General features: G+C 60.0%; 58 protein-coding genes and 4 tRNA genes (1 of these 62 cut by a window edge). 25 read left to right on the top strand and 37 right to left on the bottom strand.

All coding sequences use genetic code 11. The features are described 5' to 3' along the window. Positions 1-31 precede the first annotated feature (31 nt). From nusG to ACQZ5K_RS09130, 3 genes are all read right to left on the bottom strand, one after another. Entirely contained in the window at positions 32-562 is a 531-nt protein-coding gene (gene nusG / locus ACQZ5K_RS09140; protein ID WP_003523721.1) for a transcription termination/antitermination protein NusG, read from the bottom strand. Positions 563-607: 45 nt separating this feature from the next. Then, entirely contained in the window at positions 608-808 is a 201-nt protein-coding gene (gene secE, locus ACQZ5K_RS09135) for a preprotein translocase subunit SecE (protein ID WP_003523719.1), read from the bottom strand. 185 nt (positions 809-993) lie between these two features. Next, positions 994-1,069: transfer RNA gene (locus tag ACQZ5K_RS09130), tRNA-Trp, on the bottom strand. A 186-nt stretch (positions 1,070-1,255) separates the two neighbouring features. On the opposite strand from ACQZ5K_RS09130, the gene ACQZ5K_RS09125 reads away from it, so the two are divergent. After that, positions 1,256-1,843: a histidine phosphatase family protein gene (locus tag ACQZ5K_RS09125; protein ID WP_003523717.1), complete on the top strand. Its 588-nt coding sequence runs from the start codon at positions 1,256-1,258 to the stop codon at positions 1,841-1,843. Between the two features lie 233 nt (positions 1,844-2,076). On the opposite strand, the gene tuf is transcribed toward ACQZ5K_RS09125, so the two are convergent. Next, a complete protein-coding gene (gene tuf / locus ACQZ5K_RS09120) occupies positions 2,077-3,252 on the bottom strand; it encodes an elongation factor Tu (RefSeq protein ID WP_003525183.1) in 1,176 nt (391 codons plus the stop codon). A 402-nt stretch (positions 3,253-3,654) separates the two neighbouring features. Here tuf and ACQZ5K_RS09115 point away from each other — a divergent pair, with 402 nt between their 5' ends. Next, positions 3,655-4,287 (top strand): TerC family protein, encoded by a 633-nt coding sequence (locus ACQZ5K_RS09115; protein WP_003522456.1) that lies wholly within the window; start codon positions 3,655-3,657, stop codon positions 4,285-4,287. Positions 4,288-4,759: 472 nt separating this feature from the next. Here ACQZ5K_RS09115 and ACQZ5K_RS09110 read toward each other — a convergent pair whose 3' ends face one another. From ACQZ5K_RS09110 to ACQZ5K_RS09100, 3 genes are all read right to left on the bottom strand, one after another. Next, entirely contained in the window at positions 4,760-5,128 is a 369-nt protein-coding gene (locus ACQZ5K_RS09110; protein WP_080856526.1) for an MliC family protein, read from the bottom strand. A 147-nt stretch (positions 5,129-5,275) separates the two neighbouring features. After that, positions 5,276-5,479 carry a hypothetical protein gene (locus ACQZ5K_RS09105; protein ID WP_448740190.1) on the bottom strand — a complete coding sequence of 68 codons (204 nt, stop codon included), beginning with the start codon at positions 5,477-5,479 and terminating at the stop codon, positions 5,276-5,278. Between the two features lie 277 nt (positions 5,480-5,756). Beyond that, positions 5,757-6,206, bottom strand: coding sequence for a hypothetical protein (locus ACQZ5K_RS09100; RefSeq protein WP_035263391.1), 450 nt, complete (start codon positions 6,204-6,206; stop codon positions 5,757-5,759). 318 nt (positions 6,207-6,524) lie between these two features. Here ACQZ5K_RS09100 and ACQZ5K_RS09095 point away from each other — a divergent pair, with 318 nt between their 5' ends. Continuing rightward, a complete protein-coding gene (locus ACQZ5K_RS09095; RefSeq protein ID WP_003522452.1) occupies positions 6,525-6,851 on the top strand; it encodes a BA14K family protein in 327 nt (108 codons plus the stop codon). A gap of 129 nt (positions 6,852-6,980) precedes the next feature. After that, on the top strand, positions 6,981-7,175 hold the full coding sequence (locus ACQZ5K_RS09090) for a hypothetical protein (protein WP_003522450.1): 195 nt from the start codon (positions 6,981-6,983) through the stop codon (positions 7,173-7,175). Between the two features lie 178 nt (positions 7,176-7,353). On the opposite strand, the gene ACQZ5K_RS09085 is transcribed toward ACQZ5K_RS09090, so the two are convergent. Both ACQZ5K_RS09085 and ACQZ5K_RS09080 read right to left on the bottom strand, forming a co-directional pair. After that, positions 7,354-7,427, bottom strand: a tRNA-Gly gene (locus ACQZ5K_RS09085). A 25-nt stretch (positions 7,428-7,452) separates the two neighbouring features. After that, positions 7,453-7,537: transfer RNA gene (locus ACQZ5K_RS09080), tRNA-Tyr, on the bottom strand. 209 nt (positions 7,538-7,746) lie between these two features. Here ACQZ5K_RS09080 and rlmB point away from each other — a divergent pair. The 4 genes from rlmB to ACQZ5K_RS09060 all read left to right on the top strand — a co-directional run bounded on the left by rlmB (position 7,747) and on the right by ACQZ5K_RS09060 (position 11,078). Then, complete coding sequence (rlmB, locus tag ACQZ5K_RS09075) at positions 7,747-8,634, top strand: 23S rRNA (guanosine(2251)-2'-O)-methyltransferase RlmB (protein WP_003522448.1); 888 nt, start codon at positions 7,747-7,749, stop codon at positions 8,632-8,634. Between the two features lie 76 nt (positions 8,635-8,710). Next, positions 8,711-9,103, top strand: a complete 393-nt coding sequence (locus ACQZ5K_RS09070) for an acyl-CoA thioesterase (protein WP_035263398.1) — start codon at positions 8,711-8,713, stop codon at positions 9,101-9,103. A gap of 159 nt (positions 9,104-9,262) precedes the next feature. Continuing rightward, complete coding sequence (locus tag ACQZ5K_RS09065; RefSeq protein ID WP_448740189.1) at positions 9,263-9,667, top strand: DUF2946 family protein; 405 nt, start codon at positions 9,263-9,265, stop codon at positions 9,665-9,667. A 46-nt stretch (positions 9,668-9,713) separates the two neighbouring features. Beyond that, on the top strand, positions 9,714-11,078 hold the full coding sequence (locus tag ACQZ5K_RS09060; protein ID WP_448740188.1) for a PepSY-associated TM helix domain-containing protein: 1,365 nt from the start codon (positions 9,714-9,716) through the stop codon (positions 11,076-11,078). 67 nt (positions 11,079-11,145) lie between these two features. Here ACQZ5K_RS09060 and ACQZ5K_RS09055 read toward each other — a convergent pair whose 3' ends face one another. After that, positions 11,146-11,622: a nuclear transport factor 2 family protein gene (locus ACQZ5K_RS09055; protein ID WP_448732804.1), complete on the bottom strand. Its 477-nt coding sequence runs from the start codon at positions 11,620-11,622 to the stop codon at positions 11,146-11,148. Positions 11,623-11,634: 12 nt separating this feature from the next. Further along, the gene (locus tag ACQZ5K_RS09050; protein WP_080816605.1) at positions 11,635-12,246 is read right to left on the bottom strand and encodes an NAD(P)-dependent oxidoreductase; all 612 of its coding nucleotides are present in this window, start codon (positions 12,244-12,246) and stop codon (positions 11,635-11,637) included. Positions 12,247-12,400: 154 nt separating this feature from the next. Between ACQZ5K_RS09050 and ACQZ5K_RS09045 the strand changes: the two genes are divergently transcribed. Continuing rightward, positions 12,401-12,784 (top strand): winged helix-turn-helix transcriptional regulator, encoded by a 384-nt coding sequence (locus tag ACQZ5K_RS09045; RefSeq protein ID WP_065655871.1) that lies wholly within the window; start codon positions 12,401-12,403, stop codon positions 12,782-12,784. A gap of 18 nt (positions 12,785-12,802) precedes the next feature. Here ACQZ5K_RS09045 and ACQZ5K_RS09040 read toward each other — a convergent pair whose 3' ends face one another. Continuing rightward, a complete protein-coding gene (locus tag ACQZ5K_RS09040) occupies positions 12,803-13,225 on the bottom strand; it encodes an N-acetyltransferase family protein (RefSeq protein WP_448740273.1) in 423 nt (140 codons plus the stop codon). 106 nt (positions 13,226-13,331) lie between these two features. Beyond that, entirely contained in the window at positions 13,332-13,685 is a 354-nt protein-coding gene (locus ACQZ5K_RS09035; RefSeq protein ID WP_003507620.1) for a DMT family protein, read from the bottom strand. A 268-nt stretch (positions 13,686-13,953) separates the two neighbouring features. Here ACQZ5K_RS09035 and uvrB point away from each other — a divergent pair, with 268 nt between their 5' ends. Then, the gene (gene uvrB, locus ACQZ5K_RS09030) at positions 13,954-16,920 is read left to right on the top strand and encodes an excinuclease ABC subunit UvrB (protein ID WP_448740187.1); all 2,967 of its coding nucleotides are present in this window, start codon (positions 13,954-13,956) and stop codon (positions 16,918-16,920) included. A gap of 237 nt (positions 16,921-17,157) precedes the next feature. Here uvrB and ACQZ5K_RS09025 read toward each other — a convergent pair whose 3' ends face one another. After that, a complete protein-coding gene (locus ACQZ5K_RS09025; RefSeq protein ID WP_448740186.1) occupies positions 17,158-17,562 on the bottom strand; it encodes a DUF1801 domain-containing protein in 405 nt (134 codons plus the stop codon). Positions 17,563-17,703: 141 nt separating this feature from the next. On the opposite strand from ACQZ5K_RS09025, the gene ACQZ5K_RS09020 reads away from it, so the two are divergent. Both ACQZ5K_RS09020 and ACQZ5K_RS09015 read left to right on the top strand, forming a co-directional pair. Continuing rightward, positions 17,704-18,159, top strand: coding sequence for a PRC-barrel domain-containing protein (locus ACQZ5K_RS09020; RefSeq protein ID WP_003522438.1), 456 nt, complete (start codon positions 17,704-17,706; stop codon positions 18,157-18,159). Positions 18,160-18,318: 159 nt separating this feature from the next. Beyond that, positions 18,319-18,927 carry a DUF922 domain-containing Zn-dependent protease gene (locus ACQZ5K_RS09015; RefSeq protein ID WP_448740185.1) on the top strand — a complete coding sequence of 203 codons (609 nt, stop codon included), beginning with the start codon at positions 18,319-18,321 and terminating at the stop codon, positions 18,925-18,927. A gap of 8 nt (positions 18,928-18,935) precedes the next feature. Here ACQZ5K_RS09015 and ACQZ5K_RS09010 read toward each other — a convergent pair whose 3' ends face one another. Beyond that, positions 18,936-19,538 carry a J domain-containing protein gene (locus ACQZ5K_RS09010; protein ID WP_003522436.1) on the bottom strand — a complete coding sequence of 201 codons (603 nt, stop codon included), beginning with the start codon at positions 19,536-19,538 and terminating at the stop codon, positions 18,936-18,938. 396 nt (positions 19,539-19,934) lie between these two features. On the opposite strand from ACQZ5K_RS09010, the gene ACQZ5K_RS09005 reads away from it, so the two are divergent. Then, on the top strand, positions 19,935-20,288 hold the full coding sequence (locus tag ACQZ5K_RS09005) for a nuclear transport factor 2 family protein (RefSeq protein WP_003522435.1): 354 nt from the start codon (positions 19,935-19,937) through the stop codon (positions 20,286-20,288). Positions 20,289-20,379: 91 nt separating this feature from the next. On the opposite strand, the gene ACQZ5K_RS09000 is transcribed toward ACQZ5K_RS09005, so the two are convergent. Together ACQZ5K_RS09000 and ACQZ5K_RS08995 are read right to left on the bottom strand one after the other, a co-directional pair. Next, positions 20,380-20,949: a hypothetical protein gene (locus ACQZ5K_RS09000; protein ID WP_448740184.1), complete on the bottom strand. Its 570-nt coding sequence runs from the start codon at positions 20,947-20,949 to the stop codon at positions 20,380-20,382. 271 nt (positions 20,950-21,220) lie between these two features. Beyond that, positions 21,221-21,296: transfer RNA gene (locus ACQZ5K_RS08995), tRNA-Thr, on the bottom strand. 213 nt (positions 21,297-21,509) lie between these two features. On the opposite strand from ACQZ5K_RS08995, the gene ACQZ5K_RS08990 reads away from it, so the two are divergent. Continuing rightward, positions 21,510-23,249 carry a GGDEF domain-containing protein gene (locus ACQZ5K_RS08990; RefSeq protein WP_003522406.1) on the top strand — a complete coding sequence of 580 codons (1,740 nt, stop codon included), beginning with the start codon at positions 21,510-21,512 and terminating at the stop codon, positions 23,247-23,249. Positions 23,250-23,279: 30 nt separating this feature from the next. On the opposite strand, the gene ACQZ5K_RS08985 is transcribed toward ACQZ5K_RS08990, so the two are convergent. From ACQZ5K_RS08985 to ACQZ5K_RS08965, 5 genes are all read right to left on the bottom strand, one after another. Then, the gene (locus tag ACQZ5K_RS08985) at positions 23,280-24,389 is read right to left on the bottom strand and encodes an endonuclease/exonuclease/phosphatase family protein (RefSeq protein ID WP_448740183.1); all 1,110 of its coding nucleotides are present in this window, start codon (positions 24,387-24,389) and stop codon (positions 23,280-23,282) included. Between the two features lie 215 nt (positions 24,390-24,604). Next, the gene (locus ACQZ5K_RS08980) at positions 24,605-25,633 is read right to left on the bottom strand and encodes an ABC transporter ATP-binding protein (protein WP_448740182.1); all 1,029 of its coding nucleotides are present in this window, start codon (positions 25,631-25,633) and stop codon (positions 24,605-24,607) included. After that, positions 25,621-27,315: an ABC transporter permease gene (locus ACQZ5K_RS08975; RefSeq protein ID WP_448740181.1), complete on the bottom strand. Its 1,695-nt coding sequence runs from the start codon at positions 27,313-27,315 to the stop codon at positions 25,621-25,623. Before ACQZ5K_RS08975 ends, ACQZ5K_RS08980 begins: the two co-directional genes overlap by 13 nt. A 9-nt stretch (positions 27,316-27,324) precedes the next feature. Then, positions 27,325-28,308, bottom strand: coding sequence for an ABC transporter substrate-binding protein (locus tag ACQZ5K_RS08970; RefSeq protein WP_448740180.1), 984 nt, complete (start codon positions 28,306-28,308; stop codon positions 27,325-27,327). Positions 28,309-28,632: 324 nt separating this feature from the next. Beyond that, positions 28,633-29,877, bottom strand: a complete 1,245-nt coding sequence (locus ACQZ5K_RS08965) for an aminotransferase-like domain-containing protein (RefSeq protein WP_448740179.1) — start codon at positions 29,875-29,877, stop codon at positions 28,633-28,635. A 273-nt stretch (positions 29,878-30,150) separates the two neighbouring features. Between ACQZ5K_RS08965 and ACQZ5K_RS08960 the strand changes: the two genes are divergently transcribed. Both ACQZ5K_RS08960 and ACQZ5K_RS08955 read left to right on the top strand, forming a co-directional pair. Next, positions 30,151-30,603 (top strand): RbsD/FucU family protein, encoded by a 453-nt coding sequence (locus tag ACQZ5K_RS08960; protein WP_174044607.1) that lies wholly within the window; start codon positions 30,151-30,153, stop codon positions 30,601-30,603. A 107-nt stretch (positions 30,604-30,710) separates the two neighbouring features. Next, a complete protein-coding gene (locus tag ACQZ5K_RS08955) occupies positions 30,711-31,742 on the top strand; it encodes an endonuclease/exonuclease/phosphatase family protein (protein ID WP_448740178.1) in 1,032 nt (343 codons plus the stop codon). 82 nt (positions 31,743-31,824) lie between these two features. Here the strand turns inward: ACQZ5K_RS08955 and ilvC are convergent, their stop codons facing one another. The 3 genes from ilvC to ACQZ5K_RS08940 form a co-directional block, all read right to left on the bottom strand. Then, positions 31,825-32,844: a ketol-acid reductoisomerase gene (gene ilvC / locus ACQZ5K_RS08950; RefSeq protein ID WP_046798127.1), complete on the bottom strand. Its 1,020-nt coding sequence runs from the start codon at positions 32,842-32,844 to the stop codon at positions 31,825-31,827. Between the two features lie 49 nt (positions 32,845-32,893). Next, complete coding sequence (locus ACQZ5K_RS08945; protein ID WP_448740177.1) at positions 32,894-33,547, bottom strand: TetR/AcrR family transcriptional regulator; 654 nt, start codon at positions 33,545-33,547, stop codon at positions 32,894-32,896. A gap of 402 nt (positions 33,548-33,949) precedes the next feature. Then, positions 33,950-34,858, bottom strand: coding sequence for an AraC family transcriptional regulator N-terminal domain-containing protein (locus tag ACQZ5K_RS08940; RefSeq protein ID WP_448740176.1), 909 nt, complete (start codon positions 34,856-34,858; stop codon positions 33,950-33,952). 191 nt (positions 34,859-35,049) lie between these two features. Between ACQZ5K_RS08940 and ACQZ5K_RS08935 the strand changes: the two genes are divergently transcribed. Continuing rightward, positions 35,050-36,096 carry an NAD(P)-dependent alcohol dehydrogenase gene (locus tag ACQZ5K_RS08935; protein WP_448740175.1) on the top strand — a complete coding sequence of 349 codons (1,047 nt, stop codon included), beginning with the start codon at positions 35,050-35,052 and terminating at the stop codon, positions 36,094-36,096. A gap of 244 nt (positions 36,097-36,340) precedes the next feature. Here ACQZ5K_RS08935 and ACQZ5K_RS08930 read toward each other — a convergent pair whose 3' ends face one another. After that, entirely contained in the window at positions 36,341-37,606 is a 1,266-nt protein-coding gene (locus tag ACQZ5K_RS08930; RefSeq protein ID WP_448740174.1) for an NAD(P)/FAD-dependent oxidoreductase, read from the bottom strand. A 71-nt stretch (positions 37,607-37,677) separates the two neighbouring features. Then, complete coding sequence (locus ACQZ5K_RS08925) at positions 37,678-38,433, bottom strand: pyridoxine 5'-phosphate synthase (RefSeq protein ID WP_448740173.1); 756 nt, start codon at positions 38,431-38,433, stop codon at positions 37,678-37,680. A 236-nt stretch (positions 38,434-38,669) separates the two neighbouring features. Between ACQZ5K_RS08925 and ACQZ5K_RS08920 the strand changes: the two genes are divergently transcribed. Continuing rightward, positions 38,670-39,368, top strand: a complete 699-nt coding sequence (locus ACQZ5K_RS08920) for a MerR family transcriptional regulator (protein WP_448740172.1) — start codon at positions 38,670-38,672, stop codon at positions 39,366-39,368. Positions 39,369-39,374: 6 nt separating this feature from the next. Here the strand turns inward: ACQZ5K_RS08920 and ACQZ5K_RS08915 are convergent, their stop codons facing one another. From ACQZ5K_RS08915 to ACQZ5K_RS08905, 3 genes are all read right to left on the bottom strand, one after another. After that, the gene (locus tag ACQZ5K_RS08915) at positions 39,375-40,502 is read right to left on the bottom strand and encodes an ATP-dependent DNA helicase (protein ID WP_003522390.1); all 1,128 of its coding nucleotides are present in this window, start codon (positions 40,500-40,502) and stop codon (positions 39,375-39,377) included. Positions 40,503-40,581: 79 nt separating this feature from the next. After that, the gene (locus tag ACQZ5K_RS08910) at positions 40,582-41,064 is read right to left on the bottom strand and encodes an SRPBCC family protein (RefSeq protein ID WP_448740171.1); all 483 of its coding nucleotides are present in this window, start codon (positions 41,062-41,064) and stop codon (positions 40,582-40,584) included. Next, on the bottom strand, positions 41,061-41,420 hold the full coding sequence (locus ACQZ5K_RS08905; RefSeq protein ID WP_020810226.1) for an ArsR/SmtB family transcription factor: 360 nt from the start codon (positions 41,418-41,420) through the stop codon (positions 41,061-41,063). Before ACQZ5K_RS08905 ends, ACQZ5K_RS08910 begins: the two co-directional genes overlap by 4 nt. 141 nt (positions 41,421-41,561) lie before the next feature. Here ACQZ5K_RS08905 and ACQZ5K_RS08900 point away from each other — a divergent pair, with 141 nt between their 5' ends. From ACQZ5K_RS08900 to ACQZ5K_RS08890, 3 genes are read left to right on the top strand one after another with little or no spacing between them, the layout of a single operon-like run. Further along, entirely contained in the window at positions 41,562-41,942 is a 381-nt protein-coding gene (locus ACQZ5K_RS08900) for a COG4315 family predicted lipoprotein (RefSeq protein WP_448740170.1), read from the top strand. Then, positions 41,926-42,483 carry an RNA polymerase sigma factor gene (locus ACQZ5K_RS08895; protein WP_448740169.1) on the top strand — a complete coding sequence of 186 codons (558 nt, stop codon included), beginning with the start codon at positions 41,926-41,928 and terminating at the stop codon, positions 42,481-42,483. Before ACQZ5K_RS08900 ends, ACQZ5K_RS08895 begins: the two co-directional genes overlap by 17 nt. Next, entirely contained in the window at positions 42,480-43,268 is a 789-nt protein-coding gene (locus tag ACQZ5K_RS08890; protein WP_448740168.1) for an anti-sigma factor family protein, read from the top strand. The genes ACQZ5K_RS08895 and ACQZ5K_RS08890 overlap by 4 nt, the downstream gene beginning before the upstream one ends. A gap of 6 nt (positions 43,269-43,274) precedes the next feature. Here ACQZ5K_RS08890 and ACQZ5K_RS08885 read toward each other — a convergent pair whose 3' ends face one another. Continuing rightward, positions 43,275-43,868 (bottom strand): LysE family translocator, encoded by a 594-nt coding sequence (locus ACQZ5K_RS08885; RefSeq protein WP_080856548.1) that lies wholly within the window; start codon positions 43,866-43,868, stop codon positions 43,275-43,277. Positions 43,869-44,032: 164 nt separating this feature from the next. Here ACQZ5K_RS08885 and ACQZ5K_RS08880 point away from each other — a divergent pair, with 164 nt between their 5' ends. Further along, positions 44,033-44,878: an aldo/keto reductase gene (locus tag ACQZ5K_RS08880; protein WP_448740167.1), complete on the top strand. Its 846-nt coding sequence runs from the start codon at positions 44,033-44,035 to the stop codon at positions 44,876-44,878. A gap of 173 nt (positions 44,879-45,051) precedes the next feature. Here the strand turns inward: ACQZ5K_RS08880 and ACQZ5K_RS08875 are convergent, their stop codons facing one another. The 4 genes from ACQZ5K_RS08875 to ACQZ5K_RS08860 all read right to left on the bottom strand — a co-directional run bounded on the left by ACQZ5K_RS08875 (position 45,052) and on the right by ACQZ5K_RS08860 (position 48,460). Continuing rightward, on the bottom strand, positions 45,052-45,582 hold the full coding sequence (locus ACQZ5K_RS08875) for an SRPBCC family protein (protein ID WP_448740166.1): 531 nt from the start codon (positions 45,580-45,582) through the stop codon (positions 45,052-45,054). After that, positions 45,575-45,943, bottom strand: coding sequence for an ArsR/SmtB family transcription factor (locus ACQZ5K_RS08870; protein ID WP_031233868.1), 369 nt, complete (start codon positions 45,941-45,943; stop codon positions 45,575-45,577). The genes ACQZ5K_RS08875 and ACQZ5K_RS08870 overlap by 8 nt, the downstream gene beginning before the upstream one ends. 131 nt (positions 45,944-46,074) lie before the next feature. Continuing rightward, the gene (ilvN, locus tag ACQZ5K_RS08865) at positions 46,075-46,647 is read right to left on the bottom strand and encodes an acetolactate synthase small subunit (protein WP_003522378.1); all 573 of its coding nucleotides are present in this window, start codon (positions 46,645-46,647) and stop codon (positions 46,075-46,077) included. A gap of 19 nt (positions 46,648-46,666) precedes the next feature. Beyond that, positions 46,667-48,460 carry an acetolactate synthase 3 large subunit gene (locus ACQZ5K_RS08860; RefSeq protein ID WP_035239227.1) on the bottom strand — a complete coding sequence of 598 codons (1,794 nt, stop codon included), beginning with the start codon at positions 48,458-48,460 and terminating at the stop codon, positions 46,667-46,669. A 382-nt stretch (positions 48,461-48,842) separates the two neighbouring features. Between ACQZ5K_RS08860 and ACQZ5K_RS08855 the strand changes: the two genes are divergently transcribed. Further along, entirely contained in the window at positions 48,843-50,852 is a 2,010-nt protein-coding gene (locus ACQZ5K_RS08855; RefSeq protein WP_448740165.1) for an ATP-binding protein, read from the top strand. A gap of 9 nt (positions 50,853-50,861) precedes the next feature. Here ACQZ5K_RS08855 and miaA read toward each other — a convergent pair whose 3' ends face one another. After that, on the bottom strand, positions 50,862-51,758 hold the full coding sequence (gene miaA, locus ACQZ5K_RS08850) for a tRNA (adenosine(37)-N6)-dimethylallyltransferase MiaA (RefSeq protein WP_448740164.1): 897 nt from the start codon (positions 51,756-51,758) through the stop codon (positions 50,862-50,864). Between miaA and serB the strand changes: the two genes are divergently transcribed. Next, positions 51,757-52,647 (top strand): phosphoserine phosphatase SerB, encoded by an 891-nt coding sequence (serB, locus tag ACQZ5K_RS08845; protein WP_448740163.1) that lies wholly within the window; start codon positions 51,757-51,759, stop codon positions 52,645-52,647. The two genes, miaA and serB, sit on opposite strands and share 2 nt — an antisense overlap. Continuing rightward, entirely contained in the window at positions 52,644-53,207 is a 564-nt protein-coding gene (locus ACQZ5K_RS08840; protein WP_448740162.1) for a GNAT family N-acetyltransferase, read from the top strand. Before serB ends, ACQZ5K_RS08840 begins: the two co-directional genes overlap by 4 nt. 25 nt (positions 53,208-53,232) lie before the next feature. Here the strand turns inward: ACQZ5K_RS08840 and ACQZ5K_RS08835 are convergent, their stop codons facing one another. After that, positions 53,233-53,238, bottom strand: the end of a protein-coding gene (locus ACQZ5K_RS08835; RefSeq protein ID WP_448740161.1) for an SDR family oxidoreductase. Its footprint extends 744 nt past the window's final position; the window shows 6 of its 750 coding nt (coding positions 745-750); the start codon falls outside the window, past its right edge; it ends in the stop codon at positions 53,233-53,235.

Genomic DNA, 53,238 nt, shown 5'->3' with positions numbered 1-53,238 from the left:
CTTCCACGCGCTTGGGGTCTCGCCCCGCCAATCAGACCTTTTCGACCTGATTGTATTCCAGCTCGACCGGCGTAGCGCGGCCGAAAATCGACACTTCCACCTTCAGGCGCGAACGCTCTTCGTCGACATCCTGAACCACGCCGTTGAACGACGCGAACGGACCGTCGGAAACGCGAACCTGCTCGCCGATCTCGAACGAAACCGAAGACTTCGGACGCTCGACACCTTCCTGAACCTGACCGAGGATACGCTCGGCTTCATAATCGGGAATCGGAACAGGCTTGCTGTCCGAACCGAGGAAACCGGTAACCTTCGGCGTGTTCTTGATGAGGTGATAGGCCTCATCCGTCAGGTTGGCGCGCACCAGCACGTAACCTGGAAAAAACTTGCGCTCGCTATCGACCTTGCGGCCGCGACGCACCTCGACCACCTTTTCGGTCGGCACGAGGATTTTCTCGAAAAGATGATCCAGACCCTTCTGGCGGGCCTTTTCCTCGATCGACTCGGCGACCTTCTTTTCGAAATTCGAATATGCGTGAACGATATACCAGCGCGCTGCCATTTTTATTCTCCGTTCGATCCTTCCACCGGGCCTTTGACCGCGCCGTTACCGGCCTACGTTCAGCACCAGGCTGAGCAGCCAGCCGATGAGCTGATCCGCAGCAAAGAAGAACAGAGCCGCAAAAATGACCATCACCAGCACCATAGCCGTCGAAATCATGGTCTCGCGGCGCGACGGCCAAGTGATTTTTGACGCTTCGGCGCGAACCTGCTGCAGAAACGTAAACGGATTGGTTTTGGATGCCATTGACTGCCCACGCAATTACGGCGCGTAAAGCCGAACTAATCAGCCCCACGCACCGCGTGTCTGTTTTGACCCTACATAAACACCGATTCCCTTTTTAACAAGAGGAAATCGACATTCCGCGAAATTCGCCGGAAATCCGGCACCCATCTGCCATGCAGCGAGGACCCGCGCTTGCGAATGGAAAGTGGCAGGGGCAGAGGGGCTCGAACCCCCGACCTGCGGTTTTGGAGACCGCCGCTCTACCAACTGAGCTATACCCCTTGATCACCTGAACCGGCCGCGAAATCGCTTGGCCAATTCGGTATGCGCTCCTTTAAGGTGCAGGGAAAAGAATGGCAAGTGTGTTTTTTGTTTTTTCACATTGTCTGGCAAAATACCCCGGCATGCCCCGCCCACGGGGTGCATCGTTCAATTCGCTGATCTTCCCCGCATTTCACAGGAACGCCCATGAGCATCTATCTCGTCCGTCACGGCCAGACCGAATTCAACGCCGTTCGCCGCTGGCAGGGTCAGGTCGATTCGCCTTTGACGGAACTGGGGCGACAACAGGCAATACGCATGGGCCGCAGGCTCGCAGCGCTTATCGAAACCGATGAAGTCCATATTTTCTCCAGCCCGCTCGGCAGGGCGAGACAGACCTGCGAGATCGTCGCAGGCGAAATCGGCATGATCGACGGCATCACCCTCGATCCCGGCCTGATGGAGATCGGCATGGGTGTATGGGACGGCATGACGGATTACGAGATCGACTATGAATATCCCGGCATGCGCGACGGGCTGGATCGATACGAATGGTTCTTCCACGCGCCGGGCGGTGAGACGTTCGAAAGAATGACGAGCCGGGTGGCCCGCAGCCTGGAGACCATTCAGCAGAGACAGGCTCGCGATGCGATCGTCATCTGCCACGGCATCACCAGCCGCCTGTTGCGCGGCGTCTATGCGAACCTTCCGAAGGAGGAAGCATTGCGCCTCGATGTGCCGCAGGACGCATTCTTCCATCTCAAGGATGGCGACATCGTCCGCATCGACTGCTGAGAGTCCGTTTGGAAACTCGGCGGCGGAGAGCCGGCAGGTGATTTTTGTGTCTGGCAAGAAGAAGATCGAAGGCGATATCCGATGATATCGTCAAGATTTTCGACACAGCCAGGCGCAAAAAGCATCGCCGGATCGACCCGTCCGACGTTTTCAAACGGACTCTGACCCTTTCCGGCAATAAAAAACCCCGCTGTCTCCAGCGGGGTTTTCTTCAATCCCTTGCGGGTTTGAAATTACTCGACGATCGAGGCCACGATGCCTGCGCCGACGGTACGGCCGCCTTCGCGGATAGCGAAGCGCAGCTTTTCTTCCATCGCGATCGGAACGATCAGCTCGACGTCAACGGTCACGTTGTCGCCAGGCATAACCATTTCCGTGCCTTCCGGAAGTGTCACGATGCCCGTTACGTCCGTCGTGCGGAAGTAGAACTGCGGACGGTAGTTCGTGAAGAACGGCGTATGACGGCCGCCTTCTTCCTTCGTCAGGATGTAGGCTTCAGCCTTGAACTTCTTGTGCGGCTTAACCGAACCCGGCTTGCACAGGATCTGACCACGCTCGACGCCGTCACGGTTAACACCGCGAACCAGAGCACCGATGTTGTCGCCGGCCTGGCCCTGGTCGAGCAGCTTGCGGAACATTTCAACGCCGGTAACCGTCGTCTTCGAGGTCGGACGGATGCCGACGATTTCGACTTCTTCGCCAACCTTGACGATGCCGCGCTCAACGCGACCCGTCACAACCGTACCACGGCCGGAGATCGAGAACACGTCTTCGATCGGCATCAGGAACGGCTGGTCGATCGGACGCTCAGGCGTCGGGATGTAGGCGTCAACCGCAGCCATCAGCTCGCGGATCGCGTCTTCACCGATCTTCTTGTCGGAATCTTCAAGAGCAGCAAGTGCCGAACCCTTGATGATCGGGATATCGTCGCCCGGGAAGTCGTAGGACGACAGAAGTTCGCGAACTTCAAGCTCGACGAGCTCGAGAAGCTCGGCGTCGTCAACCTGGTCGACCTTGTTGAGGAACACGACGATCGCCGGAACGCCAACCTGACGGGCGAGCAGGATGTGCTCGCGGGTCTGTGGCATCGGGCCGTCGGCAGCCGAGCAAACCAGGATCGCGCCGTCCATCTGGGCAGCACCGGTGATCATGTTCTTCACGTAGTCGGCGTGGCCGGGGCAGTCGACGTGCGCGTAGTGACGGGCAGGCGTTTCGTATTCAACGTGCGCCGTCGAAATCGTGATACCACGGGCCTTTTCTTCAGGCGCGGCGTCGATCTGGTCATACGCCTTGAATTCGCCGAAGAACTTCGTGATCGCTGCCGTCAGCGACGTCTTGCCATGGTCAACGTGACCGATCGTGCCAATGTTGACGTGCGGCTTATTGCGCTCAAACTTGCTCTTTGCCATGTGAATTGCTTCCTGTGAACGTGAAGTAGTTTCCCCGGCGTACCGGTTTGGTGTCGCCGTTTAAGGCTTTGTAAGCGAATGCGCAAGACTTAATTGTGAAAGCGTCTTCGCGCGCGCCCTAAGCGTGCCTTGAGGCCCGTATATGGTATCTGATTTGCGACATTCAAACCCTCGCGAGGGCGAAGCGGGCATCCGCTCAATGGCCCCCTCCTCCGGAATGGCCGATCACTAAATAAGATATTTCTATCACAACTTCTTTACCTGCACCGGCATGATGGCTTAAGGACATTTCATCGCCGGGGGGAGACGGGCGACTGGAATCCGGCGCGGACGCGCCATCCCAAGCCATATCTCGATCCGTCGCTTCCCTCGCGACCTCTCTATCCGTTTCAGGACCATCCCATGGAAATCTTCACAGCCGCCGGTTTCACGGCATTCTTACAGGTCATCGCAATCGACCTCGTGCTGGCGGGCGACAACGCCATCGTCATCGGCCTTGCCGCCGCCGGTCTGCCCGCTCACCTTCGCCGCAAGGCGATCCTGGTCGGCATCATCGCCGCCACGGTTCTGCGCATCGGCTTTGCCGCCGTCACCGTGCAGCTTCTCGCCATTGTCGGCCTGCAATTGTTCGGCGGCCTGCTGCTCGCCTGGGTGTGCTGGAAGATGTGGACGGAACTGCGTGAGGCCGCAGGCTCCATCGAAGACGAGGTGACGGATGAAGAGGCCGACCTGACCAAGGGGCACAAGACCTTCTTCCAGGCCGCGACCCAGATCGTCATCGCCGATGTTTCCATGTCGCTGGATAACGTCCTTGCCGTCGCCGGCGCCGCACAGGAACATGTGACGGTGCTCATCATCGGCCTCGTCGTTTCGATTGCGCTCATGGGCCTTGCCGCCAACTTCGTCGCCAAGCTGCTGCACCGCTATCGCTGGATTTCCTATCTCGGCCTGATGGTCATCATCTATGTCGCCCTCAACATGCTGTATCACGGCACCCTCGAGGTTCTGCCCTATCTCCAGCCCTATCTGAGCTGAAACGACCAGCAGACACGCTTCTCCAGAAGGCCCGGAAACGCCAGTTTCCGGGCCTTTTTCATGGCCTGCGCCCGTCAGGTCTCACCATCCTCTTTGCCGTCGCAGGACAGTAAGAATCAATCGTCGCGCTTGCTGCAACATCGGGAGAAGACAGGGAAATCGTGAATTTTCGCCGATGGATTCTGACAATTGAGGTCAGCCACGGGCAAGCCTAGGGAGCTAGGCAATAAGTCATAATAATAAAAAGAAAGGTAAAGCTGCCAATGGCTTATGACTGGAGCGGCGGTCGTACCCGCCGCCTTCGCAGGGTGAGGCTCGGTGTTGTCGCCAGCTCTCTTATCCTGCTGGCGCTTCTTGCGTCGCTCGTTCTTGGCTGAACGCGCCGCGCGCGCACTCCCACGCTGACCGGCGGCATGGCAAGGTTTTCAAAAAACCGCCCTGCCGCCGCTCCTTTGCGGGAAGGAGCAGATGCTCAGGATTTCCTGGCCTCGACGCAATGAACCGGCTTTTTCATCTCCGGATCCGCCATCAGATCGTAAAGATCCGCCTCCTCGCCCTTCGACCACCAGACATAAATGCCGCCCTGATATTTGGCACCCGACCCGGAAATGACATTTGCGGCAACGGTGACGCCATCCTTCAGCCCCAGCCGCACGAGGCTGATCTCACCGGCATTGAAATAGACGGCCTCCACCTTGTCGGCGGCGCATTGATAGACGGTCTCCACCTTTTCGACCGTCGTGTCATTCGGAAGCGGAATCACCAGCTCTTCAGCCATGGCGCCGGTAGCGACCGACATGGAGAAAGCTGCAAGGCATGTCGCGGCGACGGATTTTTTCATAATGACCCTTTCCTGATTTCACCGAACCATAAGGTCACGCCAGCAAAGCCGAAATGGGGCGGCCGCCTCTCACCATATCAAATTTTCGGGAATATCGGCCTCGCAGGCATCAGGCGGCTTTATCACCGCACAGGCCTTGCAGCACTTTCATTCAGGCCGGCAAGCTGTGATAAAACCTATCGAAAAAGCCAATAAACGACGCCAAGGATCACCGTCCACATCAGCAGCGATATGGCCAGCACGGTGAGATAGTTTCGAAATCGTCTTGTCATCCGCCCACATTGCCGGCGAGCCGTCATCGGACAGCCGCAGCCGTTGAATTGCTGGATGCGGATCAAGCCGCAGGGTCAAGTCTTTCTATCAAGAGACTGAATCGCAAACCATTCGCAGATTTTACCCGCCCGAAAACGGGGTTGCCCCATACGGCACGTTTCCACCCATCGAGAAACGGACTCATCCGCGATCAGGTCCTGATCGCGGACAAGAAGCGATATCCGCATCTGCCGGCGAATGGCGGCAAGGGAAAAAGGGGGCAAGGGCAAACGATCACGGCCGAATCGGCTCACGCGTTATCCGAAACCATGTTGGATAACGCGCCAGCGCCGGAGGTAATCCGCCCCCGCCTATCTCAGCTCTTCAGGGCCGTGTTGCACAGGCTCCAGTAGCCGCCGCCCTTCTGGATCCATTTCAGATCGCCGAGCGTGCCGTCATTCTTGTTCTTGTGATAGGAGTCGACACAGGTTTTCAGGCGGGCCTTTGCGGGCGTCTCGCTTGAATATTTCTTATCGACAGCACTCGGGAAAGCGACGCCCTTCGGGGCCTTTGTCGTCGCTTTTGCGGGTTCTTTTTCGGTGGTGGCCGCGACCTGCTTGTCGTCGGCCGCATCCTCAGCTGCCGCCTCGCTGCCGCAGAACTTGGCGCGATAGTCGTTCCACTTGACGTCCTTGGCCGACCCGTCGGCTTTCGCCGCCTGATATTTCACGCTGCACTCCTTCATGGTGAGTGCGGCTGCGGGGGAGACAAACGCCGCCGATGCCAGCAGCGCAAAGGATGAGAGAATGACAACCCTGTTAAACATTGAAGACTCCCGTTTGCATGATTGCCGGCCGACTATCTGACCGGATTTTCCGCTTGTCAACGAGCAGTGCGAAAGGACGGAAAGTGAAGCAGGTGGGAATGGAACTTGCTTGCCGGACACACCGTCTTCCCGGTGAAGGCAGCATCGCACCGTCATCATGAAAGCCGCCGCAGGACCGGGAGCACCCCGATATTGCCGCTTCAACCTCCTCCCACCGCCCAGCCCGAAGAATCACGTGTTCGTGTAGGGTCAACCCTTCACCGGAACGAATTTCCTAAGTTTTCGTTAGCATACCGAACGAATAACGAGGATTTATCGATGTTGAGGATGCCGAAGACCATCTCCGCGCTCGCTCTTGGCGTCGCGATATCTGCCGCTGCTGTCGTGCCCGCCCATGCGTTGAGCCTCATACAGCCGGCCTACGAAACACAGGCGCAGGCGCAGAATTCAGATCAGCGAGGCTACCCCGCGTCTGCCTTTGCGGCAGGGAAAGGCGAAGAAGCCACGCCCAACGGCTACGCCCTGTCTCAAGCCGAAATCGACCATATAAAATGGTGTGCGGCGCGTTACACATCCTACCACCCCACCGACAACAGCTATATGGCCCCTGCCGGCACGCGGACGCAGTGCCGCTCACCCTATTGATTCGGTGAGGCCCGGGGGAGCATCTCCAGCCCGGGCCGTTGCCGACAAGATAAAATTTACCTTAAATTCTACTGATCTGAACCTTTTGCCCGGCGAGCCGTTTGAACGCGTGACAACGGGGAAAACGCGATGCTTTGGAATCTGGAAAAGCTTGAACAGGAGCGACTTGATCTGATCGAGGTCATCACGGCCCTGCGTCGCGTGGAGCGCCTGTCGAAAACGGATCGCACCTCGATCTTTGAGGAAATCACGGCGCATATGGGAAGGCTGAGCGAACTGGACGCGGAAAAACTGCGAATCCAGTCGGCGCTGGAGCCATCCTGAAGACGCGTTCTGCATGGTGCGACCCCCACAGACGCAGTCAGACCTCATAACAAAGCACTCAGGAAGAACGCCCTTCCTACAGGTGGAAAAATGCCAGAAGACGGCCGCATGTTTCCGCAGAGGCAAAGGGCGGCAAAACAGTACTAGAGAAACTTTATTGATGATATTGGGGAGAAGCTGGAGCGGGTAGCGGGAATCGAACCCGCGTATTCAGCTTGGAAGGCTGCTGCTCTACCATTGAGCTATACCCGCGGTGGTGATTTCGATCCGTGCAGAATGGTGGAGGGAGTTGGATTTGAACCAACGTAGGCGTAGCCAACGGATTTACAGTCCGTCCCCTTTAACCACTCGGGCATCCCTCCAGCTTTCTGCTAGGATCGAGCGACCAAGCTCTTCAGATTTCGCTGCGGCGAAGCGCCGTTGCGTCGTCTGTGGCGCGTATATGACGGCCTCGTTCGTTTCTGTCAACACGCCCTTTCACGAATTTTCGGGAAAAAATTCAAACCTCTTTACGGCCCTGTGGATTATCGCGGGGGCTGGTGCGCGCCTCCCGGCGGAGATATAAGGCGCCATGAGCAAAGACGATCCCAAGAACAAATCCACCCGCGACACGCACTATGCCAACCTGCGCCGCGCCGTGCGCGACGCCAAGCGCGAGCGTGGCGAAATTCCGACCCCGCAGCAGCCGAAGCGCAAGAACCGAGGCGCAGACGACTGGAAGCCGCCGCAGCTTGCGCCCGATCAGGTGCATCTTTACGGCCTGCATACCGTGCGCGCGGCACTCGCCAATCCCGAACGGCAGATCGTCAAGCTCTCCGTCACCCAGAACGCCTTTGCGCGTCTCGATATCGGCGAGGCCGATGCCCAGCCCTTCCCGGTCGAGATGGTTTCCCCTCAGGATATCGACCGTGTGCTCGGTCCCGAGGCCATCCACCAGGGCGTGATGCTGGAAACCCGGCCGCTGCCGGTCAAGCGTCTTGGCGCGCTGAAGGACAGCCCGCTCATTCTCGTGCTCGATCAGGTCACCGATCCGCACAATGTCGGCGCCATCATGCGCTCCGCGGTCGCCTTCAACGCCGGCGCCGTCATCACCACCATGCGCCACAGCCCGACCGAGTCCGGCGTGCTGGCGAAATCGGCTTCCGGTGCGCTGGAACTCATTCCCTATATCCAGATCACCAATCTGGCCGATGCGCTGGGCGAGTTGCACAAGCTCGGCTTCTTCTCCGTCGGTCTGGATTCCGAAGGCCCCGCCCCCATCGAGCAGACCTTCAGCGGTGAAAAAATCGCGCTGGTGCTGGGCGCCGAAGGCAAGGGCCTGCGCCAGAAAACGCGCGAAACCGTCTCGGCGCTCGCCCGTCTAGATATGCCCGGCGAGATCAAATCGCTCAACGTTTCGAATGCGGCAGCCATCGCCCTTTATGCAACGCAGCAATTTCTGGGCAAAGCGTCGTCCTGACGCTTCGCCTTCCTTGCGAAATCGCAAAGCGCAACGCATGCTGCGCCTTTGTCATTCGCACGGAGCAAATCTCAACATGACCGACCAGACGATCAAACCGACCGGCGAGCTGACGCTCAGAACGCTCGCCATGCCGGCCGACGCCAATCCGGCCGGCGATATTTTCGGCGGCTGGGTCATGTCGCAGATGGACTTGGCGAGCGGCATCCGTGCAGCGGAGCGTTCCCGCTGTCGCGTGGTCACCGCGGCGGTCAAGGAAATGGCCTTCGAGTTGCCGGTGAAGATCGGCGATACGCTGTCCATCTATACCGACATCGCCCGCGTTGGCCGCACCTCCATCACGCTGACGGTGGAAGCCTGGGCGCAGCGGTCGCGTTATGACAAGCTGGAAAAAGTCACCGCCGGAACCTTCATCATGGTGGCGATGGACGAAACCGGACAACCCACGCCCATTCCGGCAGCGGAATAAGCGTGCTGCGGCGCTGGGCTCCAGCGCCGCTCTCCATCTAAGCGGCATATATAACAAGCAGCATCGGCATCCCACGCCTTGCCCGGGATCGTTGTTGCCCTTCCCAGCCCGTCATTGTGTCGCGGTGACATTTCGCTGCAAATATGACATTCCGATTGCATGGGATTCATTCGCAGGATCATGCAGGACAGAAGTTCGGCTGGCGCCATCGCCATGCTGGCGGTTCTGCTTTTCCTTTTGCAGGGTCTCGCCAACGGCCTGACCAGCGGCAATATGGCGATGGCCGCGCTGGCGGCGGATGAGATCATCTGTTCCAGCCATATGCCGGAAGGCGGCTCCAGCAAACAGAACCCGGCCGGCAAGATCGCCGATGACTGTTGCGGCACGCTCTGCCGTCTGGCTTCGGCCACCGCCGCCGCTCTTCCGGTCATTCCCATCGAGCGCGCGGACAATATTCTCCCCGCGGTCGAAGTCGCCTTCCTGAACGTCGACGCGGTATTGCCGCCATCGCCGCCCAATCTGGAATCGCGCCCACGCGCACCTCCCTCCGCTCCGCAGCGCTAGAACACTGTCCGGCCTGCCGGAAAATAATTCTCTTGCGGAGACATTCATGTCCGTTACGACCTCTTTCGAGGGCGAGCGTGCGCCTGCGCATTCCTCGTCCGCAAATCTTTACCGCGCCGTATGGCGCTGGCATTTCTACGCCGGTCTGCTCGTCCTGCCCTTCATGATATCGCTCGCCGTCACCGGTGCACTTTATCTCTTCCGGGACGAGTTCGATAATCTCATCCATTCAGACCTGAAGCGGATCGAGGTGGTGCAAAATGCGCCGAAAGCGCTGCCTTCCGAGATCGTGAGTGCAGCACTTGCGGCCGTTCCCGGCACAGCCGTCAAATATACCACATCCGCCGATCCGGGCGCGTCGACGGAAATCACCGTCAATACGGCGGATGGAAAGCAGGCCGTCTACGTCAATCCCTACACTGCTGAGGTTGCGGGCTCCCTGCCGGATCGCGGCACCGTCATGTGGACGATCCGCTATCTCCACAGCCTGAAATATTTCGGTACCTATGCCCGCTATCTGATCGAGATCGCTGCCGGCTGGTCAATCCTTCTTGTCGCCACCGGCATCTATCTCTGGTGGCCGCGAAAGCAGACCGGCGGTGTCGTGACCGTGCGCGGCACGCCGAAAAAGCGGGTGTTCTGGCGCGATACCCATGCCGTCACCGGCATTTTCGTCGGTTTTTTCATCGTTTTCCTTGCCGTCACCGGCATGCCCTGGTCGGGCGTGTGGGGTGCGAAGGTCAATGAATGGGCGAATGGCAGCAACTTCGGATATCCGGCGGGCATTCGCACCGATGTTCCGATGTCGGGCGAACATCTCGATCACGTGGCGAAGACAAGCTGGTCGCTGGAGCAGGCGAAAATACCGGAATCCACCCATTCCGCCGAAGGCCAGCCAATCGGGATCGACGAGGCGATAGCGCGTTTCGACGCGCTCGGTCTTGCCGCCGGTTACGCTGTCTCCCTGCCGGGCAAACCGACGGGCGTTTATAGCGGCTCCGTCTATCCCGACGATCTGGCGCAGCAACGTGTCGTCCATCTCGATCAATATAGCGGTAAAACGCTGATCGATATGAGCTACGCCGACTACGGCCCGCTCGGCAAGGCGCTGGAATGGGGCATCAACGTACATCTGGGCCAGCAATATGGCCTCGCCAACCAGATCGTGCTTCTGGCCGCCTGTATCGGCATCGTGCTGCTTGCCGTATCCGCCGGCATCATGTGGTGGAAACGCCGCCCGAAAGGGTCGCTCGGCGTGCCACCCCTGCCGCAGGAAAAACGCGTCCTGCACGGCCTGCTCGTCATGCTGGCCATCGGCGGCATCATTTTCCCGCTGGTGGGCGCGAGCCTGCTGGCCATGCTCGCGCTGGATTTGATCGTACAGTCGCGCCAGAAACGACGCGCGATCTGAAAATGAAAACAGCCGGGCGAAAATCCCGGCTGTTCCCCTGTTATCGGCAATGCGACGGCAACGGCCCTCAGAACATTGTATTATTGTTCGCCGCCTTTTCCGGCACCTCCTGGATCACGTCCCAGTGCTCGGTGATCTTGCCATCGGTGACACGGAAGATATCGACGATGGCCCTGCCGCGATCACCTTCATTTTCCGTCGAATGGATGTGCAGATAGACCAGATCGCCATCCGTGGCGCTGCGAACGATCCGCGCTTTCGACTGCGGATTCTCCTTGAAGAAGCCGGTAAAATAATTAACGAACGGCGCCTTGCCGTCCGGCACCATCGGGTTGTGCTGCTTGTAGCTGTCGACGAGGACGGCGGCGCCCTTCGCCACATCATGCTTGTTGAAGACCGTATCGTAGAACTCGATCACCAGTTTGCGGTTGGCTTCTTCCTGCGCGAAGTCCCGTGCTGCGGTTTGCGCCAGAACGGGTGCCGCCATCAAGGCGGGCACGAGGGCGAAAGCGGCGATGGCAAGACGGCGTGTTACGAAATTCATGGGTGATACCTCTCAATAACCGACGGTGAAACGCTGGCGGGAATGCTGCGGCTTCTCGATTTCATCGACAAGCGCGATGGCATAATCTTCGAAGGAAATGCGGCTGCCTTCGTCATTGCTGAGGAGATTATCCTTGCCGATGCGGAATTTGCCGGTTCTTTCGCCCGGCACGAATTCGGCGGATGGCGACAGAAAGGTCCAGTCGAGCTGTTTTTCCTGTTTCAGAATATCCAGAAACTCCGCACCCTTGGTCGCTTCGGCCTTGTAGGCGGCCGGGAAATCCGGCAGGTCGACCACACGCTGGCCCGGCGCGATTTCAAGGCTGCCGGCGCCGCCGACGACCAGATAGCGCTGAACGCCGGAGGCGCGCACGGCCTCGATCAGCGTTGCCGGATCGCTGGCGGTGAAATGCACCGAACTGATCACGGCATCGTGACCCTTCAGCAGTTCCGAAAGCCCTGCCTGATCGAAAACATCGCCCTTCTTTGCCACCACATTCGGCAGGCTGGCGATCTTTTCAGGATTGCGGGCGATTGCCGTCACCTGATGTCCCCGGTCGGAAAGTTCCTTCAGAATACGGGACCCGGCATTGCCGGAAGCGCCGATGAGCGCGATTTTAGCCATGGCTTCTTTCCTCTTGTCACTATCGTTACCGGTCTAGATTATAGACCGCAAAGAAGAGCTATGGTATCGCAGCCATAGCCGCAAGAAGTCAGCGGCGGCTGATCTGGTCACATGGCGATGACCTGCAAGGGTAAAAAGGGCAAGGGGTAAGGACATGGCGGATACGCAGACGAAAGAGGTTTTTGCCTTCGACCAGCCCTGCCCCATCCGCGACGTGCTGGACCGTATCGGCGATCAATGGAGCCTTTTGGTTCTGGAAGCCCTGCAGGGCGGCGTGCTGCGCTTCAACGAGCTGAACCGCAGGATCGACGATATTTCCAAGCAGATGTTGTCCCGCACCCTGAAACGGCTGGAAGAGGATGGCTTCATCCGCCGCACGCTTTATGCCGAGGTGCCGCCGCGCGTGGAATATGAGCTGACCAATCTCGGCCGCTCGTTTCTGGTGCCGATGCAATTGCTGGTGCAATGGGCTGACGAGAACCACGTTCGCATCTGCAAGGCCCGCCTGCAATATTCCGAAAACGACAATCGCGGCTGACCCGGAAGCAGACCGCGTCTAACCCAGCCGGTAAACCTTGCAGACCAGCCCCGCCGGCTGGCGATAGGTCGTAAATCCCATGGCGTCGTAATAGCTTTGTCCGAGCATGTTGTCCGCGCCGATGCTGGCATCGATATTTTTAAGGCCACGCGCCTCCGCCGCCCTGTGCGTTGCCGCGAAGAGGGCGGATCCCACACCTCTTCGTGCCGCCTGCGGGCTGACATGGGTGCCGATGATGCCCCAGCCTTCCGCCACGCCATAGGGATTGTCCGCGCGCGCATAACGCAGCGACTGGAAGCCCAGGATACGCCCGTCGTCGTCCTCGGCGACCGAGCATTCGATACGGTCGGCGTGCTGGATGTAATTCTCCAGCACCGCCGTAATCTCCGTCGGCGCTTTTCGGAGGCCGGCCGAGAATATCTCGTTCTGAACCGCCGCCATACCCGTTGCATCGTCAACTGTCGCAGGCCGTATTTTCATCGATACATCACCTCATATCCGTTGCGACTGGTTCCGGGCCGGCAAGCGCCGGGGTATTTTTTCCTTTTCAGGAGCGGAAAATGAAGGACGCACCGAAAGCGATCAGCGCGAAACCGATCACGTGATTGATGGTGATGCTTTCCTTCAGCCAGAAGATCGAAAACAGCGCGAAGACCGCGAGCGTGATGACTTCCTGGATGGTTTTGAGCTGCGCGGTCGAATAGACCTCCGAACCGATGCGGTTGGCGGGAACGGCAAGCACATATTCGAAGAAGGCGATGCCCCAGCTGGCGACAATCGCCAGGAAGAGCGCGCTGCCCTTGTGCTTGAGATGGCCGTACCAGGCGAAGGTCATGAAAACATTGGAGGCGATAAGCATCAGGACAGGCCAGATATGGGCAGGGCTGATTGAGAACGGCATGATGGGTCCTGGAAAAAAAGGAGGGATGTCATGAAATGCGGCAGGAGAAGGCAGTCTGAAGGGAACCCTCATCCCGCCCGTATGGATTTGCTCTAGCGCATCCGCCAGAAAACCGGAATCGATTTTCTGCGGATTTTAGCAAAGCTGTCGTCAGCCGCTACGCAACGCATCCGGCCGAATTTTGTTCCGCACGCTTCGTTTCCTTTTTGTACTCATTTTTTCACCGCATCCCCTTCCCTTTATGCGTGACTCCCTCCATATTTCGCCTATGGCCAGATCACCGAAAAACTCCACCTCCTCGCCCTCGGGCTTCGAGGAAGCTCCGCAATCGTCCTTCGAAGGCGCGCCGCTCAGCGGCAGCGTCGCCGATTGGGTGAAGCAGCTCGAGGCGGAAGCGGAGGCGTCCTCCGTGGAAACCCAGCGCGAAATCGCCTCGAAGGCGGGCAAGCACCGCAAGAAGATCGAGATCGAAGCGCGCAAGGAGGCCCAGAAAGCCCCCCCGAAGACGGCCAAGAACACCACGGCCTCCAAGACCGCACGCGGCGTTTCCATCGGCGCATCGAGCGATCCGAAAACCCGCGCCGCCGCCGGTCTCAATCCGGTCGCCGGCATGGACGTATCGCTGGAGGATGCCGCCAACCTCGCGCCGGGCGCCGTCACCGCCACTGTGGACGCGCTGTCGAAACTGATCGAGAGCGGCAATCCGCTGTTCAAGGACGGCAAGCTCTGGACGCCGCACCGGCCCGCCCGCCCGCCAAAATCCGAAGGCGGCGTCGCCATCCGCATGGCTTCGGACTACAAGCCCGCCGGCGACCAGCCGACGGCCATCAACGACCTTGTGGAAGGCATCAATTCCGGCGAACGCAGCCAGGTGCTGCTCGGCGTCACCGGCTCGGGCAAGACCTTCACCATGGCCAAGGTGATCGAGGCAACGCAGCGCCCGGCTGTCATCCTCGCCCCCAACAAGACGCTGGCCGCGCAGCTCTATTCGGAGTTCAAGAACTTCTTCCCCGACAATGCGGTGGAATATTTCGTCTCCTACTACGATTATTATCAGCCGGAAGCCTATGTGCCGCGCTCCGACACCTTCATCGAGAAGGAATCCTCGATCAACGAACAGATCGACCGGATGCGCCACTCCGCCACCCGCTCGCTGCTGGAACGCGACGACTGCATCATCGTCGCCTCGGTTTCCTGCATCTACGGTATCGGTTCGGTCGAGACCTATACGGCCATGACCTTCCAGATGCAGGTGGGTGACCGGCTGGACCAGCGCCAGCTTCTGGCCGACCTCGTGGCCCAGCAATACAAACGCCGCGACATGGATTTCCAGCGCGGCTCGTTCCGCGTGCGCGGCGATACCATCGAAATCTTCCCCGCCCACCTTGAAGATGCCGCCTGGCGCATATCGATGTTCGGCGACGAGATCGATTCCATCACCGAATTCGACCCCTTGACGGGCCAGAAGACCGGCGACCTGCAATCGGTCAAAATTTACGCCAATTCGCACTATGTGACCCCACGCCCGACGCTGAACGGCGCGATCAAGTCGATCAAGGAAGAGCTGAAGGGCCGCCTCGCCGAGCTGGAAAAGGCCGGGCGTCTGCTGGAAGCCCAGCGGCTGGAGCAGCGTACCCGCTACGATATCGAGATGCTGGAAGCGACCGGCTCCTGCGCCGGCATCGAGAACTATTCGCGTTATCTCACCGGCCGCAATCCCGGCGAACCGCCGCCCACTTTGTTCGAATATATTCCTGATAACGCGCTGCTGTTCATCGACGAAAGCCACGTCTCCGTCAGCCAGATCGGCGGCATGTATCGCGGCGACTTCAGGCGCAAGGCGACGCTGGCCGAATACGGCTTCCGCCTGCCCTCCTGCATGGACAACCGGCCGCTGCGCTTCGAGGAATGGGATGCGATGCGCCCGCTCACCGTCGCGGTTTCGGCAACCCCCGGCTCATGGGAGATGGAACAGTCCGGCGGCGTCTTCGCCGAACAGGTCATCCGCCCGACCGGCCTCATCGATCCGCCGGTGGAAGTGCGCTCCGCCCGCAGCCAGGTCGACGATGTTCTCGGCGAAATCCGCGAAACCGCCGCCAAGGGCTATCGCACGCTCTGCACCGTGCTGACCAAACGCATGGCCGAGGACCTGACCGAATATCTGCATGAACAGGGCGTCCGCGTCCGTTACATGCACTCGGATATCGACACGCTGGAGCGCATCGAGATCATCCGCGACCTGCGCCTCGGTGCCTTCGACGTTCTCGTCGGTATCAACCTCTTGCGCGAGGGTCTCGATATTCCCGAATGCGGTTTCGTCGCCATCCTCGACGCCGACAAGGAAGGTTTCCTGCGTTCGGAAACCTCGCTGATCCAGACCATCGGCCGCGCCGCCCGTAACGTCGACGGCAAGGTCATCCTTTATGCCGACAATATCACCGGCTCGATGAAGCGGGCGATGGAGGAAACCTCCCGCCGCCGCGAAAAGCAGATGGCCTATAATGCCGAACACGGCATTACGCCGGAATCGGTCAAGGCGAAGATTTCGGACATTCTTGATTCTGTTTATGAGCGCGATCACGTAAGGGCCGATATTTCTGGCGTTTCCGGCAAGGGCTTCGCCGATGGCGGCCATCTGGTCGGCAACAATCTTCAGGCCCATCTCAACGCGCTGGAAAAATCCATGCGCGACGCCGCCGCCGATCTCGACTTCGAAAAAGCCGCCCGCCTGCGCGACGAAATCAAACGCCTCAAGGCCGCCGAGCTGGCGACCATGGACGACCCTATGGCCAAGGAAGAGGCCCGCGCCATCGAAGGCGGCGGAAAAAACAACAGACGCAGCCACTTGTCGATCTCCCCACCGGAGGGCGAGACATCCGGCGGGACGGAGACGGACGCCGCAGCGAACGAAAGCGGCAAATCCCTCTTCGCCAAACCCTCGCTGGATGAAATGGGCCCCGGCTCGGATGCGGGAAAACCGCTGTTCCGCAGGAACACGCTGGACGAGATGACGGTGGGCAGGACCGAAAAACCCGTGCGCGGCGCGGTGCCCGACAAGCCCGAGACCGAGCCCGGCAAACGGTTCTCACCGTTGCTGGAAGGCCAGCCAGAGCGTGCCACCGATGATCCGCGGCCGCTGGTGCGTGGCAAGATCGGCGCGGGTTCCTATGAGGATGCCGGTGAGCAGAAGCGCAAGAGCCGAACCAAGGGCAAGACGGGCCGGCCGGGGCGCTAACGCACGCATCGGCGATCTTCGACGTCAGGCATGTCTATTGCGAAAAACATGACCGGAGCACCCGCGCGCTCCGGCAACTGCGATCAGCTTTCGCACTGCCTGATCCGCGCTGCGACCTGGCCCGCCAAACGCGACGTATGAAGAAGCAATAAAATGCTACTCTTTAGGCAAAGAAGTCTTGCATTGCGTCAGCAACTCATTGAATCGCTAGCTCTAGTCTTGACCTAAAACTTTCAATTAGACGCTCTGCGTCATATTCAACGCCACCGCCGCCCGGATCAGCGCCGCCAGCGCCTCCTCATCCACGATATCCCCCTCGTGAAAATCAATCGCCCGCCGCATATTGCCCTCGAGGCTCGAATTGAACAGCCCCGCCGGGTCCTCCAGCGAGGCACCCTTGGCGAATGTCATCTTCACCGCGCTCTTGTAGGTTTCGCCGGTGCAGAGGATGCCCGCGTGCGACCAAACCGGCACGCCACGCCATTTCACCTCTTCCACCACCTCCGGATCGGCCTTCCTGATCACCGCGCGAATATGCGCGAGCGTCTCACCGCGCCAGTCGCCGAGCTCCGCGATCTTCCGGTCGATGAAGTCCGATGGTGCGGTCTCCTCCGCATCTTTCCCCACCGTGTTTTTCGCCATGACATCCTCCCGATTTCGATGCACGCCTGTTCCTTTTTTCAGCATAGACGAAATTTTCCTGTCCTCCCATGAGGAACCAAATCCGCCTCCCGTCGTTTCCTCCCCGAACGCAACGTTCAGCATACAAAGGGAAGAAACATCATGAAAATCAAGGTCATCGCTCTCGCTGCCGCAGCAGCGCTCTCCTCTTCCGTGGCTTTTGCCCAGACGGCCACCACGGCTCCTGCTGCCGGCGCGGACGCCACTTTGTCCGGCCCAGGCATTACCATGGGCACCAAGGCCAGCGGCCCGCTGAAGTTCGTCAATGTCCAGAAGACCGACCTCACTGCGTCCCAGCTCGATGGCATGGACATCTATAACGCGCAGAACGAAAACATCGGCGAAATCGAAGATGTCGTCATCGGCGACGGCAAGTCGGTGATCGGCCTTGTGGCCAGCGTCGGCGGTTTCCTCGGCATCGACAAGAGCTATGTGGTGCTCGACCCGGCTTCCGTCGCGGTCCACAACGACAACGGCACCTGGAAGGCCTATGTCGACACCACCAAGGAAGCGCTTCAGAATGCTCCGAAGCTCGATTACGACAAGCTGGACGACTGATTACCCCTGCAGTCCACAAGCTTGTCCCCCCGCGCCCTGTCGCGGGGGTTTTCATGGGTGGCACCCTATCGGAAAACCCGGCACTCGCAGCCGGAGGGCCCTTGCCTGACGGCGCGGCTCTCGCCTATCTTCGGCGCGCAAATCACCAAGGATCGCTGCGTGCCCGCCAATAGCCTCTTTTCCTTTGCCATCAGCACCGTCATCACGCTCGGCACCCTGCCGCTGTCAGCGCAGGCGGCCGACTGGAAACCGGCCGAGCAGATAAAAACCTATGCTATCAGCGGCAATACGGGCGGTGCGCTTTATCAATCGATCGGCGAGCGCGGTCCAACCGCCGGCGTGCAGGCCATTGCCCACACCACCTTCAAGCTGACATGGCGGCGGGATTACCGTCCGCAGCCGGATGGCGCCTGCGTGCTGGCCACCGCAAGGCCCAATCTCACCATCATCTACACCTGGCCGAAAGCGCCCGCCAATCTGCCGCCCGCCGTCGCCGCCAGCTGGAGAACCTTCATTTCCGGCGTGGAAACCCACGAACGCGTCCATGGTGACCATATTCTCGACATGGTGAAAAAGATCGAAGCCTTCAGCATCGGGCTGAGGGCGGAGAACGATGCCAAATGCCAGAAGGTGCGCGCCGTTCTGCAACAGCGGCTGGGTGAGCTTTCCAACGAGCAGCGCCAGCGCGGCCGCGATTTCGACCGGGAAGAGCTTTCCCCCGGCGGGCGGGTGCATCAGCTCATCCTCGCCCTCGTCAACGGCCCCTGAACAGCCGCCTATTCCGCCGCCTCGCCTTTCAGCAAGGGCTCGGCCAGCGTCACGCTTTCCAGCTCGTAGGAATAACCTTCGAGCATCGTATAAGCCTGTTCGATTGCCTCGATCTGGGCTTCGGCATTACGGATGGCTTCGGCGATGGACTGGCTGCGGGCGCGCAGCATCGAACTCAGCACATCGGTTTCCGGCTTGCGACCGAGGCGGTCCATATGTTTGCGAACCCGGGTGCGGTGCCGTTCCAGCTCGAGAATATGGAAACGGCTTTTCAGAATATCGTCAGTCAGCTTGCGGCGCATGGCGGCCACGGGGTCGAAACTGCCGGGTTCGCGTTCGTCCAGAATGAATTCATTCACCAGCGTTTCCAGCATCAGTAGGCCCTTGAGGTCCTTGGCGTCGGCAAGCTGCGGATCATAGCCGGTATCGTCGAACACCTTGCGGCGCACCGGATCCTTCAGAAGCTCATAGGCGGTTTGCAGGCGCGCGAACTGCTCGGCATCTCCACCGCTGTCGGGATGGGCAGCCTTGGCCACCTTGCGGTAAGCCGACTTGATCGCCGCCTCGTCGGCATCGCGCTCCACGCCAAGCAAAACATAGGGATCAATCACAAAAACACCTTCAAACGCAAACTGTTACCCGCATGCCCAACACCGCTCCCGTCTGGCACGCGGGCGGATCATAGGCCAATTCCGCCCGGCGCGGCACCCCGCCCCGGCGGTTAAACCGGCAAAGCCCACACAAAGCCTCGCGGCGCGCCGCACCATAACGGGCGGAAAAGCCCTTGGTGCCGAAATTTGTCGGACCCAAGGCGACTATAATGACAGGCGGGACAAAATTGTGGAAAGCGGCGGCAAAACATGCCGCACGGTTTCGCACCGCGCCTGCCGCAACCGGCGGGAAAACACCGCAGGAAGAAGCGTAACCGGCGCGTTTTCAGGGGGTTATGGTGGAAAGACGTCAACGGGTGTAAGCTTGGCCTTTGGATTAGAAGGGAGGATGATCCGATGCCGCAAACGATTACCCAGACCGTCACGGACTATGTCCATGCCATGGCCTATGCGGATGAGAGCCTGATGCGTGACGTTTTCGACCCGCGCGCCAGCATCGTCGGAACCTTCGAAGGCGAAATCGAATGGCTGTCCCTGGAGGACTTTGTCGACCAGATGCGCAAAAGCGAACGCGGCCTCCCCGATCACGATCCCGCTTTTGAAATCATGGGCATCGACAAGGAAGGCGACAGCGCCTCGGTGAAGCTGACGACCCGTTTCGACGGTATGGATTTTTACGAATATCTCTCCCTGCTGGAACGCGACGGCAACTGGTCTATCGTACACAAGCTCTATCACATAAAGCCGTAGGCGATCATCGAAACCGCCACCCCGCATTGTGCGCTTGCGCGTTCCACTCGCAGCCACGGCTCGCGATCCGGTTATTTTGCCGCTGAAGGAGCTAGAACAGGTCGCTGTAGATCGCCGTTATCCAGAGCGCGTTAAAGAAGAGCCAGACAACACCGAGCCACATGATTTTGCGGCTGCTATCGGTTCTCATCGCCACAATCGCAATAAGCAGACCGCCGACTATCCTTGCCAGATACCATGGCCCGAGCTGTTCGAAGTGTTCCCTGCCCTTGATGTAGGTGTCCACCAGATCGAAGACAAACGAGGCCGCAAACAGGGCAAAGAACGCATGTCGCCTGCGCACGAAAAAACTTTCCCGCTCGGACAATTCCTGAATGTGATCGGGATAAAGCAGCGTCGACATCAAAAAGAACAGCGACGTGTAGACCAGAACGAAAATGTAAATCCAGAAATTCCAGTTGTGGATCAGCCGCAGGGCAAACTCCCACCACCAGAAATGGACAGCTCCAAGAAGCAGGACAATCGACCAGACGATCTGCGCGTGCATGCGGTCGGTCTTCTGCGGCTCCTGCAGCCTTCTGGAAAGACCGGACAACACTCTGGTAATGGCCAGGCCGAGGATGAGGCTTACCAATATCCGCAAATGACCATATGCATCCATTGAAAACGCCCGCTGTTGCTCAACTTATCTGCCGAACAATATGCTTAAACCTTGGGGCTTTACAACTCTGGCGGATGCCCCGCCCTTCCCGATCTCGCCTTCTAGTGGGCTAAACCGGCTTCCCGATGCGAGAGTCTCCCGGGCGGGCAGGCCGAAGCCGGTCACTCCAGTTTCATCAGGGCTCAACCACCGGCAACGGCAGACGCAAAGCGTCACCCGTCACACGGTTCATTCAACCGAATAGATTTCAGGATTAAGCGATTGATTTTACTGGTGCCCCCGGCAGGGTTCGAACCCGCGACCCCCTGATTACAAATCAGGTGCTCTACCAACTGAGCTACAAGGGCAAGCCAGTGCCTTGCCAACTATCAGATTCTGACTTGGTGTAAAGTAAAAACTAACGCCGTGGCATCGACAGACCGCTTTTCCACACCGTCGCCGGCCACGCCGTCTACATGATCGCAATTGTAGCAAAAGGCCCGGAAAATAAGCGAAGTATTTACGCAGCACCACTAGAATGGCGATGAAACATAACCATTCCAGTGGGAACAACGCATCATATGCGCGCGAGCATACAGAAAATCCAGCTGACAGGCACGATCATCATCGCCGTAAGCTCCATCCTGCTGGCAACCCTTGCCGCGCTGCCCAGCGTCTATAATTATCTGCGTTATCGCACCAATGCCGCGCAGCTCACCCGCTTTGAAACCGCTCTCCAGTCCGCATGGCTGGTGTCGGCCGAGCGAGGCCCCGCCAATAATCTGATGGGCGCATCCGTGCCGGATGCAGGGCTGACCGAAGGGCTTGCCGCCGCGCGCAAGGCAACGGACGACAAGCTGTCAGAGCTGGAGAAATCCTTCGCCAACGATATCAGAACACAGCCTGAACTGGCGAAGTCGCTTGCTGATACCCGCCAGAAGCTCGAGCAATCGCGAGAGCTGGTCGATCAGGTTGCCGCGCTCCCCCCTGACGCGCGTAACCACGGCGCGATGTCCAACGCGATTTCATCGATGTTCAAGGCGGCGGACAGCGTCAATCTGCTGCGCGGCAGGGCCGCACGCGCCATCATCAAGGTGACGCCCGACGTGGCGATCGACATCGCTATGACGGGCACGGCGGGCGTGATGCGCGACCGCATCGGCCGCCTCGGTTCCTATGTGATCATGAGTCTCAAGGCGAACAGGCAGGAAAAGCTCGGTTATCGCGCCAAGTTCGATACCGAGATGCAGAGCCTCCTGTCGCTGAAAGCATCGCTGACCAATTATACCGCCGCCTATCTCTCGACGCCGCGACTGGACGGCGCATTGCGCGATCTTGAAACCCAATATTTCGGTCAGGCCTTGCGTTACGCGCAGAACACGATCGTGATGGCGGTGCCATCCGCCCAGCCAAGCGCACTTGAATTCTCCAGAAACTATATTGCCGGCATGCGGTCGTCCGACACCCTGCGCGACCTTATTCTGTCCGAAACGCGCGCGCGGATCGAAAAGAAAAAGCAGGAGGCCCTGATCTATGGCGGAACCTCGCTCTTTCTCGCCGGCATCGCGGTTCTGGTGCTGTTGCGGCTGACATCCGTTTACAAAACCGCGCTGTTCCGGCCCATGCAATCCGTCCAGGCGCAGATCGCCGCCATCGCCGGCGGTGATCTTTCCGAGGGTAATCATGAGGACAGGGTTGCTCCGGAAGTGAAGAAGATGTTCGAGGAACTGGATTTCCTGCGCGAACAGCTTCGTCAGAAGGGCGAAATGGAAAACCAGCAGCGTGCGCTGGCCGAGCAGCTGCGCACCCTTTCCGAAACCGATGCGCTGACGGGCGTCTTCAACCGCCGCGCACTCGAAAAGGCGGTTCGCTCCATATTGACGGGCGAGGAGCAATGTCAGTCGCTCGGCGTGATGATTGTCGATATCGACCATTTCAAATCGATCAACGACCGTTACGGCCATGCCATGGGTGACATCGCGCTTCAGAAGACCGCGGGCCTGCTGCGCAGCGCATTGCGCAAGGACGACATTCTTGCCCGGTATGGCGGTGAGGAATTCGTCGTCGTGCTGCAGGATGTCAGCCACGCCACGGCGACGGCCACGGCCGACCGCCTTCGCCGCCTGATCGAAGCCCAGACCATCGACGAGCAAAGCAGCCTGTCGCTGACGGCAAGTTTCGGCGTGGTCTGGCAGGAAGCGCGTGCAATCAACAGCTGGGACGAATTGATCGCCATCGCCGACGACCGGCTTTACGAAGCCAAGCGTGCGGGCCGCAACCGGGTCTGGGCAACCTATTTCCCGAAGGTCGCGAACGGCTAAGAACATCGCCGGCGGCGGACTTCGCCTCGACTAGATCAAATCCAGCGTCATGACCACGGGGCAATGATCGGAAGCCTTGGGGCGATCCCAGCCGGTGCGGGGATAACGTTCGACCTCCTGCCCCGGCGGGAATATCGTCCGGAAAGGTTGCCCATTGCGAATGATTTCGGGAACATGCGTGGCGTTCGTCTCCGCCAGACGCGGGGACAGCCAGATATAGTCGAGCTGGCACAGATGCTGCTCCTGCGGCCCGCGTGAGTGGTAAAGCGTCCAGCGATCCATGGCGTCACGGCGCATCATCGGATTGACCACGAAACCATCGGCCGAGAGGATATCGAGCGCGCTGCGCTCCTCCTCGACCGGCGTGAAGCTGTAGCCGCTGCGCCTGTCACCGGAAATCGCGACACGCTCCTGATAATCGTTCAGATCGCCGCAGATCGCGAAATTCTTGTTGCGGGTATTGCCCACACCCCAGCGGTTTTCAATGATACGGCGCACGGCCATGGCCTCCGCCTCGCGGATCGGCATGGTGGCGATGCGAGCGTCGACCGCATCACGGGCATTGGTCATGGATTTGAAATGCGTGACATAAAGCGTCAGCGGCTTGCCGCCGATCCGGAGGTCGATTTCCAGGCAATCCCGTTTGAAAATCTTGTCGTCGATCTGGTTTGTGGCGGCAAGCGCGGGATCGAAGAGATCGAGATTGCGATAGGTCAACGCCGCATGGCTCTTGATATCCACCACCTCGATCCTGTCGCCGTCCCGCGTCTCCTCGCGCATGACGACGGCGACATCGATGCCGCGGCTGTCATTGCCCTCGACCAGATATTTCTGCAGGTAGCCATTGCCGACCATGCGATAGAGATAGCCATATTCGAAGGCCTGCAGCGCGGCCATGTTGTCCACTTCCTGCAGGCAGAGAATATCGGCATCCGCATCGGCGATGGCGAGTGCCGAAAGCTGGCGCGTGTCGTCGGTGGAAGAGACCATCCGCGCGCTTTCCAGCGCCTGATAGGTCGCCTCGTCCCTGATATCGAAAAGCTGGATCGCCCTGTCGCGCCGCGTCTGGTTGCGAAAGCCGGTGAAATCGAAACGGGTGAGGAGATTTTCGATATTGAAGGTGGCAAGCCGAAGCGACATGAATCAATCCTATTGCTACAGGGAAAGCTTAGCCGGTGTCGCGCCGCCTCGCCAGTAGCTAGGGCCACGTCCTTCACCCTCCCTCATTCCTGTGCTCGTCACAGGAATCCAGTCAGCCCAAGTCTTTGGGCTGAAAGGACTCTTTTCGCCGCGCAGACGCGCGTCAGCTGGATCCCTGTGACAAGCACAGGGATGAGGGAAGTAGAATTATCGCACTAAAGCCGCCACGCCGCGCGAATGGCCACCGGCAGACGATCTCCGACTGCCACCGCGTCGCGCGAATACGCCCTCAGCGCCTGCCCATCCGGCAGGTCGAGACGCAGGGCATAACGCTCGCCCTCATAAAGAACCGAGGTGACGGTGCAGGTAATACCCTCCGCATCCCGCACCACATCCTGCGGCCGCACGAGAATATCAGCCTGCGGCAACTGCCTGCCGATCTCCATTGCTGCCCGAAGTTCTGCCCAATCAAGGTCGCGCGAAGTCCCTTCCGGCGCGGGCAAAGTCAAGATCGCCCCCTGCCCCACCAGCGAGCCGACCAGCCTGCCTTCGGGCCGCGCATAAAGCTCCGCCGGTCGCGCGACCTGCAGCAGCTTGCCCTGCGACATCACGGCGACATCGGTTGCCAGCGCCATGGCTTCCGCCTGATCGTGGGTGACATAGATCATCGTCGCGCCGGAGCGGATGTGAAACTCGCGGAATGTCTCCTCCATCTCCTGCCTGAGATGCCGGTCGAGATTGGCGAGCGGCTCGTCGAGCAGCACCACGTCAGGCTCGGTAACGAGGCAGCGGGCAAGCGCCACGCGCTGCCGCTGGCCACCGGACAATTCAGCGGGACGGCGATCGGCGAAGCTCTCGAGGCGGACGGCGGCCAGCGCCTGGCGCACCTTGTCGCGATATTTCTCACCCGAAATACCGCGCACCTTCAGGGGATAACCGGCATTGTCGGCAACCGACATATGCGGCCACAGTGCATAGGACTGGAACACCATCGCCATGTTGCGCCGCTCCGGCGGCACCATGCTGCCGGCATCGGCAAGCACCCGCTCACCGAGCAGGATGGAACCGTCGGTCGGCTGTTCGAAACCGGCGATCATGCGCAGCACCGTCGTCTTACCGCAGCCGGAAGGCCCGAGCAGAGCGAGAAAACCGCCGCCACGCACCGTGAGCGACACATCGTCCACGGCTGGTTTCGAACCGGCACCAAAACTCTTCGCCAGGCGGTTGAGGATCAGTTTCGCCAAGGGACCACTCCTTTCGGCAGATAGCGCCCCAGAATTTCCAGCAGAGCCATGAGGAAAATCACCATGATGACGACAAGCACCGAGAGTGCCGAGGCAAGATCGAAGCTGCCGCTGTCATCGAGATTGTAAATGAGCACGCCGAGCGTTTGGGTGCCGGCGGACCACAGCAGCGCCGAGACCGTCAGCTCGTTGCAGGCGATCAGGAAAACGAGAATGACCGATGCCCCCGCCGCAGGCCCGACCAGCGGCAGGATGATATCCTTCAGCCGCCGCCAGAAACCGGCGCCGGAGAGCCTTGCTGCCTCTTCCAGCGACGGATCGAATTGCAGGAAGGCGCTGACCATGGGTTTGAGGCTGACGGCGAAGAAGGAGGAGAAATAGGCAAGCAGAATGATCCAGATCGTGCCGTAAAGCGTGATGCCGACAAGCGGAATGGGAGCCGCGAAAAGCAGCACGAAGGAGACGGATATCACCACCCCCGGCAGCGCATAGGGAATATCCACCAGCGCCGAGAGCAGGAACATGAAGCGGCTCTTGCCGCGCACCAGAAAATAGGCCGTCAGCACCGTCACCGCCAGCAGGCAAAGCGAGGTGGCCGTCGCCAGAAACAGCGAATTGCGGAAGGCGGTACGCGTCACGCTCTGCCGATAGAGCAATTCCTCATAGGCATGCAGCGTCGCGGTCTTGAGGCTGAGCGGAACGCCATAGGCGGGCGCGAGCGAGCTTGCCACCAGCGCCGTCAGCGGCGCCACCAGCATGAAGAACAGCACGAGCCACAGGGCAAGATCCGCCACCACTCGCCATAGCCCAAGCCGGAATGTCGCCGCCTTGCCTGAAAGACCGATGATGCGATAGTCCCTGCCTTTCATCGCCCGTTCCTGAAGCGCAAGCCCGGCGACGGAGATGATGGCGATCATGGTGGAGAGGATGGCGATATCGCCGAATGTGCTGGTGCCGAAACTGGCAAAACGGCTGTAGATCAGCGTCGGCAGGGTGAAGATCGAGGCGGGGATGCCGAGGATCGCCGGAATGCCGAAATTGCCCACACTGGAGACGAAGGAGATCGCCGCCCCGGCGATCAATCCCGGCGTCGACAGCGGCAGGATGATATCGAACAGCACGCGGCGCGGCGACGCGCCGGAGAGCTTGGCGGCCTCGATGCCGTCCTGCGGCAAGGCGAGCAGACCGGCCCGCAGCGACAGATAGACGAGCGGCGCGTGCTGCACACCGAGCAGAAGCGCGATGCCCGCAATCGAATAAAGCGGCTGCGGCGATCCCATCGGCGGTGCAAGGCCGATGGCCTTCAACAGCGTGCTAGAGGGACCGGTCATGCCGATCCACGACAGCGCCGTCACCTGCGGCGGGATCATCATCGGCAGCATGAACATGAAACTCAGGATCGACTTGCCGCGAATGTCGCAAAGCGTCAGCGAAAGCGCGAAGGCGCCGCCAATCGCCAGCGAGATCAGCATGCCGAAAAACGAGGTGGAGAGCGTGTTCAGCGCCGCATCCCAAAGGGCCGGATCGGCGAGAAGCCGCCATATGTCACCGTTAAGTGACGAAATGATACCAGTATAGGCGAGCCGCCCGAGCGGCAGGGCGCTGAGCGCAAAAACAACGCTGACCACAAAAGGAAACAGCCAGCGCGGCTGGCTGCTTCCATAGGCATTGGAACGGGACATGCCGCTATATCAGCCCTTGGAGCCGAAAATATCGGAGAAGGTCTTCAGGTCCTGTTCGGAATTCTTCAGCGCATCGGCAGCGTTGAGCGGCAGAACCTTGATCTTGTCGCGGGCCGGGAAACCTTCCGGCATGCCGACATCGGCGCGAACCGGGATATAACCGAGCTTGACGAAGCCCTGCTGGCCTTTTTCGGACAGCACGTAGTCGACGAACTTCTTCGCCGCTTCCTCATGCTTGGTGCCCTTGATGATCGCGACCGGCTCGGTGACGGCCGAAACGCCCTCTTCCGGGAAGACGAACTCAACCGGCGCGCCCTTGGCCTTCTCGCGGATCGGCATGTAATCGACAACCACACCATAGGCCTTTTCGCCCGATGCGACGGACTTCAGAACCGCGCCGTTGCCACCGCCGGCAATGGCTTCATTGGCCTTCAGCTGCTTGTAATAATCCCAGCCGAGGCCGTTTGCGGCGGCAAGCGTCTGCGCGTGGATCAACGCTGCACCGGACGTCAGCGGGCTCGGCATGGTCACCAGACCCTTGGCTTCGGCCTTGGTCAGATCCTTCCAGCTCGTCGGCTTCATCGCGGCGGCGGTGTTATACATGATGCCTGTCGTGATGAGCTTGGTGGAGTAATAATAGCCGTCTGCATCGTAGAGCGAGGCGTCGATATTCTTGGCTTCCGCAGACTTGTGGGCGAGAAGCTGGCCAGCCTGCTTCATGCGCTCCAGCGTCACCGTGTCGGCGATCAGCAGCACGTCGGCAACCGGATTGCCGGCATTGATCTCGGCCATCAGCTTGGCCATGATCTTCGGCGTTCCGTCACGCACCCATTCAACCTCGAGACCGGGATTGGCGGCCTTGAAACCATCAACGGTCGCCTGCGCGTCCTCGTTGGGCTGGCTGGTGTAAAGCACCAGATCGGCAGCATTGGCGGCGGTGGCGATGAAGCCGAGCGACACGATGGCGGTGAAAGCGGAGAGCAGCGTTTTCATGGGTCCAGTCCCTGTTGTTTGGTGGGACCGCTAAAACATGATTGCATAACATGTATGTGACAGGCAGGATTTTTGGGGTGGATCTACTAGGGGTCAGCGGGATTGAGGGGAACAACGCCCCTTAGCGCTTGCGGCTCACCCCCCTCTGCCCTGCCGGCATCTCCCCCTCAAGGGGGGAGATTGGTAAGAGGCGCTACCGCCACTTCATTCGCAAACGTTGAGATGGGGGAGACCTTTCCACAGGTCGATCTCCCCCCTTGAGGGGGAGATGTCCGGCAGGACAGAGGGGGGTGAAGCCACAACCTCCGTCGTTGCCGCGCGCCCTCAAATCGCCGGCAGCGCCTCACCCGTTTCCGCCTGCGCCGTCGCGATCAACCGGCCAAGCCGCTTCATGCCTTCCTCGATCATCGCCTCGTTGGCGCAGGAGAAGCTGATGCGCAGCGTATTCGTGCCGGAGCCATCCGCGAAGAAAGCGCGGCCGGGAACGAAGGCGACCTTTTCCGTGGCGATGGATTTCGCCAGCAGAGCCGCGCCATCCATACCCTCAGGCAACGTCACCCAGATGAACATGCCGCCTTCCGGCTTCGTCCAGCGCGTGCCCTTCGGCATATATTTGTCGAGCGCGGCCAGCATCGCGTCACGGCGGGCGCTATACGCTGCCTTGATCTTGGCGACCTGTTTGTCGAAGCCGCGCGAGGCGACACGTTCGATGGCGATCTGGTTGATGGTCGAGGAATGCAGGTCGGCGGCCTGCTTCATCAGCACCAGCTTGCGGATAACAGGCGCAGACGCGACGATGTAGCCGACGCGAAGGCCGGGTGCGAGCGTCTTGGAGAAACTGCCGCAATAGATGGTGCGGGTATTCTCGATGCCACCCGAGCGGGCGATGTCGAGCGCCATGATCGGCGGAACAGCCTCGCCATCGTAACGCAGCGACTGATAGGCGGCGTCTTCGATGACGGCGATATCCAGCTCATCGGCCAGCGCCAGAACCTTTTCGCGGCCGGCCAGATCGACGGTCTCGCCGGTCGGGTTGGAGAAATCGGCCGAGAGATAAGCGAATTTCACCGCGCCGCCGAGCTTCGTGGCGGTTTCGCGGTAAGCCTCGGGCGTGCGGTTGCCGCCGGGGTTCAGCTGGTCGTAATTCGGCTCATAGGCGTTGAAAGCGGAAAGCGCGCCGAGATAGGTCGGCCACGTCACCAGCGCCGTATCCTTCGGCGACAGGAACAGCTTGCCGAGATAATCGAGACCCTGCTGCGAACCGGAAACGATGAAGACGTTGTCGGCTGTGCAGTCGATGCCGATCTCGGCCATTTCGCCCGCCAGCCATTCGCGCAGCGGCTTGTAACCTTCGCTCACCGAATATTGCAGCGCCGAGTTTACCTGCGAACCCGAAAAAATTTCCGCATAAGCCTGCTGGAACTCCTCTGCGGGGAAAAGAGCCGGATCCGGAATACCGCCGGCAAAGGAGATGATATCGGGCTGCTCGAGCAGCTTCAGCAATTCACGGATTTCGGACGCTTTCATGCGCGAAGAGCGCGTGGCGAAAATTTGTTCCCAATCAAGCATGGGTACGTTTCCTCTTGTGTCGTTTTTATGCGTGCATCTTTACAGAAATGTCGATACGTCAGCAATACTGACTTATCGGTTTTTCGAATTATTTCTGCCTCCCTGCACATTGTCCGCAACCGGCCCCTCTTGAGGCCCGATTTTGCGGACAAAGCCAAATACACCCTTGCGCAAAGCTTCACAATCACACCTTTGCGATTGACGCAGCAAGGTTTTCCGGCTGGATTGCGCGCGCGCCGCAACACGGCGAAAGCATCATGGGAGTTTGACGACATGCTGAAAAATATCGACCCGGCGCTGAATGCCGATGTCCTGCACGCGCTGCGCGCCATGGGGCATGGCGATACGCTGGTGATCTCCGACACCAACTTCCCCTCCGATTCGGTTGCCCGCCACACGACCGTCGGCAAGGTGCTGCACATCGACAATGTCTCGGCAGCCCGCGCCATGAAGGCGATCCTCTCCGTCCTGCCGCTCGACACGCCGCTGCAGCCTTCCGTCGGCCGCATGGAGGTGATGGGCGCGCCGGATCAGCTGGAGCCGGTACAGGTGGAAGTGCAGAAGGAAATCGACGCGGCGGAAGGAAAATCCGCACCCATGTATGGCATCGAGCGCTTCGCCTTCTACGAACAGGCAAAAAAAGCCTATTGCGTCATCACCACGGGCGAAACCCGATTTTATGGCTGCTTCCTTCTGACGAAGGGTGTCATTCCGCCGACGACGTAAGGCCAAAAACGGGAAAATTACGCCGGCTGCCCACCTTCATGACAATTTCAAGTTGTTATGGCAAAACTTCCACTAGGCTTGAAAAACCAACCGGAGGTGTGCGGATCATGACCCAATATGTCCTGGCGTTCTGGAATGTCGAAAACCTGTTTGCGCCGGAGGGTTATCCGGCGCGCGAGCCGTGGATTGCCGAACGGCTGAAGAACGATCTGAAAGGCTGGACCGAGGACCTGTTCAAAACCAAGGTCAAACAGCTCGGTCTGATCATAAGCCAGATCGGCGTCGCGGGACCGGATCTGCTCGGTGTATGCGAAGTCGAGAACCGTTTCGTTCTGGAGACGCTGGCGGAACATCTGAACGACCTCATGCCCGCGCGCTCCTACCGGGTCGTGCATGCCGATTCCAGCAAGGACCAGCGCGGTATCGATACCGCCTTCATCTATGACAGCAAAAAGCTGCTGATCAACGAGAACGAGATTTTCAGCCATTTCGTGATGCGCCGCACCGGCACGCGCGACATTACCCAATGCACCTTCATCACCAAGGGCGGCCGCCAGCTTATCGCGCTCTCCAATCACTGGCCGTCACGCTCTGGCGGCGCGGTGGAGAGCGCCGGTTTTCGCATGACCGCCGGTGAGACGCTGGGCTATTGGCATCAGCGCATCAGGGAAGAAAAAGGCAACGACATCGCCGTCATCGCCTTCGGTGACTTCAATGACGATCCTTCCGATGCATCGCTGCGCTACCACGCCAATTCCACCCGCGAGCGCGACGATGTCGAAAACTCGCAATCGGCCATGTTCTACAATCTCACCTGGAATTACCTGCGCCAGCCGGTGGTGGATTCCGTCGGCACGGCAAGAACGATCTACGGCACGCTCTATTTTAACGGCGATGCCAATATCTTCGATCAGATCCTCGTCTCCCGATCACTTCTGAGCGGCAGCAGCGGCTTCAAGGTGCACGAGGAAACCGCGAAAATCGAAGCGATTGCCGCCATGGTCAGCCATAGCAAGAACGAGGGACCGATCCGCTTCGGTCTTTCGAAAGGCGATGCGGTCAAAAACGTCAATCTCGGCGGATTTTCCGATCACTTCCCGGTTTCGGTGGTTATCGAGGAAGACGACGCGATCGTGTGACCGGGAGCCCTCTCAGCCGGACAATACAGAAAAGGCCGGAGCGTTCGCCCCGGCCTTCCAATCTTCCTCCAAGCAATGAAGCTTAGTTGACAGCCTTGTCGACCAGCTTGTTCTTGCCGATCCAGGGCATCATGCCGCGCAGCTTGGCGCCGACTTCTTCGATCTGGTGGGCGTCGTTGTTGCGACGGATACCCTTGAAGCGTGCGCCGCCGGCCTTCCATTCCTGCATCCACTCGGAGGTGAACTTGCCGGTCTGGATGTCGTGCAGAACGCGCTTCATTTCAGCCTTGGTGTCGGCGGTGATGATGCGCGGACCGGTGACGTATTCGCCCCATTCTGCCGTGTTGGAGATCGAGTAGTTCATGTTGGCGATGCCGCCTTCATAAATCAGGTCGACGATCAGCTTTACTTCGTGCAGGCACTCGAAATAGGCCATTTCCGGTGCGTAACCGGCTTCGACCAGCGTTTCGAAACCGGCGCGGATGAGTTCGACGAGACCACCGCACAGAACGACCTGTTCGCCGAAGAGGTCGGTTTCGCACTCTTCCTTGAAGTTGGTTTCGATGATGCCCGAACGGCCGCCGCCAACGCCGCAGGCGTAGGAGAGAGCGAGTTCAAGCGCGTTGCCGGAAGCGTTCTGGTGAACGGCAACGAGGCAGGGAACGCCGCCGCCCTTCTGGTATTCGCCGCGAACCGTGTGGCCGGGGCCCTTCGGTGCAATCATGACGACGTCGAGCGATGCCTTCGGCTCGATGAGACCGAAGTGAACGTTGAGGCCGTGTGCGAAAGCGATTGCTGCGCCATCACGGATGTTGCCGGCGATGTCGGCCTTGTAGATGTCGGCCTGGAGTTCGTCAGGCGTTGCCATCATCAGAAGGTCGCCCCACTTGGCGGCTTCGGCAACGGTCATGACCTTGAAGCCGTCGGCTTCGGCCTTCTTGACGGTCGGCGAACCGGCCTTCAGGGCGATGACGACGTTCTTGGCGCCGGAATCCTTGAGGTTCAGCGCATGGGCGCGGCCCTGGGAGCCGTAACCAACGATGACGACATTCTTGGACTTGATGAGATTGAGATCGGCATCACGATCATAATAAACGCGCATTTTATGGTCCTTCCCTAATGCTTGTCTCTCAGTTGTCTGAACCGGAATCTCAGGCGGGTTTGCCGCTGAGTTCCGAATGTATCTTTTCCGTGCCGTAGAGGGTCAGAAAGGCGACGACCGCCTTCTTCGCCCGGGGGGAAAAATCCTTGTCCGGCGCCTCGCCCAGCAGCATGCGCACATGCAGATCCGAAACGATGAGGCCGTAAAAACTGCGATATGCCTCCTCGGCATCATCGAAACGCAGATAGCCGGAACGGCGACCCGCTTCGATCAGCCCACGGGCGCGGCGGTCGATCTGGCGACGTCCGCGTTCCAGCAGCAGATCACCGAGCTTCGAACCGTCACGGCTCGCCTGCCCTATCGCCAGACGGTTGAGCGCCAGTGATACGTCACCCGCCAGCACATCCAGCAGATCATGCGCGAAAACCTCCAGATGATCGGCAAGCTGCGGTGCGGAGACGCGGTCGCCCGCCTTTTCGAAGGTGCGGACCTTGCTCTGCTGAAAGGTGATCATCGCCGCCAGCAGGCCGTCCCGGTCGCCGAACCACTTATAGAGGCTTTCCTTGGAACAGTTGGCGGCGCGCGCCAGCCCGGATGTGGTGAGCGCTTTCTCGCCGCCCTCGACCAATAGACGCAATGCCTGGTCCAGAACGGCGTTCTGGCGCGGCGAAAATTCCTGCGCTGTGATCGGGTCGGAAGCCAAGTCTTTTCCACTCCAGGGGCTCGATTAATGTACCGTACGGTACGGTTCGAGCGCCATTTAAGCGGAGGCAGCGTTGGGGTCAAGCGGATTCTTCGGGGGAGGACGAGAATTGACGCGGTGCGGTGCAGCGTGAATGCCGGCTTGGGGAGCTTTACTGGGAGGTTTTGTGTTGGTGGCGGATTGATGGTGGGTGGGGCTTACCCCCCTCTGCCCTGCCGGGCATCTCCCCCTCAAGGGGGGAGATCGGCAGGAGGCCCTACCGCCGCTTCACTCGCAAATGTTGAGGTGGGCGAGACCCAACCACGAGTCGATCTCTCCCCTTGAGGGGGAGATGCCCGGCAGGGCAGAGGGGGGTAAGCCACACCCGCCACGATCCACTAACCGACGCACAACCTTCCCAACCTACCCAGCCGCGCTGATCTCCCGCGATGCATCAATATCCCGCGACGGCGACAATCCGTAGAAACGGCTATATTCGCGGCTGAACTGCGACGGGCTCTGATAACCGACGCGATGGCCGGCGGTGCCCGCATCCAGCCGCTCCAGCAGCATCAGCCGCCGCGCCTCATGCAGCCGCAGCTGTTTCTGGTACTGAACCGGTGTCATGGCCGTGATCGTCTTGAAGTGATGGTGGAAGGACGAGACGCTCATGCCGATATGATCGGCCAGATCCTCGATACGCAGCTGGCGTGCGAAATTCTCGCGCAGCCAGGCAATGGCGCGGGCGATGCGGTTGCCATGGCTGCCGGCCGCGATGATGTTCATCAGCTGCCCGCCCGCCGGTCCGGTCAGAATGCGGTAGAGGATTTCCTGTTCGATCAGCGGCGCCATGGCGGCAATGTCCGCCGGACGGTCGAGCAGGCGCAACAGGCGGATAGCCGCGTCGAGAAGTTCCGGCGTGGCCGTATTGACGACGATGCCGCGCTGCGCATTCGCCGGCTCGGCAGGCGGATCGATGGGTACGCGCCGCATGAGATCGAGCAGCTTTTCGCTGTCGATGGCAAGCGCGATGCAGAAATGCGGCACCTCCCTGCTCGCCTCCACCACCCGCCATGCAACCGGCAGGTCAAGCGAGGTCAGGAGATAATCCCCTGCGCCATAATTGATGGTGTCCGTCCCCAATTGAACGCTTTTCGAGCCCTGGATAACCATGGCGAGACAGGGGCGATAGCTGCCGTGGCAAGGCGCACTCGGCGTCGTGCGCCTGCTGATGCCGAGGGAGTCGATTGCCGTCTGCACCTCGCCGTCCTGGGTAGCATGCCGCGCGGCAATGGAGGCGATCTCCTGATAGACATTGAACGGCAAGGACATAGGGGAAATCCCTTAACTGAAGGAAGAGATGCGTCGGATGCCTTTTATCTAGAAAGCCGCGCGGCCCGCGCAAAGAGTGTGCCACCATATTTTTGCAGGATCGTGCAAAAAGCTCGGAGGATCGCTCTAACGCCGCCTCGCACTTCCATCGCATATTCCGTCGTCCCCAACCCCTCGATAAGGATATTCAGATGGCTATTGCTAGAGGTTACGCTGCGACCGATGCGTCGAAGCCGCTTACCCCGTTCACCTTCGAACGCCGCGAGCCGAACGATGACGACGTCGTCATCGATATCAAATATGCCGGCATCTGCCACTCGGACATCCACACCGTCCGCAACGAATGGAAGAACGCCGTCTACCCGATCGTTCCCGGCCATGAGATCGCCGGCGTCGTGAAAGCCGTCGGTTCCAAGGTCACGAAGTTCAAGGTCGGCGATCATGTCGGCGTCGGCTGCTTCGTCGATTCCTGCGTCGGCTGCGCCACCCGCGATCTGGACAACGAGCATTACATGCCCGGCCTCGTCCAGACCTATAACGACGTCGATCCCTTCACGAAGACCGCGACCCATGGCGGTTACTCCGACTCGATCGTCGTCAAGGAAGGTTATGTCCTGTCGATCCCGGACAACCTGCCGCTCGATGCTTCCGCACCGCTTCTGTGCGCCGGCATCACGCTTTATTCGCCGCTGCGCCGCTGGAACGCCGGTCCCGGCCAGAAGGTCGCGATTGTCGGCATGGGCGGCCTCGGTCATATGGGCGTCAAGCTCGGTGCCGCCATGGGCGCGGATATCACCGTTCTTTCCCAGACGCTGTCGAAGAAGGAAGACGGCCTGAAACTCGGCGCGAAGGAATATTACGCCACCAGCGACGCCTCGACCTTCGAGAAGCTGGTCGGCACCTTCGACCTGATCATCTGCACGGCCGGCGTCGCCATCGACTGGAACGCCTATCTCGGCCTCCTGAAGCCCAAGGGCAGCATGGTCGTCGTCGGTGCGCCGGAGCATGCAATCCCGGTTCACGCCTTCTCGCTCATCATCGGCGCGAAAAGCCTGTCCGGCTCGATGATCGGTTCGATCAAGGAAACCCAGGACATGCTGGATTTCTGCGGCGAGCACAACATCGTCTCGGAAATCGAGACGATCAACATCCAGGACGTCAACGAAGCCTATGAGCGCGTGCTGAAGAGCGATGTGCGGTATCGCTTCGTCATCGACATGGCGTCGCTCGACGCTTGATGGGCGTCAAATCGACGTCGTAACTAAAAAAGGGCGGGGAGCAATTGCTTCCCGCCTTTTGATTGGGGCAAACCTCTCCTTCCACACGACGTCATCCTCGGCCTTGTGCCGAGGATCTACCGACGCCTCGTCAATTCGGCACGTTGCAGATGCTCGGGACAGGCCCGAGCATGACGACGGAGAGGTTATTACCCCCTAGGACAGTAGGCGGCGGGGAGCTCCCGCCCTTTGCCTTACCCCTGCCTCAGGCCTCGTCCTTCAGCGTCTCTTTCTGCGTAATCAGCCGCGCGCTGTGCTGGCCGCTCAGGTAAATCCACAGCCAACTCCACGCCACCGCCAGCCGCGACCGGGTTCCGATCAGGAAGTAGATATGGGCAAGCCCCCATATCCACCACGCCAGCACGCCCTTGAGCTTGAACCGGCCGAAATCGATCACCGCCGCGCGTTTGCCGATGGTCGCCAGATTGCCCTGATGGCTGTAGCGGAACGGCGGTGGTGACGGCTGGCCGGCCAGCCGCGCCTTGATGACTTTCGCGACATAGGCGCCCTGCTGCTTTGCCGCGGGTGCGATGCCCGGCACCGGCTTGCCGTTTTCCTGATTGACGGCGGCCGTATCGCCGATGACGAAGATATTCGGATCGTCTTCCAGATTGAGATGAGGTCCGACGATGGCCCGCCCTGCCCGGTCGGCGGCGGCGTTAAGCCATTTCGCGGCTGGCGACGCCTGCACGCCGGCGGCCCAGACAACGGTGCGGCAGGGGTAATAGGTCTCGCCCACCGTCACGCCCTCATCGCTGCACGCCGTCACCGGCGTGCCGAGCAGAACCTCGACGCCAAGTTTTTCGAGCGCTTCCTTCGCATAGGCCGAAAGGTCTTCCGTGAAGACCGGCAGAACGCGAGGGCCAGCCTCGACGAGCAGCACCCGGGTTTTTCTGGTATCCACATTACGGAATTCCGCCGGCAGCGCCTTGTGGGCCAGTTCGGCGATCATGCCTGCCATTTCCACGCCCGTTGGACCTGCGCCGATGATGACGAAGGTCAGCAGCGCCTGTCGTTCCTCTTCGCTGGTGGCGAGTTCGGCCCGCTCGAAAGCCAGAAGCAGGCGGCGGCGAATTGTCGTTGCATCTTCGAGCGTCTTGAGACCGGGGGCGGAACGCTCCCACTCGTCGCGGCCGAAATAGGCGTGGCGGGCGCCGGTTGCCAGCACCAGCGTATCGAAACCGATCACCTGACCCGAACTTAAATGCACGGTCCGCGCCGCCCGGTCTATGCCGGTCACCTCCGCAAGCAGGGTCGTGACCTCCTTGCGGTCGCGGTAGAGATGGCGGATCGGCCAGGCGATTTCGGATGTCGCCAGAGCCGTCGTCGCAACCTGATAAAGCAATGGCTGGAACAGGTGGTGATTGCGACGATCGATCAGTGTGATGCGGACAGGGGCCCCCTCCAGCCCGTGTACCAGTTGCAAACCGCCGAAGCCTCCACCCACGACGACAACATGATGTTCTTGCATATGTCTCTGCCTTCAAAAGCTCGCGCACGGAGCATGCGCAGCCAAAGCATAGGCGAAAAAATTGACTTTGGTTATGAAATAGGCTGACCGCAGGCGTGACAAAAACGCCGGACTGTTTCAGCCATGCCATATTCCAGCGCATCCGCCGTCAGCCCGTGACCGATGGAAACCTCAGCCAGATAAGGGATACGTTTCATCAGCCTGGGCAGGTTTGCGACGGTGAGGTCATGGCCGGCATTGACGGCAAGCCCGAGCGCTCTGGCATGATCCGCCGTCTGCCCGAGCTTTTCGAGAAGCGCGTCGCCCTTTTTCGGATCGTCAAAACAGCCGCCATAGGGGCCGGTGTAAAGTTCGATGCGCGCCGCCCCCGTCTCGGCGGCCAGTTCCACCGGCTCGCGTTCGCCATCGCCATCGGCAAAAAGCGAGACGCGCATGCCGCCGGCCTTCAGGCGTCCCACCACGTCTTTCAGGAAAACGCCGTGTTTGCGGAAATCCCAGCCATGGTCGGAAGTTGCCTGCGAGGGATCGTCGGGCACCAGCGTCACCTGCTCCGGTTGGGTCTTCTCGCAAAGAACGAGGAAATCCTCGGTCGGATAACCTTCGATGTTGAATTCCGTGTCAGGGAAACTGTCGTCGATCAGGGCGCGCAGCACCGGCAGATCGGAAAAGCGGATATGGCGCTGATCTGGCCGCGGGTGTACAGTCAGCCCGCTTGCCCCCGCCGCCAGTGCAATATGCCCGAAATGCGCGACATCCGGCCATGGAAGATCGCGGCGGTTGCGTAACATGGCAATTGCGTTCAGATTGACAGAAAGTTTTGCGGGCATGGCATCGGGGCTCCGGTTCGGAATTGACATCCTGTTTCACGCAGGTTGAGGCCAATCGCAAGAAGGCCGGCGAATTTTTTATTATTGCGGGAACGAAAACAGGCAATACACGTTACGGTTCTGATGTAGCGTTTGGCATGAGGTCTTGATCGGAAAACATGTCCGTCTTGGGGGAACAAGCAACGGACACCTTTAAAAAGGCAGGCACACTGTCAAAGAGCGCGAAGGGGGAGACAATGCAGGATGGCCGTATGCCGTTCGAAAGTCACGGCGACGAGGACAAACCCAATCTAAGGATCAGCAGCTTTCTACCGGATATAAGCCTGCCCTCCTCCCTGCCCGCAGAACCCGTGCCCATCGCCGACATGGCCAATATCTTCGGGGTGACCCATCGGACACTGCATTTTTACGAGGAAAAGGCGCTGCTGACCTCGAAGCGCATCGGCCAGATGCGGGTCTATACCCATCGCAATGTCCAGCGCATGGCCGTCATCAACGTCTGCCGCGAAGTGGGCATTTCTGTCGCCGCCATTACCGAGATCATGGAAAAATTCGTCCGTTCGCTCTCGCAGGACGAGGCGGACGACATATTCCACGCCGCGCTGCGGCAGCGGAAGCGGGAATTGACAGCCGAGCTTTCCACCCTTCAGCGCCAGGCCCAGCAGATCGAGGAACTGCTGGTCGCCGACACGGATGCGGACGGCATGGATGGCGCGGAACGGGCCCCGGCAAAGGACATCGCCCTCACCGACACCGAACGAAAATGTCTGGAACTGATGGCGGAGGGTTACGCCCCGGTGCGCCTTGCCCGCGCCCTTGGTCTTTCGGGCAGCGATCTCAATGTTCTCGAGGCGAAGATCATCGGCAAGTTCAATGCCAGCAACCGCTTTCAGGCGGTCGCCAAGGCGGTTCTGCTCGGCGTCATCCGTGCATAGTCACGATCAACGAACGATTGTCAGCGTCTCCGCCGCGCGGGTAATGGCGGTGTAAAGCCACCTCTCGCGCGAGTCCCGGAAAGCATAGCTCTCGTCGAAGAGAACCACGTTGTTCCACTGCGAACCCTGCGCCTTGTGCACGGTCAGCGCATAGCCGAAATCGAATTCGTCATACCGCTTGCGCGTGGACCACGGAATTTCCGTCTCCACATCCTCGAAGGCCGCCTTCAGCAATTTGATCTTGGCAGCACCACGATCCATATCATCGTCTTCAGGCCGGATCATCAGGTTGATGCCGGGCTTCACCGTCTCGCGCGATGAACTCATCACCTGCCAGAGCGAGCCGTTGAGCAGCCCCTTGGCCGGATCGTTCCGGAGGCAGACCAGCTTGTCGCCGGATTGCGGGTAATCGGCGGTAAAACCCTTCAGCTCGCGAAGCCGCTGATTGTAACGGCGGCGGGTGCGGTTGGTGCCGACGAGCACCTGATCGGCATCGAGAACCAGCGACTGCGTCACCTCGGATTTGGAAATCACCTGCGCGGTCCCGTAATCGCCGCGCATGATCTCCCGGCCCTCCCGCACATCCATGGCAAGATGGATGATGGGATTGTCCTTGGCCTGCCGATGGATTTCCGACAGCAGATAATCCGGCTCCTGCTCGGTAAAGAAGCCGCCGCCCGAAACCGGCGGCAGCTGCCCGGGATCGCCGAGCACGAGGATGGGCGTGCCGAAGCTCATCAGGTCCCTGCCGAGCTGCTCGTCCACCATCGAACATTCATCGATGATGATGAGCGCCGCCTTGGCAAGCGGGCTCTGGCGGTTGATGGAGAACATCGGCGCAATCGAAGTCTTGCCGGTTTCCTCGTCTTCCACGGTTTCTTCGCCGCGCGGGCGATAGATCAGCGAATGGATGGTGCGGGCATTGGTCGCCCCGCGCGAGCGCAGCACCTGCGCCGCCTTGCCGGTGAAGGCGGCAAACAGCACCTCGCCATCGACATTTTCCGCAAAATGCTTGGCAAGCGTCGTCTTGCCCGTTCCGGCATAACCGAACAGCCGGAAAACCGGCGTCCGGCCTTCCTTCAGCCAGCGGGAAACAGCCTTCAGCGCTTCGTCCTGTTGCGGTGAAAATAACATGCGCCCTCATCGCAGGATTCGAGCGTCATGCGCAACAAAAAAAGAACGAAAGATGAATCGCCCGACGAGAATGACGGTCTCAATGGGCCGCCTGCTTCTCAACGAGTGCCGCCAATTGCTCCGCAACCGTATTCCAGCCGTCGAAGAACCCCATCTCCGCGTGCCTGTTGCGATCCTCAAGATTGTTGTGCATGGCGTAAGCCACATATTCCATGCCGTCGGGATGATCGCGAAACGTCATCACGGCCGTGAGGAACGGCTGGGCGGAGGGGCGAAAACCCGCCGTCAGCGCATCGGTGAAAACCAGACGCTGCTCATGATCCACCGCCAGAAAACATCCTTTGACATGCGGACCGAAAGCCGTGCCATCCTCGCTATAGCGCGTTTCGAAGGCGCCGCCGGGATGGAGCTCCATGCGGTCGACCCGGCATTGGCCGGGATGCGGCACCCACCATTGTTCGAGGCTGGCCTTGTCCGTCCAGGCATTCCAGACGAGCCGGCGCGGCGCCCTGATGATGCGTGAAATCTTCAGGTCGAGATCGGGATTGAAAGTCTCGGTCATTGGTCATTCTCCCCTTTGCTGGACATCCTGTCCTGTTGCGCCATGACGAATTGTTCGAGCCGGTCGGTGCGGCCTTCCCAGATGGCGCGTTGTTGCGACAACCAGCCATCGAGCATGGAGAACCTCTGTTTCTCCAGCGAGCAGAACCGGACACGCCCCTGCTTGCGCGTCACGATCAGCCCCGCCTCTTCCAGCTGGCGGATATGTTTCATGAAGGATGGCAGGGCCATGTCGAATGGCTCGGCCAGCGTTCCGATGCTCGCCTCCCCGCCGCCCAGCCTCAGGATCACCGCCCTGCGGGTCGGATCGGCAAGAGACTGGAAGATATCGTCGAGCGCGTCTGAATAGTTTTCCATAAGGCTAACTATCATATCGAAATAGTTAGCTCAATGGATAAGTTTAAAAATCGCAAAAATTCGTTGCCGCAGGGAATAATCCGTCGGGTTGCGGTGTCTCTTGATGTGCTGGCGGCAGAGGCCGCCCGAACCAAGGAGGATATGTCCATGAAGATCCGCTTTATCGTTCCCGCCCTCGTTCTGGCTTTTGCCGGAACGGCCTATGCCGCCCCTGTGGTCGAAACCGTCAAGACCGCCAAGGGCGATGTGCTGGCGGGCGAAAAAGGCATGACGCTCTACACTTTCAAGAACGACAAGAAGGGCGTATCCAATTGTTATGATAAATGCGCGGTGAACTGGCCGCCGTTTTTCGCAGCCGCAAGCGACAAGGCCGAGGGCGCCTATTCCCTCGTGAAGCGCAAGGACGGCAAGATGCAATGGGCGAAGGATGGCATGCCGCTTTATTACTGGGTCAAGGACACGAAAAAAGGCGACGCCACCGGCGACGGTATGAACGGTGTATGGGATGCCGCAAAACCCTGATGGCATGACGGACGAAAAGCGGGGGAACCATTCCCCCGCAGCCGGCAGTTTCGAAACCGAAATGCTGGCGCTGATGCCCATGCTGCGCCGTTATTCCCGCAGCCTTTCCCGTTCCGATGCCGATGGCGAAGACCTCTTGCAGGACTGCGTGGAAAGGGCGTTGGCCAATAAAAGGCAATGGCGTGGAACGGGTTTGAAATCATGGGCTTACACGATAATGACGAATCTTTATCGTAACCGCCACCGCGCCGAGAAACGGCACCCGTCCGAAAGCCTCGACGGCCATGAGACCATCGCCGGCGCGGAGACGCTCTCCGACACGCTGGAGAATGACCGCCTGCACGGCGCGCTCGCCCTTCTTTCGCCCGACATGCGCGCGGTGCTGATGCTGGTGACGGTGGAGGGCTACAGCTATCAGGAGGCGGCCGAGACACTATCGATCCCGCTCGGCACCGTCATGTCCAGACTGTCCCGCGCCCGCGAAACCCTTCGCCAGCACCTGGCGGCGGATAATATCATACCCCTGCGGAGACCACGATGAAACGGCTAGAGGCCATAACCGAAGACGATCTGCAAGCCTATGTCGACGGACTTCTTTCCGACGATGACCGCGCGGCTGTCGAGGCCTGGCTGGCGGAAAGGCCGGAAGAGCAGGCCCGTGTGGAGGAATGGAGAAAACAGGCCGATATTCTGCGCAATGCCTTCGCCTCCTATGCCGCCGCGCATCCGCATGACGCATCGATGCTCAGCCCGCAAAAGAGGGACCGCGCATGGCGGGCAAAACCGGTTCTCCTGCAAACAGCGGCAGCCCTTTTGATCTTCGTGGCGGGTGCTGCGGCGGGCAGGCTTCTGCCGCCGTCTTTTTCCACGCCGCAGGACGTGACGCTGGCGTCGCTGACGACGGATATTCCGGCGCAGGCGAAATCCGCCTATCTCATATATGCGAGCGAGGTGCGCCATCCCGTCGAAGTCGGCGCCGGAGAACAGCAGCATCTCGCCACATGGCTCGGCAAGCGGCTCGGTTACCCCTTCACCATCCCCGATCTCTCGAAGATCGGATACGACCTCGTCGGCGGGCGTCTTATCCCCGTCAGCGGCAAGCCGGGCGCGATGCTGATGTATCAGGACAAGACCGGCCGTCGGGTGACGGTGCTGATCGGCCACAATGAGGAAAACCGCACCACCAGCTTCCGCATGGCCAGCGCCGACGGCATCGAGACCTTCTACTGGATCGACAATGAACTGGGTTACGCCGTGTCGGCCGAACTGACGCGTGACGAGGTGCAGGCAATCGCCGAGGAATGCTACCGGCAGTTCCCGACGTGAAGACCGTTATTTCAGCATCGGCCAGAGGCTGATGACGAGAAGGACGGCCATGGTGATATTGAACCATTTGAGCCGGACCGGCACAGCCAGCCATTCCCGCAAGGCAGAGCCGAAACCCGCCCAGGTGGAAACGCTGGGAAGATTGACCGCGGCGAAGGCCACGCCAACGACAAGCACGGTGAGGAAATATTGCCGCTCATCCGTATAGGTCGCCATCGCCGTCACCGCCATCACCCACGCCTTGGGATTGACCCACTGAAAGGCGGCCGCGGCAAGGAAACTCATCGGCTCCGATGCGGCCGAACCTTCGCTCAGGCTGCGGGAGGTGCCGATCTTCCACGCGATCCAGACGAGATAGAGCCCGCCTGCGAATTTCAGCCCGGTGTAAAGCACGGGCACCGAATGCAACAACGCGCCGAGACCGAAGCCGACCCCGATCAGCAGCGACAGGAACCCCGCCCCGATGCCCAGCATATGCGGGATGGTGCGGCGGAATCCGAAATTCACGCCGGAGGCAAAAAGCATCATATTGTTCGGGCCGGGTGTGATGGATGTGGTGAAGGCAAACAGCACCAGCGCGACAAGAGTTTCGACAGTCATGAATTCTCCTTAAGCCGAAATCCTATCCGTCGAGCCAACATCAGGCCACCCCGCCGGACCGATGGCCGTGGTCAATTTTTTTGATGGATCGATCCTCTCCATGCCGGCTTTGAGAAGTCGGAACAAAGTTCTATTGTCCAATCACCAACCGCTGGAGCGAACCCATGTATGACGATATTCCTTCCGTCACCCTGCCCTCCGGAAAAGAGGTTCCGGCCCTTGGCCTCGGCACCTGGAACATGGGGGAGACGAGATCATCCGCGCCGCAGGAGGTCGAAAGCATCCGCAAGGCGATCGATCTCGGCATGACGCTGATCGACACGGCGGAAATGTATGCGGACGGCAGATCGGAAGAGGTGGTCGGCGCGGCCATCGCCGGCCGTCGACAGGACGTGTTTCTGGTCAGCAAGGTCTACCCCTGGAACGCCAGCGAAAGAGGCACGGCGGAGGCCTGCGAACGCAGCCTTGCAAGGCTCGGCACCGACCATATCGACCTCTATCTGCTGCACTGGCGCGGCGAGCACCCGCTTGCAGAAACCGTGGCGGCTTTCGAAAGGCTGAAGAGAGACGGCAAGATCGGCGACTGGGGCGTCTCCAATTTCGACACCGACGACATGGAGGAGCTTTTCGCGGTTGCCGGCGGCAAGAACTGCGCGGCCAATCAGGTGCTCTACAATCTGTCCCGGCGTGGGCCGGAGTTTTCGCTGCTGCCCTGGTGCCAGGAGCGCGGCGTGCCGCTGATGGCCTATTCCCCCATCGAGCAGGGCCGCATCTTGAAGAACCACGAACTCATCCGCATCGCCAAGGCCTATCAGGCGACACCGGCGCAACTGGCGCTCGCCTTTCTTCTGGAAAGGGACGGCGTCATCGCCATCCCGAAATCCGCCAGCGTTTCCCGTGTCGAGGAAAATCGCGGCGCGACCGATCTTGAAATAACCGAGGAAGACTGGGCCGCTCTCGACGCCGTCTTCCCGCCGCCAACGCGTAAGACGTCGCTGGAAATGCTGTGAGGTAACAGAGGGTTACGAAACACTTCGGAATCAATCGCTCAAGCGGTTGAATCGGAATGTGAACACCAGGCAGAAAAGCAGGCCTGCTGTTCTGGGATGCGTCATCAGTCCCGGACCGGAAGAAACGGCGCGACAGGCCGCGCCGTCAGACCATGAGAACGCACCGCGCTTCATTACGGTATGCGGTGCTCATATTCCTCTTTCAGCCCCAGCCAGGTATCCCAGAAGGGTCCCGGCTCCTCTTCCTGAAGCCGGGCAGCGAGAATATCGAGGTGCACGTGCCAGCCGGCGCTGACATTGAGCCTGGTCGTGCGATCCGCCAGTCGGCGATGGATCAGCGTCAGAAGCACGTCCTTGCCCAGAGCCTGAAGCTCGATGGACACCTCTGCGCCCTCGCCCCAACTGAAAACAAGGCGATGCGGCGGAACGACGGTGATGATGCGGGACGCCATCCTGTGCTCTTCGGAAAAGCCTTCCGGGCGACGGCCCGGCGGATCGGAAAGCTCATCGTTACGCCAGACAAGTTCGAACGGCGCATCGGGCGCAAGCCGCATTTCGCCGGAAGCCAGCCAGCGGCGGCGAAGCTCGCTTTGTGTCAGATAGGCCCATACCCGCTCGATCGGCCCCGGCAGCAGCCGTTCGATCTTCAGGGTTGTCGGTTCGACAAGACGGCCATAGGCGTCAGGCATTGCAATATCAGCCATTGTCATTTCCTCCATCTGCAGGGATTTTTCCCTGATCATCCTCCCTGAGCATCTGCTCAAGAATATCGAGGCGGCTGCCCCAGAACTGTCGGTAGAAATCGAGCCATTCATGCGCCTCTGCCAACGGTTCCGGCGCAAGGCGGCAGACATGGATGCGCCCCCTCACCTCGCGGCGGATAAGCCCCGCATTTTCCAGCGCCTTGATATGTTTCGAGGCGGCAGCGAGCGATATGTCGAACGGCCTGGCCAACTGGCTCACCGTTCGCTCACCAAGGGAAAGATCGCGTAGCATCGTGCGCCGCGTGGCGTCGCCAAGGGCATGAAAAACGGTGTCGAGATGTGAAGCGGATAATTCAACCATGTTGTTGAATATAGACTGTCGGCGCAGAAAGTCAACCATATGGTTGAATATCTGCCGATCCGGGCGAAGCCATAAAAAAACCCGCGGCGAACCGCGGGCTCATATTCCAGCATATGCTCCGGATATGGAGGTTACATCCCCTGCGGGCCGCGATTCATCGCCGCGATACCGGTGCGGCAAATCTCGATCAGGCCGAGCGGCTTGATGATCGCCACGAACTGGTCGATCTTCGACGACTTGCCGGTGATCTCGAAGATGAAATGCTCCACCGTCGCATCCACCACCTTGGCCTGAAACGCATCGGCAAGGCGCAGCGTCTCGGCACGGTCCTCGCCGGAACCGGCGACCTTGATGAGCGCTACTTCGCGCTCGATAGGCCGCTCCTGCCCGAGTTCGCGGGCGCGAACGGTGAGATCGAGAACCCGGTGCACCGGCACGATGCGCTCAAGCTGCGCCTTGATCTGCTCCAGCACGATGGGTGTGCCACGCGTAACGATGGTGATGCGCGACAGATGCGCCTCATGTTCCGTTTCCGAAACCGTCAGGCTTTCGATGTTGTAGCCGCGGCCGGAAAACAGGCCGATGACCCGGGCGAGAACGCCCGGCTCGTTGCTGACGAGAACCGACAGCGTGTGATTTTCGACGGCAGCCGTTTCCTTCTGGATGAAATAGGCCGAGCCGGTGGGTTGTAGGTGTGCGTTCATGTCCTTTTCCTCTCCCGGCTCAGACTAGCTGACGGCCCTTGGCGTCAATGGCGTTGGCAACAGCTTCATCCGTCGCCTCATCCGGCAACAGCATCTCGTTATGGGCTTTACCAGACGGGATCATCGGGAAGCAATTGGCAAGATTGGCGACGCGGCAATCGAAAATGACCGGCTTCTTGACCGCGATCATTTCTGCAATCTTGTCGTCCAGTTCCTTCGGATCGTCGCAATACATGCCGACCGCGCCATAGGCTTCCGCCAGCTTGACGAAATCGGGCATGGCTTCCGTATAGGAGTTGGACAGGCGGTTGCCATGCAGCAGCTGCTGCCATTGGCGTACCATGCCCATATACTGATTGTTGAGGATGAAGATCTTCACCGGCAGACCGTACTGGATGGCGCAGGACATTTCCTGAATGCACATCTGGATCGAGGCGTCACCGGCAATATCGATGACCAGCGCGTCCGGATGGGCGACCTGAACGCCGATGGCCGCCGGCAGGCCGTAGCCCATGGTGCCGAGACCGCCCGAGGTCATCCAGTGGTTCGGCTCCTCGAAACCGAAGAACTGCGCCGCCCACATCTGATGCTGGCCAACTTCAGTGGTAATGTAAGTATCGCGACCCTTCGACGCCTCATAAAGCCGCTGCAAGGCATATTGCGGCATTATGACATCGTTGGAATTCTTGTAGGCGAAGGAATTGCGGGCGCGCCAGCGCTCGATCTGCGCCCACCAGTCGGCCGTCTGCGCCTTCTCAACCTTCTTCGGCAGAGCGCGCCACAGGCGAACCATATCTTCCAGAACATGGCTGACATCGCCGATGATCGGCACGTCGACGCGAACCGTCTTGTTGATCGAGGACGGGTCGATATCGATATGGATCTTCTTCGAATTCGGCGAAAACGCATTGATGCGGCCGGTAATTCGGTCGTCGAAACGCGCGCCGACGCAGACCAGAACGTCGCAATCATGCATCGTCATATTGGCTTCGTAGGAACCGTGCATGCCCAGCATGCCGAGCCAGTTCTTGCCGGAAGCCGGATAGGCGCCGAGACCCATCAGCGTCGAGGTGATCGGGAAGCCGGTCAGCTCGACCAGTTCGCGCAGCAGCCGGGTTGCCTCCGGGCCGGAATTGATGACGCCGCCGCCGGTATAGAAAACCGGCTTCTTCGCCTTCGACATCAGGTCGATGGCGGCATGAATGGCGTTCAGATCGCCCTGAACCTTCGGCTTGTAGCTCTCGTGCTGGGTGGCGGCGGAGGGCGGCGTGTAGGTGCCGGTGGCGAACTGGATGTCCTTCGGAATATCGACGACGACCGGACCGGGACGACCCGTCTGCGCGATACGGAAGGCTTCATGGATGATGCCCGCCAGCTCGTTGACGTCCTTGACCAGCCAGTTGTGCTTGGTGCAGGGGCGCGTGATGCCGACGGTATCGCATTCCTGGAACGCGTCGGAACCGATCAGCGTGGTGGGAACCTGACCGGACAGGCAGACGAGCGGAATGGAATCCATCAGCGCATCCTGCAGCGGCGTGACCGCATTCGTCGCGCCGGGGCCGGAGGTGACGAGCATGACGCCGACCTTGCCGGTGGAGCGGGCATAACCTTCGGCGGCGTGGCCAGCGCCCTGCTCGTGGCGCACGAGGATATGCTGGATGTCTTCCTGCTGGAAAATCTCGTCATAGATCGGAAGCACGGCACCGCCAGGATAACCGAAGATGTGCTCGACGCCATTGTCCTTCAGCGCCTGCAGAACGATCTCCGCACCTGTCATGCGATTGCTGTTTTCCGTATTGTCCTTATCCGTCATTGCCTGTTTCCATCCCGCTTTGGCTTTGGATATCGAGGAGCCCGAGGGCCTGTTTGAAGACATAAAAAAAGGCCCCTAGAGGAGCCTCGTTCAGCGCATGGGTGCTTTCGCCGGATGGTTACACCATCCTGCCCATGCGCCGTCCCACCACGATAAGTACGTTAAGATTTTTCATGGGCCGGAGTGTTAGCCACAAAAGCGCCAGCCGTCAACGCATATTGCAGGAAAAAATCGCCGCCGCCTTCTTTTATTACCCGAAAGGCTGCTTCGGCGAAATTTTCGAACGCAGCCGATACACATGTTGTTAAGTATAATCTTTTAATATCGAGAACGCAGATACTGCCCGAACCACCGCGATCATCCGCATGTACCGGGAAAAAATGTGAGTAACGACACGTTTCATAGTGCGTCCCGCATGGACGAAAACGAACGGCGATCCGGCCAGCAGCCGGCGAACCGCATGCTGGGCCGCGTCATCGCCTGTAACGGTGCGCATGCCACCATCGCCGCCGAAACGGAACCCGGCACCACCGATGTCTCGCAGCTCTGGTCCGTCGGACGCCTGATCTCCATCGAAATGGGTACGAGCCGTGTGGCGGCGCTGGTTTTTTCCATGCGAACCGGCGAGGACTACTGGGCGGCGGACAGGCCGAACAGGCTGCTGATCGAGGTTGAACTGGTTGGCGAAGTCTATCGCACCGAGGACGGCAGCGAGCGCTTTTCCACCGGCATTTCCCGTTACCCCTATCTGGGTGCAGTGGCGCATCGCATCCGCACCAGCGATCTTGCCAAGATTTACGACAGCGGCAAGCGCGACGCCTGCACGATCGGCAGGCTGACGCAGGACGATACGATCAACGCCACCATCAGCATTCCCCAGATGCTTGCCAAACATTTCGCCGTCGTCGGCTCGACGGGCGTGGGCAAGACCACCGCCGTCTCGCTGCTTCTGAACAAGGCGATCGAGACCGACCCGAAGCTGCGTGTCCTCATTCTCGATCCGCATAATGAATTCGCGGCCGCCTTTCCCGATCATTCGGTCGTCATCGACACCGATACGCTGGATCTTCCCTTCTGGCTGATGCGCCTTGAGGAATTTGCGGAAGTGATTTTCCGCGGCCGCAAACCCGTGCCGGAAGAAATGGATGTCCTTCGCGACCTCGTTCCGGAAGCGAAAAAGGCATTTCGCGGCACCGAGGGTTCCGCCGTGCGCCGCACGTCCGACAAGAGCGCGATCACGCCGGATACGCCGGTGCCCTATCGCATGGCCGATCTTCTCGCCCTCATCGACGAGCGTATCGGCCGGCTGGAAGGGCGTGGAGAAAAACCCGCGCTGCGTTCGCTGAAAGGCCGCATTCTCTCGGCCATCAACGACACGCGCTATAATTTCATGTTCTCCAGCAATACGATCAGCGACACCATTCTGGAGACGGTCGCGCATATTTTCCGTATTCCCGGGGAAGGCAAGCCGATTTCGGTGTTCCAGCTTTCCGGCATCCCCTCCGAAGTGGTGAATTCGGTGGTCTCCGTCCTCTGCCGCATGTCCTTCGAACTGGCGGTGCTGGCGCGCGGCTCACTGCATATGCTTGTCGTCTGCGAGGAAGCGCACCGTTATGTGCCCGCCGACCCCGAGCGCGGCTTTTTCCCCACCCGGCAATCCATTGCCCAAATCGCCAAGGAAGGCCGTAAATACGGCATTTCGCTCGGCGTCATCAGCCAGCGGCCGAGCGAGCTGGACCAGACCATCCTGTCGCAATGCTCGACCGTTTTCGCCATGCGGCTGTCGAACGAGATCGACCAGAAGATCATTCTCTCCGCCGTACCGAACGCATCGACCTCGACCACCAGCTTTCTGTCTTCCATCGGCAATGGCGAGGCCATCGCCTTCGGCGAGGCCGTCAATGTGCCGATGCGCATGCGTTTCGACCGCGTGGCCACGGCCAAATTGCCGAAGGCGAGCGGCACCATCAGCCATACGAACCATGAAACCCCTGACACGGTCGATCTGAACAACATCGTCACCCGCATGCGCGCCACGGCCAAGCCTGTCATCACCGGTTTCCAGCAAAGCGTCGAAGCAGCCTTTTCCGATCTGCCGGAGCCGGCAGCCGCACCACGGGAGACGGACGACATCGACCGCTGGAAGCGGGAACTGGGAACGGCCGCACCGGAGGGATACGAGCCCTATCGACCGGACATGCTGCCCGGCCGCACGCTCTCCCCATCGCCAAATCCGGCGGCACCCGATGCCGCCTCCGGCGCCGTCAACGAGTTGCGCAAGGCGAGTTTCCAGATGCAGGCACAGAACGGCCCACCGCCCGGCGATGCACGTCCCTCGCTCCGCGAAAGCCTGCTGAAGAAACCGCTCGGTAGTCTCTACCGGAAAGACTGATGGGCGCTCTCACGGCTGGATACGTGTCCAGTCGTCGCCCATCTGGTTGCGGAACCAGGTCATCTGCCGTTTGGCATATTGACGGGTCGCAGCCGCCGATTTTTCGATCACCTCCGCCTCGCCGATGCGCCCGGCCAGCATATCGGCAATCTGGGCAACGCCGATCGCCTTCATTGCGGTGGCATCGGATGCGAGGTTAAGCGCGAGAAGCGCCTGCACCTCCTCCACCGCCCCGCTATCCATCATCATCTCGAAACGCCGGTTGATGCGGTCATGCAGCACCGGCCTTTCCGGCAGGACGACGAATTTTTGCGCTCGGTCGGGATCGACGATCATCGGACCGCTGGCACGCTGAAAATCCCGGATCGACTTTCCGGTCGCCTTGAGCACCTCCAGCGCCCGGACGATACGCTGGCCGTCTCCCGGCTGCAGCATATCCGCCATGGCCGGATCGTGCAGTGCGAGTTCGGCATGGAGCGCAGCCGCTCCCTCCCCGATCAGCCGGGCACGCAGCCCATCGCGGATGTCATCCGGAATGGTGGGCATGTCGGAAAGCCCACCCGTCAGCGCCTTGAAATAAAGCCCCGTACCGCCGACGATGACGGGCAAACGCCCCTGCCCGCGCAAATCCGCAAGCAGGGCGGAAATCTCCCGCAGCCATTCGCCGGTTGAATAGAGGCTGCTCGCCGGCACATGGCCGTAGAGAAGATGCGGCACGCCCTCCATCTCGTCTTCGGACGGCCGCGCGGTCAGCACCCGCAGCGTGTCGTAAACCTGCATGCTGTCGGCATTGATGACGACGCCGTCCCGCTCCCGCGCCAGACGAAGCGCAAGCGCGGACTTGCCGCTTGCCGTCGGGCCGGTTATCAGGATCGCATCAAAATTCTCATCAAGGTTTTTCATCATGGCTCTCGTTGCCACGCTTATCGCCAATCCGTCAAATCCTGTTCTGACACCGGCCCTCGGCGAGGCGGCCGCAAAGGCCGTCAACGCATCGGGCCTTTATTGGCTGGCCGATGGTATCGCCTGCGATATTGCCCTGCCTTCCGGCACCGCAGCCGAACAGGCGCGGAGCGCCATTGCAGCCACGCTTGCCGGCCAGCCAGTCGATATCGTCATCCAGGAACAGGATCAGCGCCGCAAGAAACTGCTGATCGCCGATATGGATTCGACCATGATCGGCCAGGAATGCATCGACGAACTGGCCGCCGAAGTCGGGCTGAAGGAAAAGGTCTCCGCGATTACCGCCCGCGCCATGAATGGCGAGATCGCTTTTGAACCTGCCCTGCGCGAGCGCGTGGCGCTGCTGAAAGGCCTGCCCGTCTCCGTCATCGATGACGTCATCGAGAAGCGCATCACCCTCACACCAGGTGGCAAGGAACTCATCGCAACCATGAAGGCGAAGGGTTATTACACGGCCCTCGTGTCAGGCGGTTTCACCGTCTTCACCAGCCGTGTCGCCGCCATGCTTGGTTTCGATGAGAATCGCGCCAATCTGCTCGGCGAGGCCAATGGCGAGCTTGATGGCACCGTTGCAGAGCCCATTCTCGGCAAACAGGCCAAGGTGGATGCGCTGAACGATATTGCCGCAAGGCTCGGCATCTCGCCGGAAGAGGCGATGGCGGTCGGCGATGGCGCCAACGATCTCGGCATGCTGCATCTGGCCGGCGCCGGCGTTGCCCTGCACGCCAAGCCGGCCGTGGCCGCCGAGGCGCAGATGCGCATCGACCATGGCGACCTGACGGCGCTTCTCTACATCCAGGGCTACCGCAAGACGGATTTTGTCACTCCATGATCATTCGGGAAACACAGAGACTCATTCTGCGCGAGTGGAAGGAGAGCGACCGTGACCTGTTCCGCGAAATCAACGCCGACGAAAAGGTCATGGAGTTTTTTCCCTTCCGCCGCAGCCATGCGGAAGCGGACGCCGTGCTGGAAACCATCAACGGCATGATCCGCGGCAGCGGCTATGGCTTTTATGCCATGGAACTGCGCGAGACCGGTGAAGTCATGGGCTTCTGCGGCATCTCCCCCGTCATGAACCTCCATCCGCCCTTCCCGGTCGGCACCATGGAGATCGGCTGGCGGCTCGCCACCCGCTTCTGGGGCCACGGTTATGTCACGGAAGCGGCGCAGTCGCTGCTCGTCATGGCCTTCGATGAAAAGGAAACGCCGGAAATCGTCTCCTTCGCCGTCCACAACAATCACCGTTCGACGGCGGTAATGGAACGCATCGGCCTGAAGCGCGATCCTTCCCGCGACTTCGACCATCCGCGCGTGCCGGAAGACACGCATCCGCATCTGCGGCCGCACGTCACCTATGCGCTGACGCTGGAAGAATGGCGGGCGCGATAAGACACCTGCCCGCCAGCTCCCAAGGTCATTT

It is taken from the genome of Agrobacterium sp. 22-226-1, from assembly GCF_053522345.1.
This window is presented reverse-complemented; position numbering and strand designations above follow the sequence as displayed.

What these genes read in the sequence shown, in the direction of transcription:
- nusG (WP_003523721.1), bottom strand. Translation starts at nt 562, where the DNA reads ATGGCAGCGCGCTGGTATATCGTTCACGCATATTCGAATTTCGAAAAG.
- secE (WP_003523719.1), bottom strand. Translation starts at nt 808, where the DNA reads ATGGCATCCAAAACCAATCCGTTTACGTTTCTGCAGCAGGTTCGCGCC.
- ACQZ5K_RS09125 (WP_003523717.1), top strand. Translation starts at nt 1,256, where the DNA reads ATGAGCATCTATCTCGTCCGTCACGGCCAGACCGAATTCAACGCCGTT.
- tuf (WP_003525183.1), bottom strand. Translation starts at nt 3,252, where the DNA reads ATGGCAAAGAGCAAGTTTGAGCGCAATAAGCCGCACGTCAACATTGGC.
- ACQZ5K_RS09115 (WP_003522456.1), top strand. Translation starts at nt 3,655, where the DNA reads ATGGAAATCTTCACAGCCGCCGGTTTCACGGCATTCTTACAGGTCATC.
- ACQZ5K_RS09110 (WP_080856526.1), bottom strand. Translation starts at nt 5,128, where the DNA reads ATGAAAAAATCCGTCGCCGCGACATGCCTTGCAGCTTTCTCCATGTCG.
- ACQZ5K_RS09100 (WP_035263391.1), bottom strand. Translation starts at nt 6,206, where the DNA reads ATGTTTAACAGGGTTGTCATTCTCTCATCCTTTGCGCTGCTGGCATCG.
- ACQZ5K_RS09095 (WP_003522452.1), top strand. Translation starts at nt 6,525, where the DNA reads ATGTTGAGGATGCCGAAGACCATCTCCGCGCTCGCTCTTGGCGTCGCG.
- ACQZ5K_RS09090 (WP_003522450.1), top strand. Translation starts at nt 6,981, where the DNA reads ATGCTTTGGAATCTGGAAAAGCTTGAACAGGAGCGACTTGATCTGATC.
- rlmB (WP_003522448.1), top strand. Translation starts at nt 7,747, where the DNA reads ATGAGCAAAGACGATCCCAAGAACAAATCCACCCGCGACACGCACTAT.
- ACQZ5K_RS09070 (WP_035263398.1), top strand. Translation starts at nt 8,711, where the DNA reads ATGACCGACCAGACGATCAAACCGACCGGCGAGCTGACGCTCAGAACG.
- ACQZ5K_RS09065 (WP_448740189.1), top strand. Translation starts at nt 9,263, where the DNA reads ATGGGATTCATTCGCAGGATCATGCAGGACAGAAGTTCGGCTGGCGCC.
- ACQZ5K_RS09060 (WP_448740188.1), top strand. Translation starts at nt 9,714, where the DNA reads ATGTCCGTTACGACCTCTTTCGAGGGCGAGCGTGCGCCTGCGCATTCC.
- ACQZ5K_RS09055 (WP_448732804.1), bottom strand. Translation starts at nt 11,622, where the DNA reads ATGAATTTCGTAACACGCCGTCTTGCCATCGCCGCTTTCGCCCTCGTG.
- ACQZ5K_RS09050 (WP_080816605.1), bottom strand. Translation starts at nt 12,246, where the DNA reads ATGGCTAAAATCGCGCTCATCGGCGCTTCCGGCAATGCCGGGTCCCGT.
- ACQZ5K_RS09045 (WP_065655871.1), top strand. Translation starts at nt 12,401, where the DNA reads ATGGCGGATACGCAGACGAAAGAGGTTTTTGCCTTCGACCAGCCCTGC.
- ACQZ5K_RS09040 (WP_448740273.1), bottom strand. Translation starts at nt 13,225, where the DNA reads ATGGCGGCGGTTCAGAACGAGATATTCTCGGCCGGCCTCCGAAAAGCG.
- ACQZ5K_RS09035 (WP_003507620.1), bottom strand. Translation starts at nt 13,685, where the DNA reads ATGCCGTTCTCAATCAGCCCTGCCCATATCTGGCCTGTCCTGATGCTT.
- uvrB (WP_448740187.1), top strand. Translation starts at nt 13,954, where the DNA reads ATGGCCAGATCACCGAAAAACTCCACCTCCTCGCCCTCGGGCTTCGAG.
- ACQZ5K_RS09025 (WP_448740186.1), bottom strand. Translation starts at nt 17,562, where the DNA reads ATGGCGAAAAACACGGTGGGGAAAGATGCGGAGGAGACCGCACCATCG.
- ACQZ5K_RS09020 (WP_003522438.1), top strand. Translation starts at nt 17,704, where the DNA reads ATGAAAATCAAGGTCATCGCTCTCGCTGCCGCAGCAGCGCTCTCCTCT.
- ACQZ5K_RS09005 (WP_003522435.1), top strand. Translation starts at nt 19,935, where the DNA reads ATGCCGCAAACGATTACCCAGACCGTCACGGACTATGTCCATGCCATG.
- ACQZ5K_RS09000 (WP_448740184.1), bottom strand. Translation starts at nt 20,949, where the DNA reads ATGGATGCATATGGTCATTTGCGGATATTGGTAAGCCTCATCCTCGGC.
- ACQZ5K_RS08990 (WP_003522406.1), top strand. Translation starts at nt 21,510, where the DNA reads ATGCGCGCGAGCATACAGAAAATCCAGCTGACAGGCACGATCATCATC.
- ACQZ5K_RS08985 (WP_448740183.1), bottom strand. Translation starts at nt 24,389, where the DNA reads ATGTCGCTTCGGCTTGCCACCTTCAATATCGAAAATCTCCTCACCCGT.
- ACQZ5K_RS08975 (WP_448740181.1), bottom strand. Translation starts at nt 27,315, where the DNA reads ATGTCCCGTTCCAATGCCTATGGAAGCAGCCAGCCGCGCTGGCTGTTT.
- ACQZ5K_RS08970 (WP_448740180.1), bottom strand. Translation starts at nt 28,308, where the DNA reads ATGAAAACGCTGCTCTCCGCTTTCACCGCCATCGTGTCGCTCGGCTTC.
- ACQZ5K_RS08965 (WP_448740179.1), bottom strand. Translation starts at nt 29,877, where the DNA reads ATGCTTGATTGGGAACAAATTTTCGCCACGCGCTCTTCGCGCATGAAA.
- ACQZ5K_RS08960 (WP_174044607.1), top strand. Translation starts at nt 30,151, where the DNA reads ATGCTGAAAAATATCGACCCGGCGCTGAATGCCGATGTCCTGCACGCG.
- ACQZ5K_RS08955 (WP_448740178.1), top strand. Translation starts at nt 30,711, where the DNA reads ATGACCCAATATGTCCTGGCGTTCTGGAATGTCGAAAACCTGTTTGCG.
- ilvC (WP_046798127.1), bottom strand. Translation starts at nt 32,844, where the DNA reads ATGCGCGTTTATTATGATCGTGATGCCGATCTCAATCTCATCAAGTCC.
- ACQZ5K_RS08940 (WP_448740176.1), bottom strand. Translation starts at nt 34,858, where the DNA reads ATGTCCTTGCCGTTCAATGTCTATCAGGAGATCGCCTCCATTGCCGCG.
- ACQZ5K_RS08935 (WP_448740175.1), top strand. Translation starts at nt 35,050, where the DNA reads ATGGCTATTGCTAGAGGTTACGCTGCGACCGATGCGTCGAAGCCGCTT.
- ACQZ5K_RS08930 (WP_448740174.1), bottom strand. Translation starts at nt 37,606, where the DNA reads ATGCAAGAACATCATGTTGTCGTCGTGGGTGGAGGCTTCGGCGGTTTG.
- ACQZ5K_RS08925 (WP_448740173.1), bottom strand. Translation starts at nt 38,433, where the DNA reads ATGCCCGCAAAACTTTCTGTCAATCTGAACGCAATTGCCATGTTACGC.
- ACQZ5K_RS08920 (WP_448740172.1), top strand. Translation starts at nt 38,670, where the DNA reads ATGCAGGATGGCCGTATGCCGTTCGAAAGTCACGGCGACGAGGACAAA.
- ACQZ5K_RS08915 (WP_003522390.1), bottom strand. Translation starts at nt 40,502, where the DNA reads ATGTTATTTTCACCGCAACAGGACGAAGCGCTGAAGGCTGTTTCCCGC.
- ACQZ5K_RS08910 (WP_448740171.1), bottom strand. Translation starts at nt 41,064, where the DNA reads ATGACCGAGACTTTCAATCCCGATCTCGACCTGAAGATTTCACGCATC.
- ACQZ5K_RS08905 (WP_020810226.1), bottom strand. Translation starts at nt 41,420, where the DNA reads ATGGAAAACTATTCAGACGCGCTCGACGATATCTTCCAGTCTCTTGCC.
- ACQZ5K_RS08900 (WP_448740170.1), top strand. Translation starts at nt 41,562, where the DNA reads ATGTCCATGAAGATCCGCTTTATCGTTCCCGCCCTCGTTCTGGCTTTT.
- ACQZ5K_RS08895 (WP_448740169.1), top strand. Translation starts at nt 41,926, where the DNA reads ATGCCGCAAAACCCTGATGGCATGACGGACGAAAAGCGGGGGAACCAT.
- ACQZ5K_RS08890 (WP_448740168.1), top strand. Translation starts at nt 42,480, where the DNA reads ATGAAACGGCTAGAGGCCATAACCGAAGACGATCTGCAAGCCTATGTC.
- ACQZ5K_RS08885 (WP_080856548.1), bottom strand. Translation starts at nt 43,868, where the DNA reads ATGACTGTCGAAACTCTTGTCGCGCTGGTGCTGTTTGCCTTCACCACA.
- ACQZ5K_RS08880 (WP_448740167.1), top strand. Translation starts at nt 44,033, where the DNA reads ATGTATGACGATATTCCTTCCGTCACCCTGCCCTCCGGAAAAGAGGTT.
- ACQZ5K_RS08875 (WP_448740166.1), bottom strand. Translation starts at nt 45,582, where the DNA reads ATGGCTGATATTGCAATGCCTGACGCCTATGGCCGTCTTGTCGAACCG.
- ACQZ5K_RS08870 (WP_031233868.1), bottom strand. Translation starts at nt 45,943, where the DNA reads ATGGTTGAATTATCCGCTTCACATCTCGACACCGTTTTTCATGCCCTT.
- ilvN (WP_003522378.1), bottom strand. Translation starts at nt 46,647, where the DNA reads ATGAACGCACACCTACAACCCACCGGCTCGGCCTATTTCATCCAGAAG.
- ACQZ5K_RS08860 (WP_035239227.1), bottom strand. Translation starts at nt 48,460, where the DNA reads ATGACGGATAAGGACAATACGGAAAACAGCAATCGCATGACAGGTGCG.
- serB (WP_448740163.1), top strand. Translation starts at nt 51,757, where the DNA reads ATGGCTCTCGTTGCCACGCTTATCGCCAATCCGTCAAATCCTGTTCTG.
- miaA (WP_448740164.1), bottom strand. Translation starts at nt 51,758, where the DNA reads ATGATGAAAAACCTTGATGAGAATTTTGATGCGATCCTGATAACCGGC.
- ACQZ5K_RS08840 (WP_448740162.1), top strand. Translation starts at nt 52,644, where the DNA reads ATGATCATTCGGGAAACACAGAGACTCATTCTGCGCGAGTGGAAGGAG.